This is a genomic window from Brachybacterium sp., from assembly GCF_036379615.1.
GTDB lineage: Bacteria > Actinomycetota > Actinomycetes > Actinomycetales > Dermabacteraceae > Brachybacterium.
The window spans coordinates 1-54,102 of record NZ_DASVGJ010000067.1; the positions used below are offsets into that span (position 1 = coordinate 1).

A 54,102-nucleotide genomic window follows, 5' to 3' on the forward strand; every position below is an offset into this window, starting at 1 on the left:
CGGTGATCAGCAGCTGCGCCCCGAGCTGGTGCGCCCGAGCCTGCGCTCCCTTGAGCACGGCGGGGAAGAAGGGGTTCTCGAGGTCCGGGACGATCACGCCGTACACCCCGGCTCGGCCCGTGATGAGGGCACGGGCGGTGCGGTTCGCGGTGTAGCCGAGCTCGGCCGCCGCACGGCGCACCGCCTCCCGGGCCTCATCGCTCACCATCTCCGGCCGCTGGAAGGCGCGCGAGGCCGTCGCCACCGAGACCCCGGCCCGTCCGGCCACGTCCTTGAGCCTCACCGTCATCGACATCCCTCCCCGCACCGCACCGCACCGCAACTGTTGCAGTCCCTGAGAGCATTCTACGGTACGGAAACCCCTTCCCAGCAGGCCACATCTATGCAATCGTTTACGTCGATTGCTGATGGGTGCCCGTCGGGGCCGCGGACGTCCCCCACCCATCCGGAACGGAGAGAGTGATGACCCTGCGCCACGACGCCCTCACGGCGAGCATCCGCTACGACGGCTCGGCCCGCTCCCTGCGGGTGGACGCGACGACGCCGCAGGCACTGACCGGCTTCGAGGGCACGACCTCCCTCGCCGGGGACGGTCATGTGCTGACCGGTCCGCTCTCCACTGCCAACGCCGCGGCGCTGCAGGCGGCCTTCCCGGCCCTGCGCCCGCAGAGGATCGGCGGCCACCGCACCTCCGTCGGCACCGGCGACCGCACGGGCCTGGCGACCCCCGGTCAGGCGCGCGCCTTCGCCGAGCAGGGCGCCGGCGTCATGCCCGTCCTCGCCCAGCAGTCGATCCGGGAGATGGACCGCCTGGGCCGCAGTGCCCGGTCGGTGATGGACGATGCGATCTTCGGCCTGGTCGAAGCGGGGTGGGAGGGCGGCTTCGGCGCCGACTGTGACCACATCAAGACCACCGAGGGCATCGACCGCGGCCTCGAGGCGGGCTTCGTGATGTTCACCCTGGACCCGGGCGACCTGGTCGCCGATGTCACCGCGGGCGTCACCGCGGCCGATGCCGAGGCGCTGCCCTGGGACCAGCTCGAGGACTCCCTGGCGGACCTCAAGGCGCGCTATGTGGGCATGACCCTGGACGTCGGCCACAGCCAGATCGAGGTCACCGAGCAGGACGTCCTCACCGCCGCCGTGAAGTACGGCCGCGCCGTGGTGGAGGCGATGCGGCTGTACCGCCACGTCACCGAGAACGCGCAGCACGAGATCGAGATCGAGTTCGCCGTCGACGAGACCGCATGGCTGACCACCTTCTTCGAGCACTTCTACCTGGCCTCGGAGCTCACGCGCCTGGGCGCGAGCTGGTTCAGCTTCGCCCCGCGCTACGTGGACGGCTTCGAGAAGGGCCTGGACTTCCTGGGCGACGCCGAGGAGCTGCGCCGGAACCTCGAGGCGCACCATGCGATCGCCGAGCAGTTCGGCGGCTACAAGATCTCCCTGCACTCGGGCTCCGACAAGTTCTCGATCTACCCCCTGTGCGTCGAGGCCACCCAGGGCCTGGTGCACCTGAAGACCTCGGGCACCAGCTACCTGTGCGGGGTCGAGATCGTCGCCGAGCACGACCCGGAGCTGTTCTCGCGCATCTGGGACATCTCCCGCGCCTCGTACGTCCGGGCCCGGGCGAGCTACCAGGTCTCCGCCGAGGAGGACCGCACCCCGACCTCCCTTGCCGGGGTGGACCTGGCGGAGCTGATCCGCTCGGACGACGCCCGCCAGATCCTCCACGTGGGATACGGCGACTCCCTCAACGGGACCGACGATTCCGGTGACCCGATCCACGACCGCTTCCTCGACGTGGTCGCGGCGCACCAGGGGCAGCACGGCGACATCCTCGCCGCCCATCTCGGCAAGCACGTCGCCCCCTTCCAGGCGGTGGCCGCCCGGGCCTGACCTGTCCTCCCGCCGAGCGCGCCGGCCATGACAGGATGAGCCGTCGCGCGAGGTGAGGAGGGCTGGATGCCGGCAGCAGGGATCCTGTCGATCGGCCTCCTGGCCGTGCTGGCGGCGCTGGGAGCGGCGTCCCATCGGCTGATCGCGCGCCGGGACCCGCGTCGGCTGCGCACCGGGGTGCTCCTGCTGCTCACGGTCCTGGCGCTCCTCGCCCTCGTCCTCGCCCTGCCGGGCCGCTCGGTGCCCTCGGCGCTGCTGCTGGCGGTCTGGGGCCTGAGCCTGGGCGGGACGCTCATTCTCGGAGCGACCGTGCTGGTCGGCGCGGTGGTCATCTCGCCCCGTGACGCCCGTCCGGGAGGGCGCCTGCTCTCCGGTCTCGGCGGGATCGCGCTGCTGGCCGCGCCCGCTCTGATCCCCGCGCTCCCGGGCCTCGGGAGTCCCGTCGGCCCCGCGCTCTCGGTGGTCGCCGGAGTGCTCGCGATGCACCTGGGGCTCGGCTTCCTGATCGTCCTCGGCGCCGCCGTCCCCTACCGCCTGCGGCCGTCGCGCCTGCGCAGCGGCGGGATCATCGTGCTCGGCTCGACGCTGCAGGAGGGGCGGGTCGGACCGCTGCTGCGAGGACGGCTCGAGCGCGCGGCCGCCGAACGGGAGCGCCTGCTCGCCCACGGGATCGATCCTCTGCTGGTGCCCTCGGGCGGCAAGGGGGACGAGCACTCCCCGCACGAGGCCGCGGTGATGGCGGCCCATCTCGTCGAGGTGCTCGGCGTCCCCGCCGAGCGGGTGCGGGCCGAGATCGCCGCGCGCACCACCGTGGAGAACCTGATCTTCTCCCACCGGCTCCTCCACGACGCTGGGCACGACGGCCCCTCTCTCGTCGTCACCAGCGGCTATCACGCCTTCCGGGCCGCGCTGCTGGCGCGCGACCTGGGGTTCGGGGACGCAGTCGTCGGCGGGCCGACGGCTCTGCGCTATCTCCCGACCGCGATCCTGCGGGAGTTCGTGCTGCTCCTCGGGCGGCGGCTGCGCTGGGTCCTCGCCGCGCTGCCCGTGTCGATCGCGGCCGTGGGGCTGCTGGTGGGCCTGCTCTGAGAGCCCTCACGGCCCGTCGTCGTGGTCCACCTCGTCACGCTCCCGCTCTGTGCGAGGATGGAACGGCGCGAGGGACGAGGAGCTGTGCATGCTGGGAGCGCTGATCGGGACCGCCTTCTGGTGGGGGCTGTACGTGCTGGTCTTCCGCCGCGACCGTCGGCGGGTGCGCAATGGCGTGCTCCTGCTGGTCGCGCTCTACTCGAGCCTGTCCACCCTCGCACTGCTCGTGGAGACCACCCTCCCCCTCGGCGATCTGCTGGTCCTGGCCGTGGTGATGCTCGAGGTGCTGGGGCTGATCGGGCTCGGGATGTTCCTGGTGTGGAACGGCCTGACCATGGTGCGCAAGGAGGGACGGAGTCTGGGGAACCTGCTCTCCGGGCTCGCGGGACTGTTCCTGCTGGCCTCCCCCGTGGTGGCCGGCGCGCTGATGCTGACCCTCCACCCCGTCGGGCTCGGCGCCGGGGCGCTGCTGGCGCTGCTCGCCCTCCACCTGGGACTCGCCTTCGCCGTGTTCCTGTGCGCTTCGATCCCCTACCAGCTGTTCCCTCGCAAGCTGCTCACCGAGGGCATCATCGTCCACGGTGCGGGCCTGGTCCGAGGGAAGGTCTCCCCGCTGCTGCGCCGCCGTCTCGACTGCGCCGTCGCGGAGCGCGAGCGGCTGCTCGCGCGGGGTCTCGATCCGCTGCTCGTCCCCTCCGGGGGGCAGGGCGCGGACGAGCCGCGATCCGAGGGGGCGGCGATGGCCGAGCATCTGATCGAGGAGACCGGGATCCCCGCGGAATGCGTCCGTGCGGAGACCGCCTCCCGGACCACGCAGGAGAACCTCACCTTCTCCCACCGGATCCTCGAGGACGCCGGGATCCCGGGGCCGTACCTCGTCGCGACCAGCCGGTATCACGCCTTTCGCGCGGCCCTGCTGGCCCGATCGCTCGGATTCGCCGATGAGGCAGTGGGCGGACCCACCGCCTTCTACTACGTCCCGAGCGCGACGCTGCGGGAGTTCATCGCGGTCCTGTCGTACCGCCGGTGGTGGTTCGCGATGTCCTTCCTGCCGGCGCTGGGCCTCGTCGCCCTGCTGGTGCGGGTGGCGACGCTGTACGCCTGAAGCGCTGCGGGGGCCGGAGGGGTCGCTGCGCCGCGAGTCCCTGCGCGCTCAGCGGCGCTCGTCGAGGGCGCGCACCGCGCGCCAGGCGGCGGGGACCAGCACCGCGGCGAGAGCGGCCTTGACCAGGCCGCCGGGGAGGAAGGGCCACAGCCCCGCGGCGAGCACGCCGCCCAGTCCCAGCTCGGCCCCCATCACGGCGTTCAGGATCATCGCCAGGTACGGCACACCGACCAGGAAGGGCACCGCGCTGGCGGCGACGAAGCCGGCCAGGGCGAGCAGGGGGCGGCGGTCCCAGGCGCGCTCGGCGACCCACCCGGCGACGAAGGCCGCCGGCACGAAGCCGAGCAGGAAGCCGAAGCTCGGCGAGAGCACGGAGGCGGGCCCGCCGGTGAACTCGGCGAACACCGGGGCGCCTGCGAGCCCCACGAGCAGGTAGGTGAGCAGCGCCGCCGCGCCGCGGCGGGAGCCCAGCGCCGCGCCGACGAGGATCACGCCGAGGGTCTGACCGGTGATCGGCACCAGCGGCAGCGGGATGGTGAGCTGGGCGAGGAGGGCGACGACGCCCGCACCGGCCAGCACGAGCCCGGCGTCCTGGACACGCGTGCGATGGGGGGCCAGGGCATCGGCCAGGACAGGGCGGCGGGCCGGGACGGCGATCGCGGACATGGGGCTCCTCGGGGACGGGGACCGGACGGGAACCAGGGTAGCCCCGACGGGAGCGGGTGCAGAACCTCTGCTCAGAGCAGACCGGTCAGCAGCGGGGCCAGTGCCGACCACGCCCACCAGGTGCAGGCCGCGAGCACCGCCGCGAAGGAGAGGATCCATGCCCAGCCCGGCAGCGGGGTCAGCGTCGCCAGCTGGGCGGGATCATCGCTGCGGCCGCCGCCGCTGATCACCGCGCCGAGGTGCCGCCAGGCGCCCAGCAGCAGGAACACCCCGCCGGCGAGGGTGAGCAGGGCGGTGAGCGCCGGGCCGCCCCACCACCACAGGGCACCCACCGCCGCAGCGGTGGCGAGCACCGCCACGACGGTGTGCAGGGAGCGGGTGAAGACGAGCGAGAGCACCAGCACCACGAGTGCCGCGAACAGCGCGGTGCTGGCCCATCCGTGCAGGGAGATCTGCACCAGCACGGCGCCCACCAGCGCCGGGGCGGGGTAGCCGGCCCAGGTGGAGGCGACCCGGCCGATCCCCCGCCGGGGGCCGACGGTCACGGCATGTCCCGACATGTCCGCGCTCACCACGAAGCCAGTGAAGCGGCGCCCCATCAGGATCCCCACGGTCGCGTGTCCGAGCTCGTGGACGATGGTCACCGCGAGGCGGGCGAGCCGCCAGACCGGGGGCACCGCCACGACGGCGACCGCGGCCAGGAGCGCGATCAGCAGCCACCAGCCCGCCGCCGGAGCGGCGTCGGGCAGGAGCCGCTGCGTGATCTCGCGGCCGAGGGTGCTCAGATCCATCCCGCCATGGTGACAGGCGCGGCCCGGAGCCCGCTGTGAGCGTGGCGCGCCGTCGGCGGGGACGGGCCCGTGCCAGACTGTGCGGACTTGTCGACGCTGACCGAAGGACCTGGTGACAGGCATGCCGGAGATCGACCCCGCCCTCGCCCGCTGGATCACCGCGCCCGGCGAGGATCCGCAGGATCCGCTGCTGCGGCTGTCCTTCACCCTCGACTCTCCCCCGGTCTCGGCCCGGCTGCTGGTGACGGGGCTGGGCACCTTCCGAGCTCATGTCAACGGCGCCGAGGTGAGCCCGTCCCGACTGGATCCGGGGCTCACCGATCCCCGCCACCGGGTGCAGGTGTGCGAGCACGACGTCGCCACGCTGCTCCGCGGCGGGGAGAACGTCCTGGCCATCGAGCTGGGACGGGGCTTCCACGCGATGACGACGCCGAACGTGTGGCGCTGGCACCTGGCGCCCTGGCGGGGTCCGGTGCGGGCCTGGTCCCATCTGCGCATCGAGCTCGCCGACGGCACCGTGCGCGCCGTCGCCACCGGGGCGGACTGGCGCACCCGCCCCGGGCCCGTGACCTTCGACTCGATGTACGAGGGTGAGAGCTTCGAGCCCGTCGAGGATCCCGCGGCATGGAAGCTGCCGGGCTACGACGCGAGCGGCTGGGATCCGGTGCTGGTGGACCGGCCCGGCGGCGGGTCTCGCCGCGGACGTCGGGCCCCGGAGCCGCGCATGCAGCTCCAGGGGCAGGAGCCGGTGGTCGAGCAGGGCGAGATCGTCCCGCAGGTCGTCTCCTCCTCCCCGCAGCGGGTGGTGCTGGACATGGGCCGGGTGATCGCCGGCTGGTGCCGCTTCTCGCTCGCCGACCAGGTGCCCGGCACGGCGGCGCCGCTGGAGTTCGTGGCCCGGCACGCGGAGAAGCTGCGGGCCGACGGGACCGTCGAGGACGAGAACGAGCACCTCCGCACCGACCGCTTCCAGGAGGACCGGGTGCGGCTGGAGCCGGGCTTCGCCCGCTCCTTCGCACCACGGCACAGCTACAAGGGGTTCCGCTACGTGCAGCTCGAGCGCATCGGCGGCGACCTCGCCTCGCTCGAGGTGACCGGGATCCCCGCCTGGGCGGACCTGCGCGAGGTGAGCGTGCTGCGCTCCTCGGAGGCGTACCTCGAGCAGTTCGACGCGGCGATGCGGGCCTCCCTGCGCAACAACATGCACCACGTCCCCACCGATTCCCCGAGCCAGGAGAAGAACGGCTGGACCGGGGACGCCCTGACGGCGCTCGCGGCGATGACCACGATCGACGACATGCGCCGGATGCTCGGCAAATGGGTCGTGGACCAGGTGGACGGGCAGCGACCCGACGGCTCCCTCGCGGTGATCTCCCCGACCCCGGACTGGGGCTACGAGGAGCTGTCCCCCGCACCGGAGTGGACCTGCCTGCTGCCGACCCTGCTGGACGAGCTGGCCACCGAGTACGGCCAGCGGGAGCCGGTCGCCGAGCACGGCGCGGCCGCGGCGGACCACCTGGCCCATGAGCTCGGCAGACGGGACGAGGACGGCCTGATCTCCGGGGTCCTCGGCGACTACCTCAGCCCCGGCAGCCCCGGCCCCGCACCGGAGGACAAGCGGCTCTCGGCCACCCTGAGCGTGGCCCGTGCCCTGCGCTCGCTCGCCCACGCGGTGGACCTCGCGACGGTCGCGGGAGGCTCCCGGGATGCCGACCCGTGGACCTCGAGCGGGCAGGAGATCCCCGGCGTCCCGGCCCCGCAGTCGCTGCGCGCCGAGGCGCTCGCCCTCGAGGAGGCGGTCAACGCCGTCTTCCTGGACCCGGAGCAGGGACGATATCGCGATCCCGGGACGCCGGACTCCGCGCCGCTGCGCCAGACCAGCAACCTGCTGCCGCTGGCCTTCGGCATCGTGCCCGCCGAGCACGTCGAGGCGGTGGTGTCGCATCTCGTCGAGGACATCACCGCCCGCGGCGGCCATCACGACTGCGGGCATCTCGGGGTGCGCCATCTGCTGCCTGTGCTCTCCACGCATGGCCAGGGAGCGCTCGCCTGGAGAGTGCTGACCGCGCCCGGCGCGCCCGGCTGGCGGGACTGGCTGGAGGCGGGGAATGCGACGTTCATGGAGATGTGGGAGGCCCCGCGCTCGTGCTCCCACTACTTCATGGGCACCCCGGTCACCTGGATCCATGAGCATGTGGTGGGGCTGCGTCGCGGCCCCGACGGATGGCGGGAGTTCGTCGTCGCACCGGATCCTGATGTCCCCGTCGCCAGCATCTCCCTGACCCGGCAGACAGATCTCGGGGAGATCGTGGTCGAGGTGGACCGGCAGGAGCGGACCCTGGAGGTCGTGGTGCCGGAGGGGTCCAGAGCACAGCTCGTGCTGCCGGGCCTCGCCACGACGGTCGGGCCCGGGCGGCATGCCGTGGCCTGGTGACCGCCGGCCTGACCGACGCCGGCCCGGTGGACGTCGACCGGGCATGACAGCGCCCGCCGGGTCCGGCGTGAGCCGGGCCCGACGGGCGCAGAGATCATGCGGTCGCTCCGGGGAGCGACCGGAGCACTCAGATGCCGCGGATGTTCACAGCCTGCAGGCCCTTGGGGCCCTGCTCGGTCTCGAACTCCACGCGCTGGTTCTCCTCGAGGTCGCGACGGCCGGTGCCGGCGATGGCGCTGAAGTGCGCGAACACATCGGCGGAGCCGTCCTCGGGGGCGATGAAGCCGTAGCCCTTGTCGGAGTTGAACCAGGTGACGATGCCAGTAGCCATGGCGATATTCCTTCGTAGTCGTGAACCACATTCGTGGCCCGGGTATCCGTGACGACGGCGCCGCCGCGGATGGGGTGCTCCCCCGACGTCACGACGACCGATGAGGTCGCCGCGGCCGTGCAGGGGTGCGGGTGCGGCCACTGGGGCCGCCTGAGCCGCGGCCGACGACAGGACGTCGCCGATACGGCCGATCATGGGGCCCGAAGGCCGTGGGGATCCCTCCGGCGAGCGCGGCGCGGGTGCCGTCGGCTCGGAGCCGTGAAGGAGTGGGGAGCTCAGCGGTGAGCGCGAGCGGGTGGTCGTACGGGGCAGTGCGGAGGAGGTGATGTAGTCCCATTTTCGTCGGAAGTGCTGCGCGACCATGGTGGGTCGCCTCCGGGGAGGCATCCTGCGCCGTGCACTGTGAAGCCTACGGCATCCGACGGGCTGCTCGGGACGCGATGTGACCCACGGGACGATTCCGAGGCACCTCAGGCCTCTCACCTGGGCGCCTGCTCCGCAGACTCCCAGCGCAGCAGGTCCCCCGGCTGACAGTCGAGCACCTCGCACAGGGCTTCCAGGGTCGAGAAGCGCACCGCCTTGGCGCGGCCGTTCTTGAGCACCGCGAGGTTCGCCGGCGTGATGCCCACCCGCTCGGCGAGCACGCCGACGGGCATCTTCCTGCGGGCGAGCATGACGTCGATGTCCACCACGATCGGCATTCAGATCACCTCGTCCAGCTCCGCCTGCAGGCTGGTGGCGCGGTCCTGCGCCGCGGTGGCCTGCACCAGCAGCTGTCGCTGCACGGAGATCACCATCGCCACCCCGGCGATCACCAGGGAGGCTCCGCAGATCATGCCGATCAGCCCGGGGGCCAGCTCGTCCCCGGGCGTCAGGCGATTGACGATCGAGGCGAAGACGGCCAGGGCGAACAGCAGCAGCGACTCTCCTGCGACGGCTGCGATGATCCGATCCACGTGACGGAACGCCGTCGGCGAGAACACCCGCCCGCGACGCACCAGGGTGAGCAGGCGCAGGATGCTCGCTCCCACGACCTGGAGGCCGAGCACTCCCAGCACCAGCACAGCGGCGACCGTGACGACTGCCGCCGGCGGCGCCCCCGACTCATGCATCTCCCAGCACACCAGCGGCACGAAGCCCAGCTGGATCACCAGGGAGCAGAGCAGCGAGATCCAGATGATGACGCGCAGGATCTGCACCGGCACGATGCCCATGACGACCTCTCCTCTCGACGAACATGCAGAATCTATCGCCTTTCGATAGATCCCGACACGTCCGCGTCACGCACGACCCCTGGTCGTGCATGACTGCGTCGTGCCCACGAAGGGTGCGGCCAGTCAGGTTGTGCACGATTGAATTGTGTGCAACTGTTCTTCCATGGCGATCGTCGACGACATGGTGTGCTTCTCCCTCTACTCCGCGGCCCGGGCGACGACCCGGGCCTACGCCGAGCAGCTCGAGCCCTGGGGCCTGACCTATCCCCAGTACCTCGTGCTCGTGGTGCTGTGGACCGAGGGCGAGCAGACGGTCGGCGAGCTGGGCCGGATGCTCCAGCTGGACTCCGGCACCCTCTCGCCGCTGCTGCGCCGCATGGAGGACAGACAGCTCCTCGCGCGGCACAGGAGTGGCCGGGACCAGCGGGTCGTCACGGTCGACACGACGGAGCACGGCGACGCGCTGCGCGGCGAGCTCGCCCACCTCCCTGCGGTGATCGCCCAGGCCACGGGCCTGCCCGACGAGGCCTCGGCCCGGGAGCTGATCGACACCCTGCGCCGTCTGGCCACCGCGATGTCCGCCGCGCCTCCGGCCGGAGCGCCCGCATAGACCTCCCCCTGAACGACACCTCCCGCTGAACGACCTTGCAGTCCACCCCGATGACAGGAGACCCCATGGAAACGCTCTACACCGCCGAAGCACTGTCCACCGGCGCCGGCCGCGCCGGCCGCGTCACCACCCCCGACGGCCACCTCGACCTCACGATGGCCCCGCCCCGGGAGATGGGCGGCTCCGGGGACGGCGCCAACCCCGAGCTGCTCTTCGCCGCGGGCTATGCCGCCTGCTTCCACTCCGCGCTCCAGGGCGTGGCGCGGTCCCGCAAGCTCGCGATCAGCGAGTCGAGCGTCGGGAGCCGAGTCTCGATCGGCCCCGACGGCGACGGCGGCTACCAGCTCGCCGTCGTCCTCGAGGTCGTGCTCCCCGGTCTCCCCCAGGACCAGGCGCAGGAGCTCGCCGACGCGGCCCACCAGGTCTGCCCGTACTCGAACGCCACCCGCGGGAACATCGAGGTCACCGTCCAGGTCAGCGACGACTGAGCCGCACCGGGCGCGCCGCGTCGGCCGCCCTCGCTCCGTGGCCGACCGGCGCGCGGCAGGATCGCGTCGCATAGGGTGACGGCGACCTCCAGCCCGTCACGTCACCAGGAGCCCCCCATGACCGTCGTCGTCACCGCCGTGTTCTACCCCAAGCCCGGCAAGAAGCAGGAGCTGGCCGAGGCCATGCGTCGCGGCATCGAAGCCGTCCACACCGAGGACGGCTGCGAGCTCTACGCGATCCACGACGCCGAGGACGGCACCATCGTGATGATCGAGAAGTGGACCAGCGTCGAGGCGCTCGACGCCCACGGCGACAGCGACCAGGTGAAGGTGCTGCGCGCGGACGTCGCCGACCTCGTCGAGAAGCCCGGCCTGGTCACCCGCATGACCCCGCTCCCCCGCGGCACGGAGGCCCAGGGCGCGCTCTGAGCCGGCCGAGCACGGCTCTTCCGCTCACAGCAGAGGCTCCGGCGAGTTCATCGGCGGCGGCGTACCGTCGTCCCATGACCCCGCTGGAGCCGCTGCTGCGAGAGCTGATCGGTCAGGCGCTGCGCCGTCGCCGTCTGGAGCACGGTCGCACCCTGGCCGATGTCTCCGCGCGGGCGGGGATGAGCATGCAGCATCTCTCCGACGTCGAGCGCGGCCGCAAGGACGCCTCCAGCGAGATCCTCGCCGCGATCTGCGGTGCGCTCGGCACCGGCGTCGCCGAGCTGATGGCGGACGCGGCGCGGCCGGCGACCCGGCCTGTCGTCCTGGATCTCACCCGTCGGCCGCGCCCGCAGGACCGCCAGCAGGACCGCCAGCAGGCCCACGAGCTCGCGGCGCCCTCCCGCGCCCCCGCCCGCGGCGCGGTCAGCCTCTCGGCCGCCTGAGCAGGACCTCGTCGGCCAGTCCGTACTCGACGGCCGCCGCCGCATCGAGCACCCGCTCCCGTTCGAGGTCGTGGCGCACCCGCTCCCGTGGCCGGCCGGTGACCTCTGCGAGCAGCTGCTCGATCTGGCCTCGTATCCGCTCCACCTCCTCGGTCGCGAGGATCAGGTCCGGGATCGCACCTCGCCCGCTGGCCTCGAGCGGTCTCAGCACCACCCGCGCATGGGGCAGCACGGCCCGCATCCCCGGGGTCCCTGCGCCCAGCAGCAGCGCCGGCCCCGCGACCACCTGGCCCACGCAGGTCACGGCGATCGGGCAGCGCACGTAGGCGAGCGCGTCGTGGATCGCGAGCACGGACTGCGCATCCCCTCCCTCCGAGTTCAGGTAGATCTGGATCGGCGCCTCGTGGGACTCGTGCTCCAGGTGCAGGGCCTGGGCGATCACGGTGTTCGCGACGCCGTCATCCACCCCGGTGCCGAGGTAGATGATCCGGTCGCTGAGCAGTCGGGAGAAGATGTCCGTCGTCCGCTCGCCGCCGCCGGTGGTGCGCTCGATGACGCTGGGGATCGTGTACGTGCTCATCGGCCGAGCCCCGTGCGAGCCCCGGCCGACCACAGCGGGAGGATCTCCGCCGGGTCGCTGACGATGCGGTCGCAGAAGCCGTACCCGACGGCGTCCTCGGCGGACCAGAACCGGTCCCGCTCGGAGTCGCGGGCGATCCGCTCGCGGCTCTGCCCGGTGCGCTCGGCGGTGATGTCGATGAGCAGGTCGCGGCTCGTGCGCAGGTCCTCGGCCTGGATCTCGATGTCGGCCGCCGAGCCCCCGAAGCCGGCCGAGCCCTGGTGCATGAGCACCCGTCCGTGCGGGAGGATGCTCCGCTTGCCGGGGGTGCCGTGGGTGAGCAGGTACTGGCCGGCGCTGTAGGCCATGCCGAGGGCCACGGTGCGCACGTCGCAGGGCACGAGGTCCATGAGGTCTCCGATCGCGAGCATCGCGGGCACCAGCCCGCCGGGCGAGCTGATCAGCAGGGTGATGTCGCTGCCGGGGTCCTCGGCCGCCAGGAGCAGCAGCCCGGCGCTGAGCCGGGCGCCGTTGTCCTGATCGAGCTCCCGGTCCAGCAGCAGGACCCGCTGGTGGAGCAGGCCGAGATCGATGCGGTCCACGAGGGCGGTGGTGGGTGGGACGGGCGGTGAGGTGGTGGTCATGCACCGAGTCTTCGCCGACGGGGCCGCGTGGCACCAGGATCTCCGCTCCCTGCTGATCAGCGCTGGGCTGATCAGCACTGGGCGGAGGAGGAGCGTCGGACGCCGGAGGGAGGGGTGCGCGGTGCCGGAGGAGCGGCCGGCGCCGGGTGGGAGACTTGCCTGCGATGACCCGCACACCGATGCCCGAGACCACCGCCGCCTCCCCACACCGGGACAGCACGCCGTGGGGCTCGATCCTGCGCAACGTGCTGCTGGTGCTGGCTCTGCTGGCGATGACCTGGCTGGCCCTGAACGTGCGCCTGCCTTCGCTGGAGACCCTGCAGGCGCGCATCGCGGACCTCGGCCCGTGGGGTCCGCTCTTCTTCATCGCGCTGTACGCGCTGGTGGCCGTGACCCCGATCCCCGTCACCATCATGGCGGTCGCCGCCGGGATGATCTTCGGTCTCCCCATCGGCACGATCCTGTCCATGGCGGGCGTGGTGCTCGGCTGCCTCGGCGGCTACGGGATCGCCCGCGGCCTGGGCCGGGAGACGGTGATGCGGCTGCTCGGCTCCCATGCGGAGGTGGTCGAGCAGCGGCTCGAGGGCGGCGGCTTCTACGCCGTGTGCACTCTGCGGCTGATGCCGGGCATCCCGTACTGGCCGGTGAACTACGGCAGCGGGGCGCTGGGGATCACCGCCCGCGACTACCTCGTCGCCACCGCGCTCTCGGCCCTGCCGGGCCAGGTCTCCCTGATCGCGATCGGTGCGTTCATCGCCGATCCGTCACTGGTCAACGGGCTCGCAGTGGTGATCTCGTGGATCGTGGTGATCACCCTGACGGTGCTCGCGTACCGACGCTGGCGCGCCGCCCGCTCCTCGCAGGGCGACCCGGAGGACACCTCGCACGGCTGATCCGGGCCGACGGCACGATCACGCTGACCACAGGTAGACTTCCGTCACGCCGACGGAGCATCTCCACTGCACGACGCCGGGGATCGCCCCGCACGGCGGCAGCGCGTCGCCCGACGCGTGCCGTCCCCTCCGGAGCTCGTGGTGCTCCGGCCGTCCCCGAGGATGTCGCATGAGCACAACGACCGAGGCGCGCAGCGGGTTCAGCCCGCGCGTGGCGCTGCAGAAGGTCGGCACCTCCCTGTCGAACATGGTGATGCCGAACATCCCCGCGCTGATCGCGTGGGGCATCCTGACTGCGTTCTTCATCGAGAAGGGGTGGACGCCGAACGCCCCGCTCGAGAGCGCCGTCGGCCCGATGATCCACTATTTGCTGCCGCTGCTCATCGCGAACACCGGCGGCCGCATGGTCTACGAGGCGCGCGGCGCCGTCGTCGGCGTGATCGCGACGATGGGTGTGATCGCCGGATCGGACTGGCTGATCGCCCAGGAGAACGCCGCGGAGCTCGAGAAGTGGCTCGCCGCCGGCAACGCGGAGTCCGCCTTCGAGGCCCTGCCGGAGGTTCACATGTTCATCGGCGCGATGATCATGGCGCCGCTGGCGGCCTGGGTGATGAAGAAGCTCGACCGGCTGTGGCAGGACCACATCCCGGCCGGCTTCGAGATGCTCGTGAACATGTTCTCGGCCGGCATCGTCGGGTTCCTGCTGCTCGCGGCGGGCTTCTTCGGCCTCGCCCCGCTGGTGAACGGTCTGATGACCCTGCTCGCGAACGGGGTCGCGGGCCTCGTGAACGCCGGTCTGCTCCCCCTGGTCTCCCTGCTCATCGAGCCTGCGAAGGTCTTTTTCCTCAACAACGCCATCAACCACGGCGTGCTGACCCCGCTGGGGATCTCCGACGCCGCGGTCAACGGCAAGTCCGTCCTCTTCCTGCTCGAGTCGAACCCCGGCCCGGGCGTGGGAATCCTGCTCGCCTACACGATCTTCGGGAGGGGCGCCGCACGCGCTTCCGCACCGGGCGCCGCGATCATCCAGTTCTTCGGCGGCATCCACGAGATCTATTTCCCGTACGTGCTCATGAAGCCGCTGCTGATCCTCGCCGCGATCGGCGGAGGTATGACCGGGGTGGCCGTCAATGCGGCCTTCGGCACCGGCCTCATCTCTCCGGCGGCCCCCGGCTCGATCATCGCGATCTTCGGCGTCGCCGCGCGTGACTCCTACCTCGGCATCGCCCTCGCGGTCGCAGCAGCCGCCGTGGTGAGCTTCGTGCTCTCCGCAGTGATCCTCAAGATCGGCAAGCAGGACGACGGCGACATCGCCGCCGCCACCGCCAGGATGGAGCAGATGAAGGGCAAGAAGTCCTCCGTCGCCGGCGCCCTGACCGGCGCGGGTGCGGCAGGTGCCGGCGCTGCGGCCGTGGCCGACGAGTCCGGGCACACCGGACCGATCCAGCGCATCGTCTTCGCCTGCGACGCGGGCATGGGCTCCTCCGCCATGGGTGCGACCGTGCTGCGCAAGAAGGTCCGCGCGGCGGGCTTCGACGACGTCGAGGTCACCAACAAGGCCATCTCGAGCCTCTCCGACGAATGGGACGTGGTGGTGACCCAGGAGGAGCTCACCGACCGCGCCCGCCAGCGCACCGGCTCCGCCGTGCACGTGAGCGTGGACCAGTTCATGAACTCCCCGCGCTACGACGAGGTCGTGGAGCTGGTGGGACAGCGCAATGCTCCGGACGCCGCTGCGGAGACCGGGCCGACGACCGACTCCGGGGCGGCGGCCGCGGGTGCGGGTGCGGGTGCGGCCGCGGGTGCGGGAGCCTCCACCACCGACACCAGCACCGACAGCGCAGGGTCGCCCCAGATCCTCGCCCCCGACAGCATCGTCCTGACCGGCACCGCCTCCGACTCCGCCTCCGGCATCGACGAGGCGGGCGCGCTGCTGGTCGCGGCCGGAGCAGTCGACCAGGGCTACGTCGAGGCGATGCATGCGCGCGAGGCGACGGTCTCCACGTTCATGGGCAACGGCCTGGCCATCCCCCACGGCACCAATGATGCGAAGTCCACGATCAAGCGCTCGGCGATGTCCTTCGTGCGCTACCCGGACGGCATCGACTGGAACGGCAATCCCACCACGTTCGTGATCGGGATCGCCGGGGTCGGCAACGAGCATCTCGAGCTGCTCCAGAAGGTCGCGATGACCTTCTCCGATCCCGCTCAGGTCGAGCGCCTCGAGCAGGCGGGCTCGGCCGAGGAGATCCTGGCCATCTTCCGCGACGAGAAGGAGTGAGCAGAGCATGAAGGCAGTGCATTTCGGAGCCGGGAACATCGGCCGCGGCTTCGTGGGGCTGCTGCTCCACGAGGCCGGCTACGAGCTGGTCTTCGCGGACGTCGCCGGCGCCCTCATCGAGCAGCTCCAGCAGGCGGACTCCTACGAGGTCCTCACCGTCGGCCGGAACCCCACCCGGACCGTCGTGGACGGGTTCTCCGCGATCAACTCGGCGCAGGACCCCGACGCCCTCACCGCGCAGATCGCCGAGGCGGACGTGGTCACCACCGCCGTCGGGGCCCACATCCTGCGCTTCGTCGCGCCGAACATCGCCGCCGGCATCGCGGCCCGACCCGCCGATGCCCCCCGCATCGCGGTGATGGCGTGCGAGAACGCGCTGAACGCGACCGACCTGCTGGAGCAGGAGATCCGCGCGAACTATCCGGGCGAGGATCTCGACGCCAAGGCGCTGTTCTCCAACACCGCTGTGGATCGGATCGTCCCGGTCCAGGCGGAGGGCGCAGGCCTGGACGTCACCGTCGAGGACTTCCATGAGTGGGCCGTCGAGCGCGGCCCCTTCGCGGGCCAGGAGCCCGACGTCCCGGGGATCACCTGGGTCGACGAGCTCGGACCGTACATCGAGCGGAAGCTGTTCACGGTGAACACGGGCCATGCGACCACCGCCTGGCACGGCTGGACGGCGGGTCACGAGAAGATCGCCGAGGCCATCGCCGATCCGGCGGTCGCCGCGGAGGTCGAGAAGGTGCTCGCCGAGACCTCCTCCCTGCTGGTGGCCAAGCACGGCTTCCCCGAGGAGGAGATGGCCTCGTACCGCACCAAGGTGCTGGGCCGCTTCGCGAACGCCTCGCTGCCGGACCCGGTCGAGCGGGTGGGGCGGGCGCCGCTGCGCAAGCTCTCCCGCAATGAGCGGATCATCTCTCCGGCGGCCGAGCTCGCGGAGCGCGGGCTGGGGCACGAGGGTCTGCTGGCCTCGTTCGCCGCCGCGCTCGCCTTCACCCCGGAGGGGGACGAGGAGGTGGACCGGCTGCAGGAGCTGCTGCGCACGGCCGACGCCGACGCCGCCGCCGCCGAGATCACGGGCCTGGAGGCCTCGCATCCGCTGTTCGCCGCGGTCCGCGAGGCCGTTGCGGCCCGCCGGTCGGGGCTCTGAGAAGTCCCGCTCCCCCGGTGCACCCCGGTATATTCCACTGGGTCACTGCACACCTCCCGGCGCGGACTCCCGCGCCTCCCGCCGTCGCGATCCGCGCGTCGGCCCGTCGAAAGGCATCCACCATGGCAGAGCGCACCGTCAAGATCGCCAGCGCCTCCGGGCTCCATGCCCGCCCGGCCGGCATCTTCGCGCAGGCCGCCGCCGAGCAGCCCGCGACCGTCACCATCGAGAAGACCGGCGGCAACGCGGTCCAGGCCTCGAGCATGCTCATGCTCATGACCCTGGGCGCCGGCCACGGCGACGAGGTCACCCTGCGCGCCGAGGGCGAGGGCGCCGACGAGTCGGTGGCCGCCCTGGCAGATCTCCTGGAGAAGGATCTCGACGCGGACGCCTGAGCCCATCGGGCACCGCACGGCCCCGCGCCCGATGCCCGCTCCGGCCCCGCGCCCGGGCACCACAGAGTTGATCGACGAAATGTTCCATCCCCTGGAACTTTTCGTCGATCAACTCGGTTCGGGCCACGGCGGGGACGCCAGACCGGCCGCCGCGCCGCGGTGATTGGGGCGGAGGCAGGCCCGGGCAGTCCCTGGCGGGGCCGGGCCGCGGTCAGCGGCTCACAGCCCCAGCTCGCCGAGGATCGGCAGGCCGGCGCGCACGGCGCTGATCGCGTCGTCCGCGGTGCGGGCCGCGAGGGCCTTCGCCGCAAGCTCACGGGCCTGCTCGAGAGTCACGGTGGAGAGCACCTTCGCAACCGCCGGCAGCGATCGCGGGGTCATCGACAGGCTGTTCACGCCGAGGCCCACGAGCACCACGGCGAGGCCCGGTGCACCGGCCGCCTCGCCGCAGACTCCCACGGGCTTGTTCGCGCTCTCGCCGAAGGCCTCGGGGTCACCGCCCGCCGCACGGGCGCCGTCGCAGGTCGCCTTGACCAGCGCCAGCACGGAGGGCTGCCACGGGGTGTTCAGGTGGGCGAGGGAGCCCAGCTGACGGTCCGCGGCCATCGTGTACTGGGTGAGGTCGTTGGTGCCGATCGAGGCGAAGTCGCAGGCGGCGAGGTGGCGATCCGCGGTGATCGCCGCGGCGGGTGTCTCGACCATGATCCCGGCGGGCTCCAGGGAGCGCTCGCGGCACAGGGCGATGAAGTCCTCGGTCTCCTCGACGGTCGCGATCATCGGCGCCATCACCCAGGGCTTCGCGTCCGTGCTCTTCGCTGCGGCGGCGATCGCGTCCAGCTGGTTGGTGAGCACCGAGCGCTTCTCCCACGAGGTGCGGTAGGCGCGCACGCCCAGGGCCGGATTCGGCTCGTCGGCGTCGGTGAGGAAGGGCAGGGGCTTGTCCGCGCCGGCGTCGATCGTGCGCACCACGACCTTCTTGCCCGGCAGGTGGGCGAAGGTCTCCGCGTACGCCGCCGTCTGCTCCTCGACGCTCGGCTCGTCCTCGCGGTCCAGGAACAGGAACTCGGTGCGGAACAGGCCCACCCCGTCGGCGTCCGCGGCCGCGGCCTGCTCGGCGTCCTTGGCGCTGCCGATGTTGGCCAGCAGCTGCACGCGGGTGCCGTCCTTCAGGACGCCGCCCCCGCCGCCATAGGTGAGCGGGTTCTTCTGCAGCTCGGCCCACGCCTCGGCGAAGCGGTGATGCTCCTCGGTGACCTCGTCGGTGACGGTGCCGAAGCCGGCGTCGACGAACACCTCGGTGCCGTCGGCGAACTCGTGGATGTCCTTGGCGGCGACGATCGCGGGCAGTCCCAGCTGGCGGGCGAGGATCGCGGTGTGCGACTGCGGGCCGCCGTCGGAGGTGATCAGGGCGAGCACCTGAGCCGGGTCGAGGGTAGCGGTGTCCGCCGGGGCGAGGTCGATCGCGGTGAGGATGAAGGGCTCCTCGAGCTCGGGGATGCCGGGGGCCTGCTCCCCGCGCAGCTCGGCGACGATGCGACTGCGCACATCACGCACATCGGTGGCACGCTCGGCCATGTACCCGCCGAGGCCCTCGAGCATGGTGGCGACCTGGTCGCCGGCCTCCCACACCGCTCGCGTCGCGGACTTCCCGCCAGAGGTCACGAAGCCCTGCGCGGTCTGGGTGAGGGACGGATCCGCGGCCATCTGGGCCGTGGCCTCGAGGATCTTCCTCCCCTCACCGGTCGCGCGCTCGGCCCTGCGGGTCAGCGAGGCCTGCACGGCGGCGGCCGCAGCGGGGATCCGTTCCGCCTCGGCCGCGGCGTCGGCCCCCTCGGGGAGCTTCTCCCCGGCGGGCGGCTCGGCGACCGGCGGGGCCATCGACCGGAGGGTGCCGATCACTCGGCCGGGGCTCACTGCAACACCTGTGTACTGCGCCATGACGTGATTCTCCTGAGTGCGACGGCGGGCGGGGCGTGGCTGACATCGTACGCGGCGCCGGTGGTCCCGACCTGGTCGTGAACCCTCGGGATCGCGCCGTGTGAACAGACGCTCGACGAGAGGCCGGACCTCGACGAGACTCGCGCCATGAACAGCGCCCAGCACACCCTGCAGCACACCCCGCAGCCGCCCGAGCACTGGACCGCCTTCCGGGAGCGGCGCGAGCACGCCCTCGCCGCTCCGCACGGGGTCCTCGCCCAGGTCGCCCTGCACTGGATCGCTCCGGGCGGCGGTGAGCAGTCGTTCGACGGGCTCCCGGGACGCTGGCACCTGGGGGACGACGGCCTCGCGGGAGTGGCTGCGGAGGGCGAGGAGCTCGAGATCCTCGAGGGGACCGCCTCGGGCGTCCGCCGGGTGCGCGTCGGGGCCGACATCGAGATCGAGGTGATCGTCCGCGGCGGCCGGACCGGGCTGCGCGTGCTCGACCCTGCGACCCCGCGTCGCACGGACTTCACCGGGGTCCCGACGGGGCCCTACGCCCCGGACGCCGTGCTGCGCGGCTCCTTCACCGCTCGTCCCGCGGAGGTCACGGTCGGCTCGGCGCTCCCCTGGCTCGAGCAGCAGCTGCCCTCGCCCGGGACGGCGCAGTTCGAGATCGACGGCGAGACCGTCGAGCTGGTGCTGACCGGGGAGCGGAGCCTGCTGTTCACGGACGAGACCTCGGGCACGACCAGCGCCGACTGGCGGGTGGTGGAGGCGGAGCTCGAGGGCGGCACGATCACGGTGGACCTCAACCGGGCGGTGAACTTCCCGGCCGCCTTCAGCGCCTGGGCGACCTGCCCCCGGCCCCCGGCGGGGAACCATCTTCCGATCGCTGTCGAGGCCGGTGAACGCCGGGTCGCACGCACGGAGCGCTGAGCGGAGGGTGCGGGATTCGAACCCGCGGTACAGGATTGCTGCACATTGGTTTTCAAGACCAACTCATTCGGCCGCTCTGACAACCCTCCATGCCCGGAGGCACCCGCGGGAGTCTACCGGTCTCAGGCCACCTGGGTGCGCCGCACCAGGACCAGCCAGAGACCGGCGGAGAGCACCCCGAGGAGGGCGATCACGCCCATCCACGGCCCCCAGCCCATCGTGAGCAGGTCCAGCAGGGCCCGGCCGAACCCGTCGAGGAAGGCCACTCCGGAGAGGATGCCCAGGGCGAGGAGCGCGAGCACCGTCCCGCCGAGCCAGAGGAACACCTGCCCGAAGCGCTGGAAGGCCGTCGTGATGGCTGCTCCGAGGAACAGGACGGTGAGGATCAGCAGGAAGGTCTGGACGAGGGTCTGCCACCAGGCACCGGTGCTGGTGTAGAACACGTCGAAGAAGCGCACGTGCAGGCCGAAGCCGTCCGTCGCCTTCTCCACGGTCTTGCCGATCGTGATCAGCACCGCGTAGACGACGGCGTTGCCCAGGAACACCGTGCTCAGGCCGGTGGCGAACTCCCGCCGGGTCAGTCCCAGCCCGAGGGCGAGCGGGAAGTACTGCCCCATGGAGGTGAAGCCGTAGCCGATCATCGGCCCCAGCAGGGCGAAGATCGCCCCGTTCCACTCCATCCCCTCGTACATCCCGAGCTGGGCCTCGAGTCCTTGTGACCTCACGATCAGGCCCACAGCCAGGATGATGAGGAAGGCGAGGGTGACGGCGAACAGGGGCCAGCCGAAGGCTTGCATGCGGTTGACCAGGTGCATGTCGATGACGTTGCGCGAGCGCATTGCGGAGCTCCTCTCAGGTCACCGGCGCGGTGGCCGCGGCGGTGGTGCGATGGACGATGTAGTTCTGGAGCGAGACGGGGGCGACCTGGAGTCCGGCCGCCCGGGCGCGGTCGGCGCTGCCGGGTTCGGCATGGACGGTGGCGGTGGCGAGCGCGCCGAGCTCCTGGAGGTGGAGCACCTCGGCTCCGACGAGGTGGGCCCTGACCTCATCGGCCCGGCCGGAGACCTCGATCGCCGCGTTCTGCAGCTCCTCGATCTCGGCCGAGATCGCGACCTTGCCCTGGTCCAGCAGCACCACGTGCTCGAGAAGATTGGAGACCTCATCGATGTGGTGGGTGGAGAGGACCACGGTGCGGGGGTGCTCGGAGTAGTCGGCCAGCAGCCTGTCGAAGAACAGGCGGCGGGCCACGGCATCCAGCCCCAGGTAAGGCTCGTCGAAGAAGGTCAGCGGGGCCCGGGAGGCGAGGCCCACGATGATGCCGACGGCGGAGAGCTGGCCGCGTGAGAGCTTCTTGATGGCGCGCTTCTCCGGCAGGCGGAAGTCGGCGACCAGCTCGCGGGCGAGGCCCTGGTCCCAGGCGGGGTAGAGACCCTCCGCGATGTTCAGCACGTCCAGCGGGCGGAAGCCGTCGGGGTACTTCTGGCTCTCCTGGATGAAGCAGGTCTGCGTGAGCACCCGGGGGTTCTCCACCGGGTTCCCGCCGAGCACGCGCATCTCGCCGGAGCTGGCGAAGATCTGCCCGGTCAGCAGTTTCATCAGGGTGGTCTTGCCGGCGCCGTTGCGGCCCAGCAGGCCGTGCACGCGCCCTTCGGCGAGGTCGAGGGTGACGTCGTCGAGCGCGGCGACGTCACGGAAGTGCTTGCTGAGGGTGCGGGTCTCGATGGCGTTCATCGGGAGGACTCCTTCGCGATCATGTCGGTGAGCTCTCGGGGATCGATCCCCAGGTGGGCGGCTTCGCGCAGCAGAGGGACGAGGTACGCGCGGGCGAAGTCCTCGCGCCGGCGCTGCCGCAGCCGGGTGATGGCACCGGGGGCCACGAACATGCCCACCCCGCGCCGTTTGACCAGCACGCCGGCGTCGGCGAGGAGGTTCAGCCCCTTGCCGGCGGTGGCGGGGTTGATCCGCAGGAAGGCGGCCAGCTCGTTGGTGGAGGGCACCGGGGAGTCCTCCGGATGGGTGCCGTCGAGGATCCCGTCCTCGATCTGCTCCGCGACCGCGATGTAGAGCGGCTTCGTCTCGTCCAGCATCTGACTCCCCTCCTGCCACTGCCTCGGCGGTCCGTCGGTTCATTACTCCACTAATGAACCATGGAAGTAATGAACCGTCAAGGGCTCCGAAGGATTCAGCGGTCGGGGTCGGCCCGCACCGGCCCTACGATGGCGCGATGAATGCCATGGGCTGGGAGCACCTGACAGAGCCTGACCTCCGTGGGCGCACGCTCGTGATGACAGGGGCCAGCGACGGGTTGGGCCGGGAGGCCGCGCTCCGGCTCGCCCACTGGGGTGCTCGACTGATCCTGCCGGTGCGGAGCCGCTCCAAGGGGGAGGCGGTGGTCTCCCGCCTGCGCCGGGAGACCGGGCGCGAGGACGCGGCGCAGCTGACCCGCCTCGACCTCGCCGATCTCGGCTCCGTCCGGGAGGGAGCCGAGGAGATCACCCGGGCCGTCGGCGACTCCGGCATCGACTGCCTGCTCCACGTCGCCGGGATGGTCACGCGTCGTCGCGAGGAGACCGCGGACGGCTTCGAGCGGATGCTGGCCGTGAACGCCCTGGGCCCGCTCCTGCTGACGGAGCTGCTGCGCCCCTCGGTGCACGGCCGGATCGTCCTGGTGACCTCCGATGCGCACCGCTTCGGGAGGATCGATGCGTCGGACCCTCACTTCCGCCGCGGCGGCTGGTCGTTGCGCGCGGTCTACGGCCGCTCGAAGCTGACCGCGATGCTGTGGGGCCTCGACCTCGCCGAGCGCCTGCGCGGCACGGGGACGGAGCTGCAGCTGGTCCATCCGGGCTGGGTGCTCACCAACCTGCAGAACGCCACCGGCTCAGCCCGCCTGGATTCCCTGGTCACCGACGTCACGCGGCCCTTCGCGATGACCGCCGAGCAGGGCGCGGCCCCCGTGCTGTTCGCCGCCACCCAGCCGCTCCCCCACGGCTCCTACATCGGTCCCGACGGTCGCGGGGCGCTGCGGGGCAGACCCACCTTCCTGCCCCGCTCGAAGGCGGCCCTGGACCTCGATCACGCCCGCGAGGTCACGGACTGGGCGCTCGCGGAGGTGGGGCTGCGCTGAGCCGCTGCGGGTGCGCGGCGGACGGGTCGCGCGAGGGATGGATAGGGTGGGAACCGCCGCCGGCCGGAGCCGGACCCGTTCGTCAGGAGCATCCATGCGCGCGATCGTGATCGAGTCCGAGGGCGCTGCCCCGCGCCTGCTGGAGGACGCCGACGAGTCGATGCTGACCGGTGAGGTCGGCCTGGACGTGCTGGCCACCGGCGTCAACTACAAGGACGCCATGGCCCTGGCCGGCACGGGCATCGCCCGCGCCCATCCGCTGATCCCCGGGATCGACCTGGTGGGCCGGGTGACGGATGCTGCGGCAGGGTCCGACGGCCGCTTCTCGGCCGGCGATCTGGTGATCCTCAACGGCGACGGCATCGGCGAGGCGCGGCACGGCGGCTTCGCGACCCGCGCCCGGGTGCGGCCCGATGCGCTGGTGCGCCTGCCCGCGGCCCTCTCCCCCGACCGGGCCGCCGCGATCGGCACCGCAGGGTTCACCGCGATGCTCGCTCTCCAGCGGCTCGAGGACGCGGGCCTGACTCCCGACGCGGGCGACGTGCTGGTCACCGGCGCCTCCGGAGGCGCCGGATCGATCGCCGTGGCGCTGCTGGCGGGCCGGGGATTCCGCGTGCTCGCCTCATCCGGCCGGGGAGTGGAGAACGGCGAGTACCTGCGGGAGCTGGGTGCCGCCGAGGTGCTGGACCGGCGGGAGCTCTCCGAACAGCCGGGCCGGCCGCTGCAGTCCCAGCGCTTCGCGGCCGCGATCGACGGGGTGGGCAGCACGACGCTGGCCAACGTCCTCTCCCAGACCTCCTGGGGCGGCACCGTCGCCGCCTACGGTCTGGTGCAGGGCCCGGACCTGCCCACGACGGTGCTGCCGTTCATCCTGCGCGGGGTGACGCTGGCCGGGATCAACTCGGTCCAGTGCCCGCTGCCGCTGCGTGAGCGCGCCTGGGACGCCCTGGCCGAGGAGCTCGACGGCGAGCTGCTGGACTCGATGACCACCGGCATCGGACTGTCCGAGACCGTCGGATTCGCCCAACGGGTCCTCGCCGGCGAGGTCCGCGGCCGCACCGTGGTCGACGTGGAGGCGTGAGCATGCGCGCGATGACCATCACCGAGGACCACCGCCTCGAGCTCGCCGTGATCCCCGAACCGGTCCCCGGCCCCGGCGAGGTGCTCGTGGACGTGATCGCCGCGGGCGTGAACCGTGCCGATCTCGCGCAGGTCGCCGGCCACTACCCGCCTCCGCCCGGCGCCTCGGAGCTGCCGGGTCTGGAGGTCTCCGGCCGTCGCCGCGACACCGGCGAGGCGGTCGTCGCGCTGCTGGCCGGCGGCGGCTATGCGGAGGTCGTCGCCGTCCCCGAACCGCAGCTGCTGCCTGTCCCCGAGGGCGTCGACCCGGTCGAGGCGGCGGGCGTGATCGAGGCGTGCGCGACCGTGATCTCGAACCTGGTGCTCGAGGCAGGTCTCGCCGAGGGCGAGACCGTGCTGATCCACGGCGGCACCGGAGGGATCGGCACCGTCGCCGTGCAGCTGGCCCGCCACCTGGGGGCCCGCGTGCTCGCCACCGTCGGCTCCGACGAGGCGATCGCGACGGTGCGGGACCTCGGTGCGGACATGGTCTGGAACCGGCGCACCACCGATCTGCTCGCGGCGGTGAAGGAGACCGGCGGGGCGGATGTGATCCTCGACGTGGTGGGCGGCTCGACGCTCGCCGCCAACGTGGGCATGCTGCGCGAGCACGGCCGCCTGGTCATCATCGGCACCCTCGGCGGGGCGAGCGGGGAGCTGCCGATCGGGCTCCTGATGGGCAAGCGGGGCCGGGTCATCGGCACCACCCTGCGCTCCCGCCGCACCGAGGCCAAGCGCGAGATCCTCGAGGCCACCGAGGCACTGGCCTGGCCGCTGCTGGCCTCCGGCGAGCTGCGGATCCCGATCCACGGCAGCGTCCCGCTCGACCGCGCGGAGGAGGCCCACCGGGTCCTGCGCGAGGGCGGTCACCTGGGCAAGATGCTCCTCGAGGTCAGCCCCGCGGGTCCTTGATCTCCTGATGCCCGGGCAGCACGTGCATCATCGCCTCCCAGGCGGTGATCGAGGGCACCGGCACCAGGTCGAGGTCCTCCCCCTCCTGGACGAGCACGAAGTACGCCTCGCCCGCGCGGAGGTAGACCGCGAGGTCCTCGGTGGGCTCGCCGTCGGTCGCCGTCCAGGCGCTGTGCACGCGGACGAGCTGCCAGCTCGCAGCGGCCTCGTCGGCCTCCACGAGCCCCGAGAGCAGGTCCTGCACTGCGGGCCAGGCGGCTGCTCGCTCCTCGGCGTCCTCGGAGGCGAGGGCCGTCACCTGTGCGGCGCCGAGCCGCACGGGTGCGGCGTCCTCGGCCGGTGCGCGTCCCGGGAGGAAGTTCACCAGCCGCGTCAGCGCCCCGGGCAGCACCTGGAAGGGAACACCGACCAGCTCGGCCAGCGCATCCCCCGCACGGCTGCGCCGCACGATCACCGCGTTGGTGCCCACTGCGAGCAGATGCTGCTGGTGCCCCCCGGGCCCGGAGTTGGAGACCTCGAGGGTGAGCATCGTGGTGCCGAGCGCCTGGGCGAGAGCCTCGAGGATCGGGTCGCCCTGGGGCAGGGCGCCGCCCCCGCTGGGGTCGCCCGCGGCGAGGGCCGCGTGCACGGTCTCGATCTCCGCGGCCCGTCCACGCACTGTGCCGGTTCTCTGGTCGTAGTCGATCGGCATCAGGATCCACTCCCCAGCTCGGAGACGGTGAAGGTCTCGAGCACATGGTCCAGCAGCGTGTCGACCTCGCGGTCGCGGAGCGCCATGGTGGTCAGGGACAGGGTCACCAGCACGTCACCGCGACGCGTGAACACCTGGCGGTTCACGGCGGTGAGGCCGACGGGGGTGGTCTGGAGCGAGGCCCGGAACCATCCCTCGCCGCCGGCGACCTCGAGGGGACGGTCGTCGAGGGCGTGGAAGTCGGGGACTGCGCCGAAGGCCTGCGCGTAGACGAGGCCCTGCAGCTCCTCGAGGTCCTCGGGGACGTCGTCGGCGAGCCGCTCGATGCTGACGATGAGATTGTCGCCGAAGGGACCGGCCTGCTCGGGCGTCATCCGTGCGAGGAAGGCGGGCGGCTCCTCGAGCAGCTCCGTCGTCCATCCGGCCGGGACGCCCACGACGGCGGTGAGCTCGGGGACACCGGGGAGGGCGACCTCGTGCAGGGTCAGGTCAGGGGTCATGTCGTCGTCGCTTCCCTCGGTCGATGCGGCCGGTGCTCCCGGAGGACTCGTCACCCGAGGGCCCAGTCTACGATCGAGTCGGCGACGCCGCCGCCGATGATCCCGCCCCCGATCGCGCCCACGACACCGCCCACGACGCCGCCGATCGCGGTGCCCGGGCCCGGGAAGATGGAGCCGATCGCGGCGCCCGCGAGGGCGCCGCCCTTCGCGCCCGCCCAGGCCCCGGCCGCTGCGCCGGCCATGTTCGCCCCGGCGTCGACGCCCGTGCGGACCGCGCGCTCGCCGTCGCTGATGCTCGGATCCCCCGCGTCCTGGTTCCAGCGCTCGACCCCGGCGAAGACACCCGTCAGGGCGGTGCCCACCGGACCGAGCACCTTCCCCGCGGACTTCAGCCCATAGGCCGTCTTGAGCCATGGCGCGATGGCATCCTCACCGCCGTGGGCGAACACCTTCGCCAGATGCTTGAACTGGAGCATCTCGTCGCCGGCCCTGCCCACGGCATCGAGGGCGCCGGTCATCCAGTTCCGCCAGTCCCCGAAGGCGGCCAGGGGGTTCTCCCACGCGCCGTCCAGGGGGAAGATGTCCCCCAGCTGTTCGAGGATCCCGCCGAGGAGGCCATCGGCCGAGGCCTGGTCCTGCTCCTCGGCATGCTGCGCGAGCTCGCGGGCGAGCTCCATCAGGCGCTCGACCGCGTCGGCGATCTGCTGCGACTTCACGCGGCCCCAGTCGCCCCGGAAGGCCTCCGCGTCGGTGCCGCGCCAGAAGCCGTCGATCCCCTGGATCACGCCGTCGAGCTGCCCGGCCCGCTCCTCGATCGTCCCCCGCCGATCCGCGAGCAGCTGGGCGAAGTCCTCGCCCTGCGCGGTGTCCATCCCGTAGAAGTTCATGTTCTCCCCTACTCTGATCCGTGACCTCGCCATCATGGTCGACATCGGGGGCGAGCGCGATGGGGAGCACTCCCCATCCGCGAGGCCCGGTCACCGGATGAGAGACTGAGGGCATGAACGATCAGGTGGTCATCCGGCTCCTCGTCTCCGCCGGTCTCGCACTGGTGGGGCTCGGGCTGCTCGCCTACGCCGCCTGGGCCCGGCACGGCGGCTCCCCCGCCGCTCGGGGCTGGATGGCCAGCGCGCTCAGCGGTGAGACGATCGATCAGCGCATGACCGTCCTCGGAGCGCCCATGATCGGGGTCATGTGCCTGTGCTTCGCCGCCCTCGTGCTGCCCGTGGTCGGGAAGTACCTCGCCCTCGTCGCCGTACCGGTCGGGGTGCTCGCGTTCTTCCCGTTCCTGTGGGCGATGATGCTGTTCATCCCGCTGCCCGACGTGATCTTTCCGCGCTGGGCGCGCCCGCTGCGCCGCCGCAATCGTGCCGCGGAGCAGTCGATGAGGGCCTCCCTGCGCCGACGCTGAGCCGCGGTCCTCAGCGCAGCAGCTGCTCCAGCACCAGCACGGTGCCGTCCTCGTAGATCGAGTCGGTGACGACGTCCGCGACGTCCTTCACGCCCTGGGGGCCCTGCCCCATCGCCACGCCCACCGCAGCCCAGGAGAGCATCTCGACGTCGTTGAACCCGTCGCCGACGGCGACCGTGCGGGTCTCCTGGACCTCGAGCTTCTCCCGCAGCGCCTCGAGGGCGCTGGCCTTGGAGATCCCGGGGGCGGCCATGTCCAGCCAGGCGGTCCAGCCGATCGAGTACTCGACCCCGTGCACCCCCGACTCGGCGATGACCTCGGAGAACTCCTGCGGGGAGAGGTCCGGCACGTGGACGACCACGCGCACCGCCTCGAGCTCCATCAGCTGGTCGAGGTCGCTCTCGATCGCCTGCACCCCGAAGCTCGCGTCCTGGAAGCCGGCCGTGGAGCGGAAGGTCCCGTCGGACATCTCGACCGCGTAGTGCGCATCAGGCGCGACCTCCCGCAGGGTGCGCAGGGCGTGCCCGGGCTGGAAGGAGCGGGTGTCGACGATGCGGTGGCCGCCCTCGGCCTCGGGGTCCAGCTGCACCGTGACCGCGCCGTTGGAACAGACGGCGTAGCCGCGCGTGATCCCGGCGGCCTCGACGATCGGCAGGGTCGCCCCCAGGGAGCGCCCGGTGGCGATGACGACGGTGTGCTCCACAGCGGCCCGCTGCAGGGTGCGGTGCATGTCCGGGGTCATGGCGCCGTCGTGATCGACGAGGGTGCCGTCCACATCGAGGCCGATCAGCAGGCTCTCCCCCGCGAGCCCGGCGAGGTGCTCCTGGAGACGGGCGCGGGTGGCGTCACGGTCGGTGGTCGTGGTCGAGGTGCCCATGGGGGGCATGGTGCCATCGCCATCCGACGAACGGGTGAACCGTCGGTGACGACGAGCACCGAGCATGCTGCGCAGGCGGCGCAGGGGATTCGACAGCGCCATCTCAGGCAGCGCCCCCCACGACCTCGAAGACCTCGCGCCCGCCGAGGTAGGGGCGCAGGCCCTCGGGGACCACGACCGATCCGTCGGCCTGCTGGTGGTTCTCGAGGATCGCGGCGATGAAGCGGGTGGTGCCGAGGGTGCCGTTGAGGGTGGCGACCGGGCGCAGACCGTCCTCCGTGCGTTCGCGGATGTTCAGCCGACGCGCCTGGAACTGGGTGGTGTTCGAGGTGGAGGTCAGCTCGCGGTAGGTCTCCTGGCTCGGCATCCACGCCTCGCAGTCGAACTTGCGGGCGGCGGAGGTGCCGAGGTCGCCGGCGGCGGTGTCGATGATGCGGTAGGGCACGTCGATGCGGGCCATCATCTCCCGCTCCCAGTCCAGCAGCCGCTCGTGCTCCTCGTAGGAGTCCTCGAGGCGGCAGAAGGAGAACATCTCGACCTTCTGGAACTGGTGGACGCGGATGATGCCGCGGGTGTCCTTGCCGTAGCTGCCGGCCTCGCGGCGGTAGCAGGTGCTCCAGCCGGCGTAGCGGAGCGGACCGTCCGAGAAGTCCAGGACCTCGTCCCTGTGATAGCTCGCGAGCGCCACCTCGCTGGTGCCCACGAGGTACAGGTCGTCCCCCTTGTCGAGGTGGTAGACCTCGTCCGCGTGCTCGCCGAGGTAGCCGGTGCCGTCCATCGACTCGGGCAGCACCAGGGTGGGGGTGATCATGGGGGTGAAGCCGGCCTTGGTGGCCTGATCGATCGCGGAGTTCAGGATCGCGAGCTCCAGCTGGGCGCCGATGCCGCGCAGGAAGTAGAAGCGGGCCCCGGTGACCTTCGCGCCGCGGGCCATGTCGATCGCCTTCAGCCCCTCGGCGATCTCGAGGTGATCCTTGACCGGGTGGTCGAAGCGCGGAATCTCACCGACGTGCTCGCGCACCACGAAGTCCTCCTCGAGCCCCTCGGGGGCGCCCTCGGAGAGGTTCGGGATCTCTCGCAGCGTCGCATCGCGGATGCTCAGGGCCTCGCCGGCCTCCGACTCGAGACGCTTCACGTCGGCCGCGAGCTGCTTGACCTCGGCCAGCAGCGCCTGCTTCTCCTCCCCCTGTGCCTGGGCGACCCGCTTGCCGAAGGACTTCTGCTCGGCGCGCGCGGACTCGAAGGCCGCCGTGGACTCGCGCCAGCGGACGTCGGCCTCGAGCACCGCATCCACGGTGGCGGGGTCACGGCGACGGGCCCGCTGGGCGTCGCGGACGGCTTCAGGGTTCTCGCGCAGGTGCCGCAGATCGATCATTGCACCAGGGTACCTGCGCACAGACGCGGCAGTACTCTGAACCCATGGACCTCACCCTGCTGCTGCTGAGCATCGCCTCGATGGTCACCGCCATCGTCACCATCGTGCTGCTGGTGGTGGTGCTGCGCCGGCTGGGTCGCCACCGCCGGGAGCTCGCCGTCCTGAAGGCCGCCGCCCAGCGCCACGAGGCGCGCGAGCAGGGACAGCACGGGGCGGAGACCGCGGAGACCGCGGAGAAGGACGACAGCGAAGGTCGTGGCGCCGACGACGGCTCGCTGCGTCGGGTCGCGATCGTGCTGAATCCTTCGAAGTTCTCCGAGACCGACTCCTTCCGACGCAAGGTCACCGACGTCGTGGAGCGGATCGAGGGCGCCGAGACCGTCTTCTATGAGACCACCATCGATGATCCGGGCAAGGGCCAGACGGAGCAGGCCGTCGCGGACGGCGCCGATCTGGTGATGGCCGCCGGCGGCGACGGGACCGTGCGCCTGGTCGCGTCCGTCCTGGCAGGCACCGACACCCGGATGGGGATCATCCCCGCCGGCACCGGGAACCTGCTGGCCCGCAATGTCGAGATCCCGCTGGAGGACCCGGCCGCGGCGATGGTCGCGGCGCTGACCGGCCACGACCACCAGGTCGACGTCGGCTGGCTGCGCGTCGGCGACTCGGCGGCGGCCGCCCGCTCCGCGGAGCGGCAGATCTTCCTGGTGATCGCCGGTTTCGGGGCCGATGCGGAGATGATCGGCTACACCGATCCGGAGATGAAGAAGCGGATCGGCTGGATCGCCTACATCTTCGGCGGGATCCGCACCGTGCTGGGCCGCTCGGTGGACGTGGTCGTGCAGCTGCCCGACGAGTCCCGCCACGCCCACAAGGCGCGCACCGTGCTGCTGGGCAACGTGGGCAAGCTGCCCGGCGGCTTCGTGCTCATGCCGGATGCGACGATCGACAACGGCCGCCTCGAGGTGGTGGTCGCGGGCTGGCGCGGCGCGGCCGGCTTCAGCCAGGTCGCCGCCCAGGTCATGAACCCGAAGCTGATCCCGAAGTACGGGCCCAAGCTCTCGACGATGGAGCGCTACCTGACCACCGGCATCCGGGTGATCACCACGAAGCCGCAGCCGGTGCAGCTCGACGGCGACACCGACGTCGAGGCCACGCACCTCATCGCCACCGTCGACCCCGGGGTGCTGCGGCTGCGGGTTCCGGAGGGCACCGGAGGCACGAAGGGCTGATCGCGAGCCCCGGCACCTGACCCTCCGCCCAGGCCGCCTCCTGCTCCAGTCCCTCCTTGAGCTCGGCCCGTCGACGCTCGACCAGCTCGGCGGGCGAAGCGGTGCTCATGGCAGGTGCTCTGCGGGGCTGCCGGCAGGGACGGCTTCCGACGTGCGCCTCTGGCCAGGGGACGGTCACTCCTTCAGCTTGCCGCTGCGCGCCAGCTCCGGGTCCGTGCAGGAGGCGAGGTCGAAGCAGCAGGGGCGCCGCTTGCCGCTGCGCAGCTTGTCGATCGAGACCTCGACGCGGCGGGCGCGGGTGTCCGGGTTCCGGGTCGCCCCGATCCAACGCACCCATTCCCAGCGCGCCATCGGCGTGATGGAGGCCCAGGTCGGATCGAGGTCGTCGGCCTGCTCGAGTGCGGCGCCGAGGTCCCGCGGGATCTGCGGCTCGGGCCATGCCTTGGTGGGTGTGAGCGTGAACTGGACCTCGGCCCCCTCCTCCAGGCCCAGCTCCGCCCGCAGTGCGTCGTCGACGCGGATCCAATGGCCCTTGCGACCGTCGGGCTCGAGGACGGTGAGGAGCTCGTGGCCGTTCACGACGGCCTCGGCGGCGACCTGGCCGCGCGAGGGGAGCGCGGCGCTGACGTCCTCCGGCAGCGGGACGAGCAGCCGCTCGTCGATCGCACGGACCGCGGCGGTGCCGTGCACGGGGGTCGATGTCGTGGCGGCCATCGGTGGTCTCCTCCTGCTCGTCGGGCGGGCCGTGCTGTCGGGCGGGCCGGCTCAGATCGCCGCGCCGGGATCCGCCGGGGTGATCATGCCGGTCAGCCGCTGGATCCAGGCGCGGGCGTCGTCATAGGCGTGATCGGCGAAGTCCTCGCGGACCTCGGCGCGCCGGCCGTCGACCCGGGGGTAGGAGCCGAGGTAGTGGACGACGGGGCACAGCCGGTGCAGCGAGCGCAGGGCGGCGGCGACGCGGCGGTCCTCGATGTGGCCCTCGATGTCCAGGGAGAAGGAGTACCGACCCAGGAAGTCGCCGACGGGGCGCGATTCGATGCGGGACATGTTCACGCCGTTGGAGGCGAGGATCTCGAGCGCCTCGAGCAGGGCGCCGGAGCGGTTGTGCGGCAGCTGGAGCACGAGCGTGGTCTTGTCGGCGCCGGTGCGGGCAGGGATCCGACCCTCGCGGGTGACCAGCACGAAGCGCGTGATCGCCCCCTCGTAGTCCTCGATGCCCTCGGCCAGGATCTCGAGACCGAAGTGCTGTGCGGCCAGCGGCGAGCAGACGGCGGCCCGGCCCTGGGCCTCGCTCGCCGGGGCGGCGGCGAGGTCCCGGGCTGCGGCCGCGGTCGAGGAGGCTGCGGCGATGTGCGCATCGGGCACCTGCTTCCGCAGCCAGCCCTGCACCTGTGCCTGGGCGTGGGGGTGGGAGGAGACGGTGGTCAGCTGCTCGAGAGGTGTGGCCTCGCGGGCGGCGAGCACGAAGGTGATCTGCACGGTCTGCTCGGCGACGATGGTGATGGAGTCGGTCGCGGCGAGCACGTCGAGGGTGCCGGAGACCCCTCCCTCGACCGAGTTCTCGATCGGTGCCATGAGCGCGTCGATGTCACCGGCGAGCAGATCGGTGGCGGCGGTCGCGACCGAGGAGAAGGGCACCAGCTCGGGTGTCGCGGTGGTGAACTCCTCGGGCAGCTGCGCGATCGCCTGCAGGAGGGCCTGATGGGTGAAGGTCGTCTCGGGACCCAGGAATCCGTACCGCATGGTCACAGGGTAGCTCTCAGGCGCGAGAGCACGGTCCGTCGCCGTTCCCGTCGCTGATCCAGTAGCGGCGCTTGCCGTCGCGGATGTCCTCGAGCTGTCCGCCGGCGTTCTCGATGGTGCGGCGGGAGCCGAGGTTGTCCTCGTCGCAGGTGACCAGGACCGGGCCGATGCCGAGCAGCTCCGCCTCGACGAGCGCGAGGTCGAGCGCGCGGGAGGCGATCCCCTGCCGCCGTGCCGCGGGGCGCACCGAGTAGCCGATGTGACCGCCCTGCTCGAGCAGGGACGGGGTCAGGCGGTGCCGGATGGCGAGGAATCCGAGCATCTCGTCTGTCTCGGCGTCGATGATCCAGCGGCTGGTGCAGTGCACCCAGCCCTCGGCGAGCTCGGTCGCCGGATCCTCCTCGGCGAGACGAGCGGTGACGACGTCGATGACATCACCCTCGGTGACGGGCGGCTGCTGCGGGTCGCGGATACCGGACCCGTCGATCGCCGTGCCGGCGAAGTCGCTGACGCAGTCGAGGTACTGGGCGTACCGGGTCACGGAAGGGGGCACGAGGCGAACGGCACGGGGCATCGGCACAGGATGTCACGCCAGGGAGTCTCAGAACGGTGGATCCGTGTCCCACCGAGCGCGGCGGGCGGCGTCCTCGTCGAGCCATTCCTTGTCGGCACCGGTGTCAATCGGTCCCCATTCACGGTGGATCCGCTCATCCTCGCCGTTGCGCTGCATCTCCTCCATCGCGGTGATCCACCGGTGATGCTCCCAGGACTCCATCATGGCGGTCGCGAGACGGGGCGTGGCGAGGTCCCCGCGTGGCGGTACTCGGGTGGTGACCAGAGGTGGGGAGCCGACCATCCAGGTGGTGGAGCCGTCGGGATCTCGCACGGGGTCGATCCGTCTCTCGGTCTTGAGATCGTGATGTCCCCAGTGCAGCCGGTGGAGGTTGTCGATGCTGGTGGGGCCTCCCCGAGCGGGATGGGCGTGGTCGAACTCCTCGATATGGTCGTTCTCCGCGTCATCGGTGGTCCCCTTCGTGCATCCGGGGACGGCGCAGCGGGGAGCGATCAGCCGCAGGTGCTCGATCATCTCCGGGGTGGGGCGATAGCGCTGGGCCGGGAGCGGGAGGAACTCTCCCGTGATCGGCTCGGTGAAGACCCGGTGCCAGACGGGCTCGGACTCAGCGAGCGCGCGAGCCATGGCGGCGGGCAGCGGGGTCACCCCGCCGTAGGTGGCGGGGGTGTCGTCGAGGCCCATCAGGGTGAGGACGGGGACGACGACGTTGACGCGATGCCGAGGCGCGGGCACCTCGACACCGGCGGTGTCGAGCAGGGTGCGGTGGATGATCGCGTAGCGCAGGGCGGCGAGGGTCATGGCGCTGCCGTCACGGGCGACGTCCCCCTCGAGATCGAAGGGGATCGGGGCCCCGGCCTCGAGCGCTCGGCGCTGCTCGGCCTGGACCGCTGTCGCCGAGGCGTCGATCCGGCGAGCGAGGGCGAGGATCTCGGGGATCGGGCCGGTCACGCGGAGGCAGGCGATGCCGTCGTCGCGCCCGCTGGACTCGATCGCGACATCGCGGGAGTGCTCCGGGCAATGGCGCGGCTCGACCCTTTCGAACCAGGAGACCAGCTGCCGCAGCTCATCCTGGAAACGATCGGCGGGAATGGAGGAGAGGTCCCAGGAGGCGATGTATCCGTCCGCCTGAGAGCGCTGGAAAGGCGTGAGATCACGGACCGCTTTCAGCATCTTCTGGTGCCAGTGCGACGGCATATCCCCTGCGGCGAGCCGATCGAAGGTCTGCGGCATCTCGTCGAACGCGATATGGGCGTCACGGATCCGGTAGGAGGCCAGCGCCGTGGTGGTGCGCAGGGCGATCGCGATCGCGACGCTCCGCTCCTCACGGTCGTCGGCGAGGTCCGGGTCCTCGTGGTCGATCCAGAACGGAACGAGGTCGAGCAGGTGCCGGGCATGGCGCCGGGACTCCTTGCGCTGGACCTCCATCATCCGGGTGATGGCAGCGGCGTCCGCACTGCCGGGCTCGAGCCTCCCCCTCGTGATGAGGGTCGACTCCGTCAGCGCGGAGCGTGCGCGCACCCGGCGCACAGGAGGGGCGTCCGCGACGGGCGCGACAGGGGAACGCGGCATGGTCGCAGTCATCGATTCCACCTCCTCCTCGAGCATCCATCTCGGTGCGGATCGACCCCGGCGGGTCGGGTCCCGCCGTCGCGCTCTGAGATTCCCAGGATTCCCAGAACTCCTGTACTGCATTCTCCGATTTTACCGTCGCGACCTTCTCCCAGCAAGAAGTGCAGGCATTGTGGAGAAAATCTGTGGATAACTCCATTCTGGGGAGGAACGGTCCCGGTCGTCCACATTCACAGTCACCGTCGAAGACCCCTCCTGCCCAGTCGCTCATGGACGCGAGGGTGGTCGTCGATCCTCCGGATCCGAAAGGGTCTGTCCCTGATCCCACCCCTGCTCCGGCCCGATGCGCAGGTCCAGCAGCCAGCGCCGGACGTACCGGTTACCGTCGGCCGGGTGGCGCACGAGGTCCTCCCCCGCGCACGCACCGAGCCGGCGGGCAACGGCCCGCGAGGCATCGTTGCCGTCGGCGATCAGCAGCACTGCCTGCCGCAGGCCGGGGTCGCGACGTGCACGACCCCTCAGGGCCGTGGCGATCTGCGCCCCGATTCCGCGGCCGCGCTCGGAGGCGAGCACCCAGTACGTCAGGGCCGCCTGGCCCCGCGCGAGCCCGGGGGCGAGGCGGTTCAGCCCGCCGCCTCCGAGCAGCCGGCCCGAGGCAGCATCGACCGCCGCGAACTCCTGGAGCGGCCCGTCCTCGTGCCAGAGTTCGCAGCGCTCCAGGAACGCCGCGAGCGTCGGCTCCGTCCACGGCCTCCCGATGATCTCCGCGGCGAGATCCCGGTCCTGACCGGCGAGGATCTCCGTGCCGTGCCGTTGCCCCAGCCGCTCGAGACGGATCACGCCGCCAGGCGCTTCCCCATCACGACCTTCCCCGCAGGGAGCTCTCCGAGGACCTCCCACCCGCGGGCGCGGTAGAGACGGTGCCCGTCGGCGAGCGGATCCGCGTCGGTCTGCAGCAGGGCACGCTGGTGCGGGAGGCCGTTCATCAGTGCGGCGTGCAGCTGGCCGCCCAGGCCCTGACCCTGTCGCGCAGGCCGTACCGCGAGCTCGACGAACTCGAAGTGCGCTCCCACCCACTGCTCGGCGTCCGGTCCCAGGGCGGCGGCGACGCGGTCCGCCCACCACTGCCCCCGCTCCCCGGTGTATCCCCAGCCGAATCCGAGGAGCTCCTCCCCTGCCTCAGCGGTGACCAGCCGGAAATCTGCCCGGGAGCGGTGCTGCTCCCAGAACCTCTGCTTCCAGTCCTGCGGATCCGCGACCGGGCCGAAGGCTGTCCTCCAGACGTCGAGCACGCGGTCCCGGAAGGCTGCTGCGGCCTCGGGGCCATGCATCGCGACACGCACCCCGGCCACAGGAGGGCCGGTCCTCATGCCGCGTCCCCGCCGCTCTTCCCCGCGAGCGCGGCCCGCACCGCCGCGAGGATCTCAACGTCGCGGGCTCCACGGGCGCGGGCCGTCGCGATCGGGCCGACGAACAGTCCGACCAGCACGTCGTCTGCCCGCACCTCGTCGCCGCGCCGCTCCGACTCCGCCAGCCTCCGTGCCACCTGGGCGGCGCCGGGGGCGATCGTCGTGCCTGCCCCGCGGCGGGTGACGATGACCTGTGACTCCTCGAGGAGCTTGTAGACGCGGGCCACGGTGCCGGCGGAGAGGCCGAGGTCCTCGGCGTGGGCGCGGATCGCGGGCAGCCGGTCCCCCGGCCTCAGCTCACCAGTGCGGACCTGCTCGAGGATCTCGCGGCGCACCTGCTCGTACGGAGGATATGGGGGAGACATGGTGACCACGATAGAGCGTGAGGGATCGGTGGAGAGACTGCGCAGGTCAGGGTTCACCGAGAGGTGCGCCCCGTAGCATCGGCATGTGCTCCAGCATCCTCCCTCCCCCGTGCGCCGCACGCCGCTCGCCGTGCTTCTCGCCCTCCTGCTCGGCGCGCTCCTCCTCGCCGGAGCACCCACCGCCTCCGCCGACGATCCCCACGGCCCCAACGATCCCGTGCGGCTCGTCATCGCGACCGCGGGACTCGGGTGGGAGGACATCGATCCGGGCACCACCCCGCATCTGCAGTGCCTCGCCGACCGCTCCGGGGCGGGCGCCATGAACACCACCTCGACCTCGGTCGTCTCCACGAAGCGACAGGGCCTGGAGACGCTGCGCTCCGGGTACCGGGGCCTGGCGGAGGAGGCGCCGCGCACCAGCGGCATCCCGCACCCGGCGAAGGACCAGTGGGAGCAGCTCGACGTGCCGGTGACCACGATGGATCTCGACGGACCGACGTCGGCCGAGGTCACCGCCGGGGACGGGGCACCGGAGGGCCCGTCCGGATCCGCGTACACCGAGATCGCCGACGCCCTCGAGGGAGGCGACCTCGTCGAGGTCATCGCCCCTCCGATTCCCCGCACTCACGGACCCGCCCGCGAGGAGGCGCTGACCTCCCTCGATGCCACCGTCGGTGCGGTTTTCGACGAGCTCGGCGGGTGCGGGGCCGCGGACCTCCCCCGCACGCTGCTGGTCTCCGTCGCGGCGACCGACCCGGAGCATCCGGAAGCGGTCGAGCACCCCGGCGCGGTCGCCTCCCGCACCGCCGGCCTGCAGGTCGCTCTCGACACCGCCTTCCCCGGGCAGGCCCTGACCAGCGGTGCGACCAAGCAGACCGGGGTCGTGGTGCTCACCGACGTGCTCGCCACGGTCCTCACCTCCCACGATGCCTCGGCCGACGGTCTGATCCCCGGCCAGCCCTTCCGCGGCGCCGACCACGCGGATCCGCAGCAGCTGGCGCTGGACCGCTCGCAGGCGGCCGCGCACGTCGACGCCGCGACCGTGCCCGCGCTCGGCTCCTGGTTCCTGCTCGGCGTGATCGGGATCGTGATCCTGCTGGTCCCGCCGCTGGCGCGGCGTCCGCGGCTCGCCGCCGTCGGCCGAGCGCTCGCGGCGATCGCGCCGCTGGCCCTGCCGGTGGGGATGTTCGCCTCGCTCGTGCCGTGGTGGCGGGCGGAGCATCACACGCTGGCGCTGACGGGCGTGGTGTGGGCGGGCTGTGCACTGGCGTCGGTGCTGGTGCTGGCCGGTCCCTGGCGGCATCATCGCCTGGGCCCGGTAGGGGTCTCCTCGGCGCTGGTCGCGCTGCTGATCCTCGGCGAATCCGCGATCGGATCCCGGTTCCAGCTGGGCTCGCCGCTGGGGGCGCAGCCGATCTCCGGCGGGCGCTTCTACGGGCTGTCGAACCATCTCTACGGGATGGTGCTGGCTGCGGTGCTGATGGCGCTGCTGTGCCTGTTCGCGGTGGTGCGCACGCCGCGCGCACGAGTGGTGTGGACGGTGGTCGTCGGCGCCCTGGTCGCGATCGTGTGCGTCGCCCCGTCGATGGGGGCGGACTTCGGGTCGATGCTGGCCACGATCCCCGCCTTCGGTCTGCTGGCGCTGCTGGTCTCCGGGACCCGGCCTCGGCTGTGGCACCTGCTCGCCCTCGGGGCCGGCGGCGCGGTCGCCGTGCTGGGAGTCTCGTTCCTGGACTGGCTGCGACCGCCGGAGGACCGCACGCATCTGGGGCGCTTCATCGATGAGCTGCTGAGCGGCGAGCTGGTCTCGGTGGTGGTGCGCAAGCTGGCCCAGAACATCGCGATGGCCACCGGCTACTGGGCTCTTGCCCTGGTGCTGGTGCTCGCCGTGCTCGCCTCGATCGCGATCCTGATGCCGCGGCGGCTCCGCTGGCGGCGGCTCGCGGCGCTGGACGTCGAGCATCCCGCCTCGTACCGGGTGCGAGTGGCGCTCGTGGTGGGCGCCTGGGTGGGCTATGCGGCCAACGACACCGGGCCGGTGCTGGTGGCGGCGATGCTCGGGATCTGGCTGGCCTACCTGCCGGCGGTGCTGCCCGCGCCACAGGCAGCCGCGGACGCGGCGCGGGAGAACGCCTAGCTGTTCCCGCCGTTCTCGCCGCTCCCGCCGTTCTCCGCCTCGACCGCGGCGTGCACCACCAGCGAGGTGTACTCGTCGGCGCTCAGCGGCGTGGGGATCGAGTCCGGGATCGTGGGCTCCCCGATCTCGAGGTGCGAGGCGATGATCACCGCATGCTCCGGGGCGAAGCGCTCCTGGACCGGTGCGTCGTGGAGCCGGACGGCGAGGACCTCGAGGTCGGTGCCCGCGAGGAAGACCACGTCATCGGGGGCGAAGTCGCCGTCCACGGGCAGGTCGCGCAGCAGGGCATCGAGCTGCGCGACGTCGACATCGCCCAGGGCACGGGTCTCGTCGTCGGAGAACTCACCGTTCACCGGCAGGTCGGCGAGGGTCGCGCGGCGCTCCTGCGCCTGCTCGGCCCGCTCGACACGCTCGGACTCCGCATCCCGCTCGGGGACGACGGTCCACGTCTTCTGCTCGTCGTGGTCCGCCGCACCGGTCGGCAGCGGCGACGCCGACGGCTCCGGCTGCGGCACCGGCACGGGCGGCTCCGTCAGGGCCTGCGGCGGCTCGGAGGGCGAGCCCGCGTCGCCGTCGAGGTCCGGGGCGAGGTGGCGCTTGCGGGCGAGGGCCCGCACCACGTCCCGCAGCTGGGCGGCGCGGTGCAGCTGACCGCGCAGGTCCCTGCCGGTGGCGCGGTGGTGGAGCGCGGCGGAGATCTCCTTGACCCAGAACCCGGAGGTGAGGGCATCGATCGTCAGGGACGTCTCCACGCCCCAGCCGGCGGCGAGCGGGAGACAGGCCTCCCAGGTCTCACGGGTGATGCAGCGGGTGCCGGACAGCGGCTGGGTGGGCTCCCATCCGGTGGCGCGCAGGATGCCGCGGCGGGCGGTGCGCACCACGATGCCCATGCCGGTCGCACCCTCCTGCGGAGGCAGCAGGGCGATCGCCATGTCCACACCTTCACCGAGCACCGCGTCCACGAGCGGCTGCGCGGCCTCGGCGGAGCCGGCCATGTCGGCATCCAGGAACAGCAGGGCGCGGGGCACCGTCTCGGAGCCATCGATCACCGGCAGCGGGCCGGTGTGCCCGGCCACCCGCGGCTCGGCGTGCAGCTCCTCGGAGAAGCCCTCCCCGCCGTCGGCCCGTTCGGCGCCCTCCCGGATCGCGACCAGCTGAGCACCCGTCGCCATCGCGGCGGCCTTGCCGCGGTTGGACTTGTGCCGCACCACGAGGGCGTCGGCCCCCATGGCGACGGCGGAGGTGGCGTCGGTGGAGCCGTCGTCGACGACCACCACCAGATCCACCCCCGCGATCCGGCGGGCGGACTCGATGGTCGCCTCGATCCGCTCCGCCTCGTTCTTGGCGGGGATCACGACGGCGACCTGCTCGGGACGGTGCACCGCCAGCGGCCCCGCGGTGCTCATCGCAGGGTCACCTGGCGGGCGACGATGCCGCCGCGCGCCCGTCGTTCGAGAGTGGACAGCGGCTCGGTGGAGGCGAGCGCCTCCTCGAAGCGGGTGCGGAACGCCTCCGCCTCCGCCTCGACGCCCTCGGCCCCGTACCCCTTGGGCAGGTCCCAGACCGGGATGGTGAGGCCCTCGGCCCGGAAGGAGCCGACGTACTTGGTGCCCTCGCCGATGCCGGACTCGCGGCGGGCATGGAGGCGACTGACCGCGTCGATGACCTTCTCCTCGTCGGCGTCCAGCACCCAGCGCAGGTGCTCCTTGGCGCCGGCGTCGACCCAGTACCCGTGGGCCAGGCCGGTCACCGGGCGAGTGGGCATGATCGAGTCGTTGGCCTGGCTGATCGCACGCTCGATCTCCCCGGTGCGCTCAGCGCTCGGGTCGAGCCAGAACTCGAAGGTGTCCTGGACCTGGATCTCGAAGCCGCCGTCCAGGTCGAGGACGTCCTGCAGACGGGGTGAGTCCTCGTCGAGGGTGACAGCGGTGATCGGACTGCCGGGATCGAGGGCGGCGGCGAGCCTCACGGCCTGGCCGAGGCCGCGCGAGAGGTCGTTGCCGGGGAACGGCGCCTGGATGCCGACGGTGAGGGATCCGTCCGTGCGTCGCACGGCGGGCCAGGCCATCGGCAGGATCGTGGCGAGCTCGACGTCGAGGGAGCCGTACTCGGCGGTGGTCTTCGCGGCCATGGTCGCCGCCGGGATCAGCTGGCGCATCGCCACCAGATCCTGCTCGTTCGGCAGGCCCTCGAAGGGGCGACGGACCAGGTCGTTGCTCGTAGGGGAACTCATGGGGGGGAGTCTACCGATCTGTCGGCCCACCTCGGGGGATCTGCGCCGTCGACGACCCGCACGGCGTCAGCGCGGCGCCCACGCGGCGATGACGCGATGACGCGGCGATTGCGCGCTGAGGACCTGTGTGCGCTCTCGCGATAGGTCCTCAGGGCGCAATCGTGCCGCCGGGCGCAGCGCGGAGCTCGGCAGCGCGGCGCTCCATCAGCAGCTCGGCGTCGTCCTCGGGGTTCCGGCCGATCACCTCGAAGCCGCAGCTCTCGTAGAGCCGGCGGGCGGGCAGGTTCGTCTCGACGACGGCCAGGAGCAGCCCGGTCTGCGGAGGGTGCGCGGCGAGATGCTCGACCGCAGCAGCGACCAGGACGCGCCCGACGCCGCGGCCACGATGCTCCGGGGCGACCCACACGGAGATCAGCTCGGCGCGTGCTCCGGGGCCGTCCCCGTGCACGGGATCGTCGCCGAACAGGAGACGCCCCATCGCGGCCGGGACACCGTCGACCTCCACCACGAAGGGGACCTTCGGCCAGCTGACCCCCTCGCGCCAGTGCGCCTCGGTGTCACGGTCGCGGATCTCGGCGAGCGTGCTCCCGAAGGCCCAGGGGGCATCCGCCAGGGCGCGCAGCCGCAGCTCGCGCCAGAGCCGCCACTCGTCGGGCGCGAGCCGCCGTGACCGGATCACCAGTGCGTCCCCGCCTCCATCAGCTCCTGCGCGCACTCCTCGAGGTCTCGGGGCTCCACGCCGTCGAGCATGTGGAGGGCGAAGTCGGTGCTGAGGCGCTCGAAGAAGAGGGTGCCGCGCACGGAGTTGCCGTGCAGGTCCAGCTGCGGGGCGTAGCTGGCGACCCCGAAACGGGAGGGCAGGGCGGCGATGATGCCGCCGCCCACGCCGGACTTCGCCGGCAGGCCGACGTCGCTGACCCAGTCGCCCGCGTTGTCGTACATCCCGCAGGTGAGCATCACCGAGAGCACCTGGCGCGCGGCGACCCGGGAGAACACCTTCTCGCCGGTGAGCGGATTGGTGCCGCCGGAGGCGAGGGTCGCGGCCATCACGGCGAGGTCGGTGACGGTGGTGAGCACGGAGCAGCCCTCGATGTAGCCGCCGACCACGTCGGCGGCGTCCTCCGACATGGACCCTGCGGCACGGAGGATGTAGGCGAGGGCGAGGTTGCGGTCCGCGCTCTTGAGCTCCTCCCGCCAGGTCTCCTCGTGCGGGGCCAGCACGCGCCCCGCGGAGGCGTCGAGCACCGCCCGCAGCCGCTGCGTGCGCTCCTGCTTGGTGGTGCCGAGCATCGCGTGGGTGCGGATCGCACCGATGTTGACCAGCGGGTTCTTCGGCTTCTTGGTGACGGGGTCGAGGCTGAGGGCGTTGAACTCCTCCCCCGTCGGCTCCTCGTCGACGATCGTGTCCACGTAGTCCATGCCGTGCAGATCGATCGCCGCGCCGTAGGCGAAGGCCTTGGAGATCGACTGCATCGGGAAGCTGTGGTCGGTGCCCGAGGCGGTGATCTCCCCCTCGATGGAGCACAGGGCCACGCCGAGGTGGTCCTCCTGCGCACCGGAGAGGAAGGAGAGGTCGGGGATGTCGCCGTCGTTCTCGACGTCGCCGGTGATCCCGCGATCGAGCTGGACCGGGTCCGTCTCCGCGTCCTCGGGCGCGACCGAGGACGCCGCCGTGGACAGAGCCGTGGTGAGGCGGTCGAAGTAGAGGGACAGGGAGGTCTGGTCGCTCGTCACGCCTCGACCGTACAGGCTGGGATACCGTGAGGCATGGCCGCTCCGCCGCTGCTCGACACCGATGTCGTCGCCCGTCACACCCTCGCGCACGATGCCTCGCACTACCTGCTGCTGCCCGAGGCGGTGACCGCTCCCGCCGACGAGGCCGAGGTGGTCGCGCTGCTGCGGCAGGCGACGCGGGAGCGCCGGCCGCTGACCTTCCGCTCCGGCGGGACCAGCCTCTCCGGCCAGGCGCAGAGCGATTCGGTGCTGGCGGACGTGCGGCGGCACTTCCGAGCGATCGAGGTGCTCGATCACGGCGAGCGCGTGCGGGTGGGTCCGGGGGCGACGCTGCGCCAGGTCAACGCCCACCTGCTGCGGCACATGCGCAGGCTGGGCCCGGATCCGGCCTCCGAGATCGCCTGCACGATCGGCGGCGTGATCGCGAACAACTCCTCCGGCATGGCGGCGGGGATCGCGGAGAACTCCTACCGCACGTTGGAGTCGCTGCGCTTCGTGCTGCCGACGGGGACGGTCGTGGACACGTCCCTGCCCGGAGCCGATGAGCGCCTGCGGCGCGAGGAGCCGACGCTGCGCGAGGGCCTGCTGCGGCTCATGCGGCAGGTGCGCAAGAACGCCGAGGCCGCACGCGTGATCACCGAGCGCTTCGCCCTGAAGAACACGATGGGCTACGGGATCAACGCACTGCTGGACTTCGAGACTCCGGCCGAGGTGCTCGCCCATCTGGTCGTGGGCTCCGAGGGCACCCTCGCCTTCGTCTCCTCCGCGGTGTTCCGCACGGTGCCGATCCAGCCGCACATCGCCACCGGGCTGCTGGTGATGCCCTCGCTCGCCGCCGCGACGGCTGCGCTGCCGGAGGTGGTAGGTGCCGGGTTCGCGACGGCGGAGCTGATGGACGCCCGCTCGCTGCGCGTCGCACAGGAGCTGGCCGGAGCGCCGCAGGAGATCCTGGGGCTCGCCGTCGAGGGTCATGCGGCGCTGCTGGTGGAGCATCGGGCGGATCAGCCGGAGGCGCTCGCGCAGCGTTCGGCCGACGCCGACTCCCTCGCCGCCTCGCTCGGTCTCGCCGCCCCCTTCTCGATGACCACCGATGCCTCACGCCGGGCCGCCATGTGGACCACCCGCAAGGGCCTCTACGCCGCGGTCGCCGGGGCCCGGCCGGCCGGCTCCACGGCGCTGCTCGAGGACGTGGTGGTGCCGGTGCCGACGCTCGAGGCCACCTGCCAGGGCCTGCAGGGTCTGTTCGACGCACACGGCTACGCCGAGTCGGTGATCTTCGGGCACGCCAAGGACGGCAACATCCACTTCCTGCTCAACGAACGCCTCGGCGAGGGCGGCGACCGGCTCGAGGCGTTCACCGAGGACATGGTCGAGCTGGTGCTGGGCCACGGCGGCAACCTCAAGGCCGAGCACGGCACCGGGCGGGTGATGGCCCCGTTCGTCGAGCGGCAGTACGGGCCGATGCTCTACGGCGTGATGCGGGAGCTCAAGGCGCTCGTGGACCCGGCCGGGATCCTCAACCCGGGCGTGGTGCTCACCGATGACCCCTCCGCGCACATGCGGGATCTCAAGCCCGTGGTGGGGATCGAGGAGGAGGCCGATCGCTGCGTGGAGTGCGGCTACTGCGAGCCGGTGTGCCCCTCCAAGGACCTCACCCTCACGCCGCGGCAGCGGATCGTGCTGCGGCGGGACGCGCGGCGCGCCGAGCAGCGGGGGGACCTGGAGACGGCGAGCGCGATCCGAGCGGCGTACGAGTACCAGGGGCTGGAGACCTGCGCGGTCGACGGGATGTGCGAGACGGCGTGTCCCGTCGGCATCAACACCGGGGACCTGGTGCGGCGGCTGCGCGCGGAGGATGTCGCCCCTGCCGCAGAGTCGGCCTGGAAGGCGGCGGCAGGGAGCTGGGGTCTCCTCACCCGCGGGGCGTCTGCCGCGATGGGCATGGCAGGGGCGATGCCGTCGGCGCTGCCCCGAGCGGCGACCGAGGTGGGCCGCGCCGTGCTGGGGGCTGAGATGGTGCCGCAGTACCGGCCGGAGCTGCCGCGGCGCGGTGGGTCGGTGCGCCGGGCGGGCGGCCGCGGGCGGGCCTCGGCCGACGTCATGGCTGTGTACCTCCCGGCCTGTGTGCACACCATGTTCGGGGCCGCGGAGGAGCGGCTGCGGCAGACCACGGGTGGCTGCGGCGGGAGCTGCAGATGCGGGTCGGCGGGTGCTGCGCCGGCTCCCGCGGACTCGTCGGCCTCGACCTCTCCCTCGGGGGCCCGCGGCGTCCCGGCCTCCCTGGCCCTTCTCGCACAGCGCGCGGGCGTGCGGCTCGCCGTGCCCGAGGATGCGGCGTCGCTCTGCTGCGGCACCCCCTTCTCCTCGAAGGGCATGACCGCGGGGAAGGAGACGATGCGTGAGCGGGTCCGCACCGCTCTGCGGGAGGCGAGCGAGGAGGGCCGCCTGCCCGTCGTCGTGGATGCGTCCAGCTGCACCGAGGGCATCCTCGAGGCGATGGCGGGCACCGGTATCGAGGTGATCGACGCGATCACCTTCGTGCGGCGGCACCTGCTGGAACGGCTCGAGATCGGCGAGCGCACCGGCTCGGTGACCGTGCATCCCACCTGCTCGACCACGCATCTCGGCGCGACGGGCGACCTGCTCGCGATCGCGGAGGCGGCCGCCGAGGAGGTGGTGGTGCCGGTGGACTGGGGCTGCTGCGGCTATGCCGGTGACCGCGGCATGCTGCACCCCGAGCTGACCGCCTCCGCCACCGCCGCGGAGGCCGCCGAGGTCGCCCTGCGGGAGACGGACTGGTACGTCTCCGCGAACCGCACCTGCGAGCTGGGTCTGCAGGCCGCGACCGGGAAGAGCTACCGGCACGTGCTCGAGCTGCTGGCGGCGATGACGCGATGAGCATCGTGGAGTGGCGACATCCGGTGCGCCTGCCCTGGTCCCACCGCAGCCTGTACGTGCTCGCGATCGGGGTGATCGTCGGCGTCGGCCTCGCGGTCATCGCCTTCCACGTGGCGGAGCTCCTGCACCACCGGAGCACGTCCAGGAGGCGCTCGCAGCACTGAGGACGCCTCCCCGGCCCGCTGTCATGACCCACCGGTAGTCTTCCCTGCGGCCCTCCTCCCCCGGCGACGTCCCGCGTCCCACCAGCGGCTCCGCCCGCACCCTTCCCCTGGTGAGGCCGAGCAGACCGAACCCCGAGGAGGCCGATGCCCATGATGGGCGGACATCACGCGATCAGCGGCACCGCCGCTTGGATGGCCCTGGCCGGCTCCGCGACCGTGCTGGGGCACGTGAGCGGGCTGGACCTGTGGGATCTGAGTCCTTCGCAGGTGATCGCCGGTGCCGTGGTCGCCACCGGTGCCGCCCTGCTGCCGGACATCGACCATCCCGGTGCGACGATCGCCCGCTCCGGCGGCGGACTCACCAAGGCGCTCACCCGGGCGGTGAGCCGGGCGGCCGGGCACCGCGGCGCGACCCACACGCTCCTCGCCGTCGTCGCCTTCACCGCGCTCGCGGCGTTCGTGAACGGACTCGACTGGCAGGTGAGGGTGCCGGTGCTGGGCGAGATCGAGGCCGGCGCCGCGCTGCTGGTCACGATCCTGTGCGCGCTCGGCACCCGGGCGCTGAAGACCGTCGAGGGACGACTGCTGCCCTGGGCGGTGGGCCTCGCGGGCGGGCTCCTGGTGGCCGTCACCGCACCGGACACCTCCTTCTGGCTGCCGGCCGCGGTGGCGGTGGGAGCGCTGACCCACCTGGTCGGCGATCTGCTCACCACCGACGGGGTCCCCTTCCCCACCTGGCCGCTGGTGGCGAAGCCCCCGAAGCGCCTCGCCTCGCCGCTGTGGCAGCGCAGCGGGGACGTCGCGGTGCCGCTGCTGGGCGATGCGGGCAGCGCTCGGGAGTGGCTGCTGTGCGCGGTGCTCACCGGCTACGCCGTGCTGACCACGGCGGCGACGCTCGCCATGGCACCTGAGGTGCTGGTGCTCTGACGCGATGCGAGGACGGCGAGCAGAGGCCGGGGATCAGAGCAGTGCACGCACCGCGGCCAGGGCGTGCTCCGGGACCAGGTGGATCGTCTCGAGCTCCGCGACCGGCGCCCACCCCGGGCGGTACACATTCTCCTCGCCCGACGTCGCGAGCTCCGGGCCGCCCGTCAGCGTCGGATTCCCGCGCGAGGTGCGCACATGGAAGTAGATGGCGGAGTCCTGCGCGGTGCATTCTCGGTGGAGCTCGGCGACGATGACCCCGACGAGGCCGGTCTCCTCCCACAGCTCGCGCAGGCACGCCTCACGAGGCGTCTCCCCCTCCTCGACGCCGCCGCCCGGGAGCACCGAGTACTCCCGGCCGTTCTTCCGTCGGCCGATCACCAGGAGGTGTCCGTCCTCGACCACGACAGCTGTGCTGCGCATCCTCATCGGGTCACCGCAGCACGGAGCTCAGCAGCAGGCTGGTCTCGGAGTTGACGACCCCGTCGATCGAGCGGATACGGCGCAGCACGTCGTCGAAGGCCGGCAGGTCGGGGCAGGCGATCTCGGCGACCAGGTCCCAGCCGCCGTTGGTGGTGTGCAGGGACTGGATCTCGGGGAAGCCCCGCAGCTGCACGATCACCCGATCGGTGCTGCGGCCCTCGACCTCGATGAAGGAGGTGGCGCGCACGGTCGAGGCCTCGGCGTAGTCCCGCACCCGCACCGTGAAGCCCACGATCACCCCGGCGGCGGTGAGCTTGTCGATGCGATTGGTGATCGTGGCGCGCGAGACCCCGAGACGGGTGGCCAGCGCGGCGATCGGGGCGCGGCCATCATTGCGCAGAGCGGCGAGCAGGCGTTCGTCGAGGTCCGTGAGGCGCTCCATGCGCATCATGCTAAGTCCCTCTATGCAGACCGCGCAGGGTCTTCGCAGAAGTTCGTCATTTCCGCCATATCGCCTGCCATCTGCGAACTTTAGGCTGAGGTGGACCAGCGCCGATGCTGACCCGTCGGCCCCCACCCGCACCCAGGAGGCGAGACGATGACCCAGCTGCTCGACGTGGCGAACATGGCCCGGTGGATCCGGCGCGACGGCGCGGAGAAGATCCTGGTGCGGATGACGGAGTACCTCGAGCAGGACTTCCGCCGTTGGGAGAAGTTCGACAGGATCCCCCGGATCGCGAGCCACACCCCGCTCGGAGTGATCGAGCTGATGCCCACCTCGGACGGCGAGCTGTACTCCTTCAAGTACGTCAACGGCCACCCCTCGAACCCTGCCCGCGGCTTCCAGACCGTCACCGCCTTCGGCGTGCTGGCCGACGTCGACAACGGCTATCCCACCTTCCTCGCGGAGATGACCCTGCTGACTGCGCTGCGCACCGCCGCGACCTCCGCGATGGCCGCGAAGGTGCTGGCCCGCCCGGACTCCCGCACCCTCGCCCTCATCGGAGCCGGCTCGCAGTCCGAGTTCCAGGCCCTCGCCTTCCGCGGCGTGCTCGGCATCGAGGACCTTCGGGTCTTCGACATCGACCCGGCGGCGATCGAGAAGGTGCGGCGCCACCTCGCACCGCTCGGATTCCGCGTCCACGCCGCGACCTCGGTCGATGAGGCGGTCGACGGCGCGGACATCATCACCACCTGCACCGCGGACAAGGCCCACAACACGATCCTCGACACCTCTCAGGTGCGGCCGGGAGCGCACCTGAACGCGATCGGCGGGGACTGCCCGGGCAAGACCGAGCTCGATGCCCGGATCCTCGAGCGGGCCGGCGTGTTCGTCGAGTTCACCCCGCAGACCCGCATCGAGGGCGAGATCCAGCAGATGGCACCCGACTTCCCGGTCACCGAGCTGTGGGAGGTGCTCACCGGAGTCGCTCCCGGACGCAGCAGCGCCGAGCAGATCACCCTGTTCGACTCCGTCGGCTTCGCGATCTCGGACTTCGCCGCGCTGCGCTGCGCCCGGGACGCGACCGCCGGCAGCGCGCTGCAGGAGGAGGTGGACCTCGTCGCCCAGCCCGACGACCCCAAGGACCTGTTCTCCCTGGTGGACGTCCTGGCCCCGGTGAGCTGACGATGACCGGACAGGCGCCGCGGCATGTCGTCCTCGTCCGCCCCCACCACTTCCGGCCGAACCCGCAGACCGAAGGTGACAACGCCTTCCAGATCACCGGCGACAACGGGAGTCTCTCCATCGACGTCGGCTTCGACTCGATCCGGGCGGACCTCGAGGACGGCAGGTCCGTGGTGACCAGCACTCCGCCAGGGTGGTTGCTCGGTGGCGCACCGGACGGAGACGTCGTCGACGGTCATGTGCACATCGTCGAAGGCCTGTCGACGAATGAGGAGGGCGAAGAGGTGGTCGTCCTCGTGAACCCCTGGGGCACGCCGCAGCCACCAGCGTCGAAGCCTCCTGTCCTCGAGCTGACACAGGAGGAGTACGCGGCCAACTTCGTCTCCCGCAACACCGTCGACCACGAGGCGTGAGCCGAGGAGGTCGCTCGGCTCGCAGCCGTTGCCCCGCCCTCCCCCACGGGGTACGGTCACCTCAGCTGAGACACGAGCGACGACGAGGTGGATCGTGAGCGATGCAGGCCCTGCCTCCCCGGCCCGGGAGAGCGAGTCCGTGTGACCGCTACCAGCTGGTCACCGACGGATTCCGCCTACCAGGCATGGCTCCTGCGCGCCCATGAGGAGCTGCGCGCGAACACCCTTCCGCCCCGCGCGACCGGGCCCGTGCGGGACGCGGTGCTCGCCTCCTGGCAGCGGTCGCTGGCCACGGTGTCCGAGGCGGGCGGCACGGCCCCTGCCGCCCTCGAGGGCCACGAGCTCACCGACGCACGCCGCCGCCACCTCTTCTCCGCAGTGCTGCCGCTGCTGCGCTCACGGCTGATCGAACCGGCCGTCGAGGCCGGGCTGATGGTCGCGCTCGGGGATGCGGACGGCCGCCTGCTGTGGGTCGAGGGCCGGCCCCAGCTGATCTCCCGCGCCGACGACATGGGGTTCGCCGCCGGTGCGGACTGGTCCGAGCACGCCATGGGAACCTCCGCCCCTGCGCTCGCACTCTCCACCGCCGCCCCGATGCAGGTGGTCGGGGCCGAGCACTTCCACGAGGCGGTGCATCCCTGGAGCTGCAGCGCCGTCCCGGTGCTGCATCCCCTCACCCGCGAGACGCTCGGGGTCCTGGACGTCACCGGCAGCACCGAGGCGGTCTCCCCGCTGGTCCTCCCGCTGCTGGAGGCCACCGCCCGAGCGGTGCAGGAGGAGCTGCGCGCCCGCCTGCCGCTCGCTCCCCCGGAGTCGGCTCGCACCGCCGCCCGTCGACCGCGGATCCTCCCCCGCTCCCCCGCCGCCTCGATCGAGCTGCTGGTCACGGGCCGTCGCACACCGCTGCTGCGACAGGGCACCCGCACCATCGAGCTCAGCGGCCGCCACGCCGAGCTGCTCACCGTGATGCACCAGCGCCCCGACGGCATCAGCGGCGGCGAGCTGGCCGAACAGCTGCACGGGAGCGTCACCGCGGAGGGCACCGTGCGCGCCGAGATGGTGCGGCTGCGCAAGGTGCTCGCCGCCTTCCCGGACCTCGAGATCGCCTCACGTCCGTACCGTCTGCGGGGTCCGGTGTCGAGCGATCTGCTGCGGGCCCGGGCAGCGCTCGAGCGCGGCGATCTCGAGGATGCGCTCGCCCATGCCGCAGGTGAGCTCCTGCCCGCCTCCGAGTCCCCCGCGATCTGTCGGCAGCGTCGACGCACCGCCACCCACCTCCGAGAGCTCGTGCTCGAGACCGGCACCTCGGCCCAGCTGTGGCAGTACGCCCAGCGGCCCGAGGCAGAGGATGACCTCGAGGTGCTGATGGCGATCCTCGCGATCGCACCGGCGGAGGCCCCCGAGCGCTCCGCAGCGGTCGCCCGGGCACGGGCGCTGCGCGGCGAGACCGGCTGAGCCCTGCGCGGCCACGCACCGCGCCCCCTCCGAGCCACGGGCCATCGCGCCCCGAGCCATCGCGCCCCGAGCCATCACGCCACGGGCCATCACGTCCTGAGAGTCACAGACATGGGGTGTACGGGCGTTCTATTCACCTCCTTTGTGACACTCGCTCCGAGTCACGCCACCGGGTCCACCACGCCACGGGCCATCGGGTCCTGAGAGTCACAGACATGGGGTGTAGGGGCGTTCTATTCACCTCTTTTGTGACGTTCTCGGGCCGGACCGGGCGGGGCAGGACGGGGCGGGGCGGGCAGGGCCGGGCCGGGGCTCCGCAACCTTCGTGCAACGTGACCTGGGTTACGGTGCCGGGCATCCGACGTCGTCGTCGGCTCCGCTTCATATCGCACCGCAGCGAAGGGAACGCCATGACTGCCTATGCACACCCCGGCACCGAGGGCGCGAAGGTCACCTTCAAGCCCCGCTACGAGAACTACATCGGCGGCCAGTGGGTCCCACCCGTCAAGGGCGAGTACTTCGAGAACCCCTCCCCCGTCACCGGGAAGGTCTTCACCGAGGTGGCCCGCTCCACCGCCGAGGACATCGAGAAGGCCCTCGACGCCGCTCACGCCGCCGCCCCCGCCTGGGGGACGACATCGGTCGCCGAGCGCGCGGTGATCCTCAACAAGATCGCCGACCGCATCGAGGACAACCTCGAGATGCTGGCCGTGACCGAGACCTGGGACAACGGCAAGGCGATCCGCGAATGCCTGAACGCGGACCTTCCGCTGGCGGTGGACCACTTCCGCTACTTCGCCGGCGCGATCCGGGCTCAGGAGGGCGCGCTCTCCCAGCTCGATGACGACACCGTCGCCTATCACTTCCACGAGCCGCTCGGCGTGGTCGGGCAGATCATCCCCTGGAACTTCCCGATCCTCATGGCGGTCTGGAAGCTCGCCCCCGCGCTCGCGGCCGGGAACTGCGTGGTGCTCAAGCCCGCCGAGCAGACCCCCGCCTCGATCCTGGTGCTCGCCGAGCTGATCGGCGACCTGCTGCCGGATGGCGTGCTGAACATCGTCAACGGCTTCGGCGTCGAGGCCGGCAAGCCGCTCGCCTCGAACAAGCGGATCGCGAAGATCGCCTTCACCGGCGAGACGACCACGGGCCGGCTGATCATGCAGTACGCGAGCCAGAACCTGATCCCCGTCACCCTGGAGCTGGGCGGCAAGAGCCCCAACATCTTCTTCGAGGACGTCGCCGCACAGGACGACGCCTTCTACGACAAGGCCCTCGAGGGCTTCACCATGTTCGCCCTGAACCAGGGCGAGGTGTGCACCTGCCCCTCGCGCGCGCTGGTGCAGGAGACGATCTACGACAGCTTCGTCGCCGACGGGATCGAGCGGGTCAAGGCCATCACGGTGGGCGACCCGCTGGACACCGACACCATGATGGGTGCCCAGGCCAGCAACGATCAGCTCGAGAAGATCCTCTCCTACATCGACATCGGGAAGCAGGAGGGCGCGACGCTGCTGATCGGCGGTGGGCGTGCGGATCTCGGCGGGGAGCTCTCCGGCGGCTACTACGTGGAGCCCACGATCTTCGAGGGTGACAACTCGATGCGGATCTTTCAGGAGGAGATCTTCGGTCCGGTGCTGGCGCTGACCCGCTTCAGCGACTACGACCAGGCGATCTCGATCGCGAACGACACCCTGTACGGGCTCGGCTCGGGCGTGTGGAGCCGGCAGCAGAACACCATCTACCGCGCCGGTCGCGCTATCCAGGCGGGCCGTGTGTGGGTGAACAACTACCACGCCTACCCGGCGCACTCCGCGTTCGGCGGGTACAAGTCCTCCGGGATCGGCCGTGAGAACCACCTGATGATGCTCGACCACTACCAGCAGACCAAGAACCTCCTGGTCTCCTACTCGGAGAACAAGCTCGGCTTCTTCTGAGCCGACGCCGGCCGGTCCGAGCCGGCACTGCCCCCGCACCACCGCCGACGGGCGGGTCGACCGGTATCGCACCGGGCGCCCCGCCCGTCGGCCTATGCTGGAGGCCAGAGCACTCCTCGACCCCTGCGCGACGATGCGCCCACCGACGGGAGATGAGAACGATGCCCCACCTGCTCGACGTGCCCGGCATGAGCCGATGGATCCAGCGCGAAGGTCCTGAATCCCTCCTCACCGGTCTCCTGGCCACCCTCGAGGACGACCTGCGCCGCTGGAGCTCCTTCCAGAAGATCCCCCGCGTGGCCAGCCATACGCCCTTCGGCGTGATCGAGCTGATGCCGATCACCGACGGGGAGCTGTACTCCTTCAAGTTCGTCAACGGCCATCCCATGAACCCGGCGCGCGGCCTGCAGACGGTCACCGCCTTCGGGGTGCTGGCCGATGTCGACAACGGCTATCCGATCTTCTTCGCGGAGATGACGCTGCTGACGGCGCTGCGCACCGCGGCGCAGTCCGCCCTCGCGGCCCGGGAGATGGCGCGCTCCGGTGCCCGGGTGCATGCCCTGATCGGAGCCGGCTCCCAGGCGGAGTTCCAGGCGCTCGCCTTCCGGGCGGTGCTCGGGATCGATCAGCTGCGGGTGTTCGACGTGGACGAGGCGGCGGTGGAGAAGGTGCGGCGCAACCTCGAGCCGCTCGGCCTCGCCGTGCACCTGGCGGTCTCGGTGGACGAGGCGGTCGCAGGGGCCGACGTCATCACCACCTGCACCGCGGACAAGGCCCATGCCGCCGTGCTGCACCGGGACCAGGTGCGCCCCGGAGTGCATGTCAATGCCATCGGCGGGGACTGCCCCGGCAAGACCGAGCTGGATCCGGCGCTGCTGGAGTCGGCCCGGGTGGTGGTCGAGTACGAGCCCCAGACCCGTGTGGAGGGCGAGATCCAGCAGCTCGACGAGGACTTCCCGGTCACCGAGCTGTGGCAGGT

Annotated in this window: 57 protein-coding genes and 1 tRNA gene (1 of these 58 only partly in view); 27 read left to right on the forward strand and 31 right to left on the reverse strand. The window is 71.8% G+C overall.

Features of this window, described 5'->3' with window-relative positions; translation table 11 throughout:
• Window positions 1-289 (reverse strand): LacI family DNA-binding transcriptional regulator (locus VF289_RS14205; protein ID WP_330884558.1); only part of this gene is annotated, 289 nt, incomplete at its 3' end.
• A 173-nt stretch (window positions 290-462) separates the two neighbouring features.
• Here VF289_RS14205 and VF289_RS14210 point away from each other — a divergent pair.
• The 3 genes from VF289_RS14210 to VF289_RS14220 all read left to right on the forward strand — a co-directional run bounded on the left by VF289_RS14210 (window position 463) and on the right by VF289_RS14220 (window position 4,093).
• Window positions 463-1,899, forward strand: coding sequence for a tagaturonate epimerase family protein (locus VF289_RS14210; RefSeq protein ID WP_330884559.1), 1,437 nt, complete (start codon window positions 463-465; stop codon window positions 1,897-1,899).
• Between the two features lie 66 nt (window positions 1,900-1,965).
• On the forward strand, window positions 1,966-2,988 hold the full coding sequence (locus tag VF289_RS14215) for a YdcF family protein (RefSeq protein ID WP_330884560.1): 1,023 nt from the start codon (window positions 1,966-1,968) through the stop codon (window positions 2,986-2,988).
• A gap of 88 nt (window positions 2,989-3,076) precedes the next feature.
• Window positions 3,077-4,093, forward strand: a complete 1,017-nt coding sequence (locus VF289_RS14220; protein ID WP_330884561.1) for a YdcF family protein — start codon at window positions 3,077-3,079, stop codon at window positions 4,091-4,093.
• A gap of 48 nt (window positions 4,094-4,141) precedes the next feature.
• On the opposite strand, the gene VF289_RS14225 is transcribed toward VF289_RS14220, so the two are convergent.
• Complete coding sequence (locus VF289_RS14225; protein WP_330884562.1) at window positions 4,142-4,759, reverse strand: biotin transporter BioY; 618 nt, start codon at window positions 4,757-4,759, stop codon at window positions 4,142-4,144.
• A gap of 71 nt (window positions 4,760-4,830) precedes the next feature.
• Window positions 4,831-5,550: a M50 family metallopeptidase gene (locus tag VF289_RS14230; RefSeq protein WP_330884563.1), complete on the reverse strand. Its 720-nt coding sequence runs from the start codon at window positions 5,548-5,550 to the stop codon at window positions 4,831-4,833.
• A 121-nt stretch (window positions 5,551-5,671) separates the two neighbouring features.
• On the opposite strand from VF289_RS14230, the gene VF289_RS14235 reads away from it, so the two are divergent.
• Window positions 5,672-7,984: a family 78 glycoside hydrolase catalytic domain gene (locus VF289_RS14235; protein WP_330884564.1), complete on the forward strand. Its 2,313-nt coding sequence runs from the start codon at window positions 5,672-5,674 to the stop codon at window positions 7,982-7,984.
• 127 nt (window positions 7,985-8,111) lie between these two features.
• Here the strand turns inward: VF289_RS14235 and VF289_RS14240 are convergent, their stop codons facing one another.
• From VF289_RS14240 to VF289_RS14250, 3 genes are all read right to left on the reverse strand, one after another.
• Entirely contained in the window at window positions 8,112-8,315 is a 204-nt protein-coding gene (locus tag VF289_RS14240; RefSeq protein WP_330884565.1) for a cold-shock protein, read from the reverse strand.
• Between the two features lie 479 nt (window positions 8,316-8,794).
• Entirely contained in the window at window positions 8,795-9,016 is a 222-nt protein-coding gene (locus VF289_RS14245; protein WP_330884566.1) for a helix-turn-helix transcriptional regulator, read from the reverse strand.
• On the reverse strand, window positions 9,017-9,529 hold the full coding sequence (locus tag VF289_RS14250) for a DUF2975 domain-containing protein (RefSeq protein ID WP_330884567.1): 513 nt from the start codon (window positions 9,527-9,529) through the stop codon (window positions 9,017-9,019).
• 163 nt (window positions 9,530-9,692) lie between these two features.
• On the opposite strand from VF289_RS14250, the gene VF289_RS14255 reads away from it, so the two are divergent.
• The 4 genes from VF289_RS14255 to VF289_RS14270 all read left to right on the forward strand — a co-directional run bounded on the left by VF289_RS14255 (window position 9,693) and on the right by VF289_RS14270 (window position 11,499).
• Window positions 9,693-10,139: a MarR family winged helix-turn-helix transcriptional regulator gene (locus tag VF289_RS14255; RefSeq protein ID WP_330884568.1), complete on the forward strand. Its 447-nt coding sequence runs from the start codon at window positions 9,693-9,695 to the stop codon at window positions 10,137-10,139.
• A gap of 65 nt (window positions 10,140-10,204) precedes the next feature.
• The gene (locus tag VF289_RS14260) at window positions 10,205-10,627 is read left to right on the forward strand and encodes an organic hydroperoxide resistance protein (RefSeq protein WP_330884569.1); all 423 of its coding nucleotides are present in this window, start codon (window positions 10,205-10,207) and stop codon (window positions 10,625-10,627) included.
• Between the two features lie 117 nt (window positions 10,628-10,744).
• Window positions 10,745-11,056 (forward strand): putative quinol monooxygenase, encoded by a 312-nt coding sequence (locus tag VF289_RS14265; RefSeq protein ID WP_330884570.1) that lies wholly within the window; start codon window positions 10,745-10,747, stop codon window positions 11,054-11,056.
• A 74-nt stretch (window positions 11,057-11,130) separates the two neighbouring features.
• Complete coding sequence (locus tag VF289_RS14270) at window positions 11,131-11,499, forward strand: helix-turn-helix transcriptional regulator (protein ID WP_330884571.1); 369 nt, start codon at window positions 11,131-11,133, stop codon at window positions 11,497-11,499.
• Here the strand turns inward: VF289_RS14270 and VF289_RS14275 are convergent.
• Both VF289_RS14275 and VF289_RS14280 read right to left on the reverse strand, forming a co-directional pair.
• Window positions 11,480-12,079 (reverse strand): ATP-dependent Clp protease proteolytic subunit, encoded by a 600-nt coding sequence (locus VF289_RS14275; protein WP_330884572.1) that lies wholly within the window; start codon window positions 12,077-12,079, stop codon window positions 11,480-11,482. The two genes, VF289_RS14270 and VF289_RS14275, sit on opposite strands and share 20 nt — an antisense overlap.
• A complete protein-coding gene (locus tag VF289_RS14280; RefSeq protein ID WP_330884573.1) occupies window positions 12,076-12,702 on the reverse strand; it encodes a ClpP family protease in 627 nt (208 codons plus the stop codon). Before VF289_RS14280 ends, VF289_RS14275 begins: the two co-directional genes overlap by 4 nt.
• Before the next feature lie 164 nt (window positions 12,703-12,866).
• Here VF289_RS14280 and VF289_RS14285 point away from each other — a divergent pair, with 164 nt between their 5' ends.
• The 4 genes from VF289_RS14285 (at window position 12,867) to VF289_RS14300 (ending at window position 17,421) form a co-directional block, all read left to right on the forward strand.
• Window positions 12,867-13,595: a TVP38/TMEM64 family protein gene (locus VF289_RS14285; RefSeq protein WP_330884574.1), complete on the forward strand. Its 729-nt coding sequence runs from the start codon at window positions 12,867-12,869 to the stop codon at window positions 13,593-13,595.
• Between the two features lie 169 nt (window positions 13,596-13,764).
• Window positions 13,765-15,876 carry a PTS sugar transporter subunit IIA gene (locus VF289_RS14290; protein WP_330884575.1) on the forward strand — a complete coding sequence of 704 codons (2,112 nt, stop codon included), beginning with the start codon at window positions 13,765-13,767 and terminating at the stop codon, window positions 15,874-15,876.
• 7 nt (window positions 15,877-15,883) lie between these two features.
• Window positions 15,884-17,026: a mannitol-1-phosphate 5-dehydrogenase gene (locus VF289_RS14295; protein WP_330884576.1), complete on the forward strand. Its 1,143-nt coding sequence runs from the start codon at window positions 15,884-15,886 to the stop codon at window positions 17,024-17,026.
• Between the two features lie 122 nt (window positions 17,027-17,148).
• Window positions 17,149-17,421 (forward strand): HPr family phosphocarrier protein, encoded by a 273-nt coding sequence (locus VF289_RS14300; RefSeq protein WP_330884577.1) that lies wholly within the window; start codon window positions 17,149-17,151, stop codon window positions 17,419-17,421.
• Window positions 17,422-17,640: 219 nt separating this feature from the next.
• Here the strand turns inward: VF289_RS14300 and ptsP are convergent, their stop codons facing one another.
• Complete coding sequence (gene ptsP, locus VF289_RS14305) at window positions 17,641-19,359, reverse strand: phosphoenolpyruvate--protein phosphotransferase (RefSeq protein ID WP_330884578.1); 1,719 nt, start codon at window positions 19,357-19,359, stop codon at window positions 17,641-17,643.
• A 147-nt stretch (window positions 19,360-19,506) separates the two neighbouring features.
• On the opposite strand from ptsP, the gene VF289_RS14310 reads away from it, so the two are divergent.
• Window positions 19,507-20,277 carry a DUF1684 domain-containing protein gene (locus VF289_RS14310; protein ID WP_330884579.1) on the forward strand — a complete coding sequence of 257 codons (771 nt, stop codon included), beginning with the start codon at window positions 19,507-19,509 and terminating at the stop codon, window positions 20,275-20,277.
• A gap of 1 nt (window position 20,278) precedes the next feature.
• Here VF289_RS14310 and VF289_RS14315 read toward each other — a convergent pair.
• The 4 genes from VF289_RS14315 to VF289_RS14330 form a co-directional block, all read right to left on the reverse strand.
• Window positions 20,279-20,366 (reverse strand) — tRNA-Ser (locus tag VF289_RS14315).
• A gap of 33 nt (window positions 20,367-20,399) precedes the next feature.
• Window positions 20,400-21,116, reverse strand: coding sequence for a hypothetical protein (locus tag VF289_RS14320; protein ID WP_330884580.1), 717 nt, complete (start codon window positions 21,114-21,116; stop codon window positions 20,400-20,402).
• A 13-nt stretch (window positions 21,117-21,129) separates the two neighbouring features.
• The gene (locus tag VF289_RS14325) at window positions 21,130-22,008 is read right to left on the reverse strand and encodes an ABC transporter ATP-binding protein (RefSeq protein WP_330884581.1); all 879 of its coding nucleotides are present in this window, start codon (window positions 22,006-22,008) and stop codon (window positions 21,130-21,132) included.
• Entirely contained in the window at window positions 22,005-22,364 is a 360-nt protein-coding gene (locus VF289_RS14330) for a GntR family transcriptional regulator (protein WP_330884582.1), read from the reverse strand. The genes VF289_RS14325 and VF289_RS14330 overlap by 4 nt, the downstream gene beginning before the upstream one ends.
• A 137-nt stretch (window positions 22,365-22,501) precedes the next feature.
• Here VF289_RS14330 and VF289_RS14335 point away from each other — a divergent pair, with 137 nt between their 5' ends.
• The 3 genes from VF289_RS14335 to VF289_RS14345 all read left to right on the forward strand — a co-directional run bounded on the left by VF289_RS14335 (window position 22,502) and on the right by VF289_RS14345 (window position 25,435).
• Entirely contained in the window at window positions 22,502-23,404 is a 903-nt protein-coding gene (locus VF289_RS14335) for an SDR family NAD(P)-dependent oxidoreductase (protein ID WP_330884583.1), read from the forward strand.
• 94 nt (window positions 23,405-23,498) lie between these two features.
• A complete protein-coding gene (locus VF289_RS14340; protein ID WP_330884584.1) occupies window positions 23,499-24,485 on the forward strand; it encodes an MDR family oxidoreductase in 987 nt (328 codons plus the stop codon).
• 2 nt (window positions 24,486-24,487) lie between these two features.
• Complete coding sequence (locus VF289_RS14345; protein WP_330884585.1) at window positions 24,488-25,435, forward strand: NAD(P)H-quinone oxidoreductase; 948 nt, start codon at window positions 24,488-24,490, stop codon at window positions 25,433-25,435.
• Here VF289_RS14345 and VF289_RS14350 read toward each other — a convergent pair.
• The 3 genes from VF289_RS14350 to VF289_RS14360 are packed head-to-tail and all read right to left on the reverse strand — an operon-like array spanning window position 25,416 to window position 27,549.
• Window positions 25,416-26,126, reverse strand: a complete 711-nt coding sequence (locus VF289_RS14350) for a hypothetical protein (RefSeq protein WP_330884586.1) — start codon at window positions 26,124-26,126, stop codon at window positions 25,416-25,418. The two genes, VF289_RS14345 and VF289_RS14350, sit on opposite strands and share 20 nt — an antisense overlap.
• Window positions 26,126-26,626: a hypothetical protein gene (locus VF289_RS14355; protein ID WP_330884587.1), complete on the reverse strand. Its 501-nt coding sequence runs from the start codon at window positions 26,624-26,626 to the stop codon at window positions 26,126-26,128. Before VF289_RS14355 ends, VF289_RS14350 begins: the two co-directional genes overlap by 1 nt.
• A gap of 50 nt (window positions 26,627-26,676) precedes the next feature.
• The gene (locus tag VF289_RS14360; RefSeq protein ID WP_330884588.1) at window positions 26,677-27,549 is read right to left on the reverse strand and encodes a WXG100 family type VII secretion target; all 873 of its coding nucleotides are present in this window, start codon (window positions 27,547-27,549) and stop codon (window positions 26,677-26,679) included.
• 77 nt (window positions 27,550-27,626) lie between these two features.
• Here VF289_RS14360 and VF289_RS14365 point away from each other — a divergent pair, with 77 nt between their 5' ends.
• On the forward strand, window positions 27,627-28,037 hold the full coding sequence (locus VF289_RS14365) for a hypothetical protein (protein WP_330884589.1): 411 nt from the start codon (window positions 27,627-27,629) through the stop codon (window positions 28,035-28,037).
• Between the two features lie 10 nt (window positions 28,038-28,047).
• On the opposite strand, the gene VF289_RS14370 is transcribed toward VF289_RS14365, so the two are convergent.
• Together VF289_RS14370 and serS are read right to left on the reverse strand one after the other, a co-directional pair.
• Entirely contained in the window at window positions 28,048-28,914 is an 867-nt protein-coding gene (locus VF289_RS14370; RefSeq protein ID WP_330884590.1) for an HAD family hydrolase, read from the reverse strand.
• Window positions 28,915-29,017: 103 nt separating this feature from the next.
• Complete coding sequence (gene serS, locus VF289_RS14375) at window positions 29,018-30,289, reverse strand: serine--tRNA ligase (RefSeq protein WP_330884591.1); 1,272 nt, start codon at window positions 30,287-30,289, stop codon at window positions 29,018-29,020.
• A gap of 44 nt (window positions 30,290-30,333) precedes the next feature.
• Between serS and VF289_RS14380 the strand changes: the two genes are divergently transcribed.
• Window positions 30,334-31,521 (forward strand): diacylglycerol/lipid kinase family protein, encoded by a 1,188-nt coding sequence (locus VF289_RS14380; protein ID WP_330884592.1) that lies wholly within the window; start codon window positions 30,334-30,336, stop codon window positions 31,519-31,521.
• A gap of 174 nt (window positions 31,522-31,695) precedes the next feature.
• Here the strand turns inward: VF289_RS14380 and VF289_RS14385 are convergent, their stop codons facing one another.
• The 7 genes from VF289_RS14385 to VF289_RS14415 all read right to left on the reverse strand — a co-directional run bounded on the left by VF289_RS14385 (window position 31,696) and on the right by VF289_RS14415 (window position 37,181).
• Window positions 31,696-32,235: a YdeI/OmpD-associated family protein gene (locus VF289_RS14385; protein WP_330884593.1), complete on the reverse strand. Its 540-nt coding sequence runs from the start codon at window positions 32,233-32,235 to the stop codon at window positions 31,696-31,698.
• 51 nt (window positions 32,236-32,286) lie between these two features.
• Complete coding sequence (gene pheA / locus VF289_RS14390) at window positions 32,287-33,264, reverse strand: prephenate dehydratase (RefSeq protein WP_330884594.1); 978 nt, start codon at window positions 33,262-33,264, stop codon at window positions 32,287-32,289.
• A 16-nt stretch (window positions 33,265-33,280) separates the two neighbouring features.
• Window positions 33,281-33,838 (reverse strand): GNAT family N-acetyltransferase, encoded by a 558-nt coding sequence (locus VF289_RS14395; protein ID WP_330884595.1) that lies wholly within the window; start codon window positions 33,836-33,838, stop codon window positions 33,281-33,283.
• Window positions 33,839-33,865: 27 nt separating this feature from the next.
• On the reverse strand, window positions 33,866-35,419 hold the full coding sequence (locus VF289_RS14400) for an HNH endonuclease signature motif containing protein (RefSeq protein ID WP_330884596.1): 1,554 nt from the start codon (window positions 35,417-35,419) through the stop codon (window positions 33,866-33,868).
• Between the two features lie 255 nt (window positions 35,420-35,674).
• Complete coding sequence (locus VF289_RS14405; RefSeq protein ID WP_330884597.1) at window positions 35,675-36,247, reverse strand: GNAT family N-acetyltransferase; 573 nt, start codon at window positions 36,245-36,247, stop codon at window positions 35,675-35,677.
• Entirely contained in the window at window positions 36,244-36,777 is a 534-nt protein-coding gene (locus tag VF289_RS14410; RefSeq protein ID WP_330884598.1) for a GNAT family N-acetyltransferase, read from the reverse strand. Before VF289_RS14410 ends, VF289_RS14405 begins: the two co-directional genes overlap by 4 nt.
• Window positions 36,774-37,181: a GntR family transcriptional regulator gene (locus tag VF289_RS14415; protein WP_330884599.1), complete on the reverse strand. Its 408-nt coding sequence runs from the start codon at window positions 37,179-37,181 to the stop codon at window positions 36,774-36,776. Before VF289_RS14415 ends, VF289_RS14410 begins: the two co-directional genes overlap by 4 nt.
• Before the next feature lie 85 nt (window positions 37,182-37,266).
• On the opposite strand from VF289_RS14415, the gene VF289_RS14420 reads away from it, so the two are divergent.
• The gene (locus VF289_RS14420) at window positions 37,267-39,318 is read left to right on the forward strand and encodes a hypothetical protein (protein ID WP_330884600.1); all 2,052 of its coding nucleotides are present in this window, start codon (window positions 37,267-37,269) and stop codon (window positions 39,316-39,318) included.
• Here the strand turns inward: VF289_RS14420 and VF289_RS14425 are convergent.
• From VF289_RS14425 to glsA, 4 genes are all read right to left on the reverse strand, one after another.
• Window positions 39,315-40,724 carry a glycosyltransferase gene (locus tag VF289_RS14425; protein WP_330884601.1) on the reverse strand — a complete coding sequence of 470 codons (1,410 nt, stop codon included), beginning with the start codon at window positions 40,722-40,724 and terminating at the stop codon, window positions 39,315-39,317. The two genes, VF289_RS14420 and VF289_RS14425, sit on opposite strands and share 4 nt — an antisense overlap.
• Window positions 40,721-41,551: a DUF5926 family protein gene (locus tag VF289_RS14430; RefSeq protein ID WP_330884602.1), complete on the reverse strand. Its 831-nt coding sequence runs from the start codon at window positions 41,549-41,551 to the stop codon at window positions 40,721-40,723. The genes VF289_RS14425 and VF289_RS14430 overlap by 4 nt, the downstream gene beginning before the upstream one ends.
• Window positions 41,552-41,699: 148 nt before the next feature.
• Window positions 41,700-42,230 carry a GNAT family N-acetyltransferase gene (locus tag VF289_RS14435; RefSeq protein ID WP_330884603.1) on the reverse strand — a complete coding sequence of 177 codons (531 nt, stop codon included), beginning with the start codon at window positions 42,228-42,230 and terminating at the stop codon, window positions 41,700-41,702.
• Window positions 42,227-43,285 (reverse strand): glutaminase A, encoded by a 1,059-nt coding sequence (gene glsA / locus VF289_RS14440; RefSeq protein WP_330884604.1) that lies wholly within the window; start codon window positions 43,283-43,285, stop codon window positions 42,227-42,229. Before glsA ends, VF289_RS14435 begins: the two co-directional genes overlap by 4 nt.
• A gap of 33 nt (window positions 43,286-43,318) precedes the next feature.
• On the opposite strand from glsA, the gene VF289_RS14445 reads away from it, so the two are divergent.
• From VF289_RS14445 to VF289_RS14455, 3 genes are all read left to right on the forward strand, one after another.
• Window positions 43,319-46,183, forward strand: coding sequence for an FAD-binding and (Fe-S)-binding domain-containing protein (locus tag VF289_RS14445; RefSeq protein WP_330884605.1), 2,865 nt, complete (start codon window positions 43,319-43,321; stop codon window positions 46,181-46,183).
• Window positions 46,180-46,347 (forward strand): hypothetical protein, encoded by a 168-nt coding sequence (locus VF289_RS14450; RefSeq protein WP_330884606.1) that lies wholly within the window; start codon window positions 46,180-46,182, stop codon window positions 46,345-46,347. The genes VF289_RS14445 and VF289_RS14450 overlap by 4 nt, the downstream gene beginning before the upstream one ends.
• 150 nt (window positions 46,348-46,497) lie before the next feature.
• Window positions 46,498-47,274, forward strand: coding sequence for a metal-dependent hydrolase (locus VF289_RS14455; RefSeq protein ID WP_330884607.1), 777 nt, complete (start codon window positions 46,498-46,500; stop codon window positions 47,272-47,274).
• A 33-nt stretch (window positions 47,275-47,307) separates the two neighbouring features.
• Here VF289_RS14455 and VF289_RS14460 read toward each other — a convergent pair whose 3' ends face one another.
• Both VF289_RS14460 and VF289_RS14465 read right to left on the reverse strand, forming a co-directional pair.
• Window positions 47,308-47,694, reverse strand: coding sequence for an NUDIX domain-containing protein (locus tag VF289_RS14460; protein WP_330884608.1), 387 nt, complete (start codon window positions 47,692-47,694; stop codon window positions 47,308-47,310).
• 10 nt (window positions 47,695-47,704) lie between these two features.
• Window positions 47,705-48,136 carry an Lrp/AsnC family transcriptional regulator gene (locus VF289_RS14465; RefSeq protein WP_330884609.1) on the reverse strand — a complete coding sequence of 144 codons (432 nt, stop codon included), beginning with the start codon at window positions 48,134-48,136 and terminating at the stop codon, window positions 47,705-47,707.
• 156 nt (window positions 48,137-48,292) lie between these two features.
• On the opposite strand from VF289_RS14465, the gene VF289_RS14470 reads away from it, so the two are divergent.
• The 5 genes from VF289_RS14470 to VF289_RS14490 form a co-directional block, all read left to right on the forward strand.
• A complete protein-coding gene (locus tag VF289_RS14470) occupies window positions 48,293-49,321 on the forward strand; it encodes an ornithine cyclodeaminase (RefSeq protein ID WP_330884610.1) in 1,029 nt (342 codons plus the stop codon).
• Between the two features lie 2 nt (window positions 49,322-49,323).
• Window positions 49,324-49,734 carry a hypothetical protein gene (locus VF289_RS14475; RefSeq protein ID WP_330884611.1) on the forward strand — a complete coding sequence of 137 codons (411 nt, stop codon included), beginning with the start codon at window positions 49,324-49,326 and terminating at the stop codon, window positions 49,732-49,734.
• Between the two features lie 141 nt (window positions 49,735-49,875).
• Complete coding sequence (locus VF289_RS14480) at window positions 49,876-51,189, forward strand: transcriptional regulator (protein ID WP_330884612.1); 1,314 nt, start codon at window positions 49,876-49,878, stop codon at window positions 51,187-51,189.
• 410 nt (window positions 51,190-51,599) lie between these two features.
• Window positions 51,600-53,123, forward strand: a complete 1,524-nt coding sequence (locus tag VF289_RS14485; RefSeq protein WP_330884613.1) for an aldehyde dehydrogenase family protein — start codon at window positions 51,600-51,602, stop codon at window positions 53,121-53,123.
• A gap of 161 nt (window positions 53,124-53,284) precedes the next feature.
• On the forward strand, window positions 53,285-54,102 hold the 5' portion of the coding sequence (locus VF289_RS14490) for an ornithine cyclodeaminase (RefSeq protein ID WP_330884614.1). The gene runs 211 nt beyond the window's last position; the window shows 818 of its 1,029 coding nt (coding positions 1-818); its start codon is at window positions 53,285-53,287; its stop codon lies off the right edge, out of view.

Excerpts from the sequence above, each read along its gene's own strand:
- VF289_RS14210 (WP_330884559.1), top strand. The coding sequence starts at position 463 with ATGACCCTGCGCCACGACGCCCTCACGGCGAGCATCCGCTACGACGGC.
- VF289_RS14215 (WP_330884560.1), top strand. The coding sequence starts at position 1,966 with ATGCCGGCAGCAGGGATCCTGTCGATCGGCCTCCTGGCCGTGCTGGCG.
- VF289_RS14220 (WP_330884561.1), top strand. The coding sequence starts at position 3,077 with ATGCTGGGAGCGCTGATCGGGACCGCCTTCTGGTGGGGGCTGTACGTG.
- VF289_RS14225 (WP_330884562.1), bottom strand. The coding sequence starts at position 4,759 with ATGTCCGCGATCGCCGTCCCGGCCCGCCGCCCTGTCCTGGCCGATGCC.
- VF289_RS14230 (WP_330884563.1), bottom strand. The coding sequence starts at position 5,550 with ATGGATCTGAGCACCCTCGGCCGCGAGATCACGCAGCGGCTCCTGCCC.
- VF289_RS14235 (WP_330884564.1), top strand. The coding sequence starts at position 5,672 with ATGCCGGAGATCGACCCCGCCCTCGCCCGCTGGATCACCGCGCCCGGC.
- VF289_RS14240 (WP_330884565.1), bottom strand. The coding sequence starts at position 8,315 with ATGGCTACTGGCATCGTCACCTGGTTCAACTCCGACAAGGGCTACGGC.
- VF289_RS14245 (WP_330884566.1), bottom strand. The coding sequence starts at position 9,016 with ATGCCGATCGTGGTGGACATCGACGTCATGCTCGCCCGCAGGAAGATG.
- VF289_RS14250 (WP_330884567.1), bottom strand. The coding sequence starts at position 9,529 with ATGGGCATCGTGCCGGTGCAGATCCTGCGCGTCATCATCTGGATCTCG.
- VF289_RS14255 (WP_330884568.1), top strand. The coding sequence starts at position 9,693 with ATGGCGATCGTCGACGACATGGTGTGCTTCTCCCTCTACTCCGCGGCC.
- VF289_RS14260 (WP_330884569.1), top strand. The coding sequence starts at position 10,205 with ATGGAAACGCTCTACACCGCCGAAGCACTGTCCACCGGCGCCGGCCGC.
- VF289_RS14265 (WP_330884570.1), top strand. The coding sequence starts at position 10,745 with ATGACCGTCGTCGTCACCGCCGTGTTCTACCCCAAGCCCGGCAAGAAG.
- VF289_RS14270 (WP_330884571.1), top strand. The coding sequence starts at position 11,131 with ATGACCCCGCTGGAGCCGCTGCTGCGAGAGCTGATCGGTCAGGCGCTG.
- VF289_RS14275 (WP_330884572.1), bottom strand. The coding sequence starts at position 12,079 with ATGAGCACGTACACGATCCCCAGCGTCATCGAGCGCACCACCGGCGGC.
- VF289_RS14280 (WP_330884573.1), bottom strand. The coding sequence starts at position 12,702 with ATGACCACCACCTCACCGCCCGTCCCACCCACCACCGCCCTCGTGGAC.
- VF289_RS14285 (WP_330884574.1), top strand. The coding sequence starts at position 12,867 with ATGACCCGCACACCGATGCCCGAGACCACCGCCGCCTCCCCACACCGG.
- VF289_RS14290 (WP_330884575.1), top strand. The coding sequence starts at position 13,765 with ATGAGCACAACGACCGAGGCGCGCAGCGGGTTCAGCCCGCGCGTGGCG.
- VF289_RS14295 (WP_330884576.1), top strand. The coding sequence starts at position 15,884 with ATGAAGGCAGTGCATTTCGGAGCCGGGAACATCGGCCGCGGCTTCGTG.
- VF289_RS14300 (WP_330884577.1), top strand. The coding sequence starts at position 17,149 with ATGGCAGAGCGCACCGTCAAGATCGCCAGCGCCTCCGGGCTCCATGCC.
- ptsP (WP_330884578.1), bottom strand. The coding sequence starts at position 19,359 with ATGGCGCAGTACACAGGTGTTGCAGTGAGCCCCGGCCGAGTGATCGGC.
- VF289_RS14310 (WP_330884579.1), top strand. The coding sequence starts at position 19,507 with ATGAACAGCGCCCAGCACACCCTGCAGCACACCCCGCAGCCGCCCGAG.
- VF289_RS14320 (WP_330884580.1), bottom strand. The coding sequence starts at position 21,116 with ATGCGCTCGCGCAACGTCATCGACATGCACCTGGTCAACCGCATGCAA.
- VF289_RS14325 (WP_330884581.1), bottom strand. The coding sequence starts at position 22,008 with ATGAACGCCATCGAGACCCGCACCCTCAGCAAGCACTTCCGTGACGTC.
- VF289_RS14330 (WP_330884582.1), bottom strand. The coding sequence starts at position 22,364 with ATGCTGGACGAGACGAAGCCGCTCTACATCGCGGTCGCGGAGCAGATC.
- VF289_RS14335 (WP_330884583.1), top strand. The coding sequence starts at position 22,502 with ATGAATGCCATGGGCTGGGAGCACCTGACAGAGCCTGACCTCCGTGGG.
- VF289_RS14340 (WP_330884584.1), top strand. The coding sequence starts at position 23,499 with ATGCGCGCGATCGTGATCGAGTCCGAGGGCGCTGCCCCGCGCCTGCTG.
- VF289_RS14345 (WP_330884585.1), top strand. The coding sequence starts at position 24,488 with ATGCGCGCGATGACCATCACCGAGGACCACCGCCTCGAGCTCGCCGTG.
- VF289_RS14350 (WP_330884586.1), bottom strand. The coding sequence starts at position 26,126 with ATGCCGATCGACTACGACCAGAGAACCGGCACAGTGCGTGGACGGGCC.
- VF289_RS14355 (WP_330884587.1), bottom strand. The coding sequence starts at position 26,626 with ATGACCCCTGACCTGACCCTGCACGAGGTCGCCCTCCCCGGTGTCCCC.
- VF289_RS14360 (WP_330884588.1), bottom strand. The coding sequence starts at position 27,549 with ATGATGGCGAGGTCACGGATCAGAGTAGGGGAGAACATGAACTTCTAC.
- VF289_RS14365 (WP_330884589.1), top strand. The coding sequence starts at position 27,627 with ATGAACGATCAGGTGGTCATCCGGCTCCTCGTCTCCGCCGGTCTCGCA.
- VF289_RS14370 (WP_330884590.1), bottom strand. The coding sequence starts at position 28,914 with ATGGGCACCTCGACCACGACCACCGACCGTGACGCCACCCGCGCCCGT.
- serS (WP_330884591.1), bottom strand. The coding sequence starts at position 30,289 with ATGATCGATCTGCGGCACCTGCGCGAGAACCCTGAAGCCGTCCGCGAC.
- VF289_RS14380 (WP_330884592.1), top strand. The coding sequence starts at position 30,334 with ATGGACCTCACCCTGCTGCTGCTGAGCATCGCCTCGATGGTCACCGCC.
- VF289_RS14385 (WP_330884593.1), bottom strand. The coding sequence starts at position 32,235 with ATGGCCGCCACGACATCGACCCCCGTGCACGGCACCGCCGCGGTCCGT.
- pheA (WP_330884594.1), bottom strand. The coding sequence starts at position 33,264 with ATGCGGTACGGATTCCTGGGTCCCGAGACGACCTTCACCCATCAGGCC.
- VF289_RS14395 (WP_330884595.1), bottom strand. The coding sequence starts at position 33,838 with ATGCCCCGTGCCGTTCGCCTCGTGCCCCCTTCCGTGACCCGGTACGCC.
- VF289_RS14400 (WP_330884596.1), bottom strand. The coding sequence starts at position 35,419 with ATGACTGCGACCATGCCGCGTTCCCCTGTCGCGCCCGTCGCGGACGCC.
- VF289_RS14410 (WP_330884598.1), bottom strand. The coding sequence starts at position 36,777 with ATGAGGACCGGCCCTCCTGTGGCCGGGGTGCGTGTCGCGATGCATGGC.
- VF289_RS14415 (WP_330884599.1), bottom strand. The coding sequence starts at position 37,181 with ATGTCTCCCCCATATCCTCCGTACGAGCAGGTGCGCCGCGAGATCCTC.
- VF289_RS14425 (WP_330884601.1), bottom strand. The coding sequence starts at position 40,724 with ATGAGCACCGCGGGGCCGCTGGCGGTGCACCGTCCCGAGCAGGTCGCC.
- VF289_RS14430 (WP_330884602.1), bottom strand. The coding sequence starts at position 41,551 with ATGAGTTCCCCTACGAGCAACGACCTGGTCCGTCGCCCCTTCGAGGGC.
- VF289_RS14445 (WP_330884605.1), top strand. The coding sequence starts at position 43,319 with ATGGCCGCTCCGCCGCTGCTCGACACCGATGTCGTCGCCCGTCACACC.
- VF289_RS14450 (WP_330884606.1), top strand. The coding sequence starts at position 46,180 with ATGAGCATCGTGGAGTGGCGACATCCGGTGCGCCTGCCCTGGTCCCAC.
- VF289_RS14455 (WP_330884607.1), top strand. The coding sequence starts at position 46,498 with ATGATGGGCGGACATCACGCGATCAGCGGCACCGCCGCTTGGATGGCC.
- VF289_RS14460 (WP_330884608.1), bottom strand. The coding sequence starts at position 47,694 with ATGCGCAGCACAGCTGTCGTGGTCGAGGACGGACACCTCCTGGTGATC.
- VF289_RS14465 (WP_330884609.1), bottom strand. The coding sequence starts at position 48,136 with ATGGAGCGCCTCACGGACCTCGACGAACGCCTGCTCGCCGCTCTGCGC.
- VF289_RS14470 (WP_330884610.1), top strand. The coding sequence starts at position 48,293 with ATGACCCAGCTGCTCGACGTGGCGAACATGGCCCGGTGGATCCGGCGC.
- VF289_RS14475 (WP_330884611.1), top strand. The coding sequence starts at position 49,324 with ATGACCGGACAGGCGCCGCGGCATGTCGTCCTCGTCCGCCCCCACCAC.
- VF289_RS14485 (WP_330884613.1), top strand. The coding sequence starts at position 51,600 with ATGACTGCCTATGCACACCCCGGCACCGAGGGCGCGAAGGTCACCTTC.